Genomic DNA, 55,277 nt, shown 5'->3' with positions numbered 1-55,277 from the left:
CATCCTGGGCCTTGTGCCCAGGACCCCTCGTTCGGCCGCACGGGCGGTGCTCGAGCCTGAAGGGCTCGCGACACGTCCAGAGGGGGCCTCGCCACAAGGGCGAGGATGACGGGATTGAATCTGGCGCGAGTATGGGATATTTTCAACCCATGGTTACGCGCGAAAGCTTCATCGCCGTTTACATGATGTCGGACCGCTACCACGGGACGATCTACATCGGCGTGACCAGCCGATTCCTCAGCCGCATCGTTCAGCATCGCGAAGGCATCTATCCCGGCTTCACCCGGAAATACGGGCTCAAGCGCCTTGTCTGGTACGAGCCGAGGGAAAGCATGATCGGAGCAATCCAGCGCGAGAAGTCGCTCAAGCGCTGGCCGCGCGAGTGGAAGATCAACCTGATAGAGCGGGACAACCCGCATTGGGACGACCTGTATCCCGCCATCGCGGAATGGGTCCCGGGGCCACGGCTGGTTTGAGACCTGCCGTCATCCTGGGCCCTGTGCCCAGGATCCCTCGTTCAGCCGCACGAACGGGAATCCAGCTTGATCTGCTCGCGACACGTCCAGAGGGGTCCTCGCCACAAGGGCGAGGATGACGGGGTTTGTAGCCGCAACGAAAAAAGGCCGCCCACCTTCCGGTGAGCGGCCCTTTCCGTTTGCGTCAGAGCGTCTGGATCAGAGCGCTTCGACGATCGTCACGTTGGCCAGGCCGCCGCCTTCGCACATGGTCTGCAGGCCGTAGCGCTTGCCGGTGCGGCGCAGGTTGTGGATCAGGGTGGCCATCAGCTTGGCGCCGGAGCCGCCCAGCGGGTGGCCGAGGGCGATGGCGCCGCCCGAGATGTTCAGACGGTCCGGGTCGGCGTCGTTGCCCTGCAGCCAGGCCAGGGGCACGGGCGCGAAGGCTTCGTTGACTTCGTACAGGTCGATGTCGCTGATCTTCATGCCGGCCTTCTTGAGGGCCTTCTGGGTGGCGAACACCGGCTCCTCGAGCATCACCACGGGGTCGCCGGCGGTGACGGTCATGTGGTGCACGCGGGCCAGCGGCTCGACGCCGAGGCGCTTGAGGCCGGCTTCGTTGACGACCAGCAGGCCCGAGGCGCCGTCGCAGATCTGGCTGGAGGTCGCGGCCGTGACCGTGCCGCCTTCCTGCAGCAGCTTCACGCCCTTGATGCCTTCCAGGCTGGCGTCGAAGCGGATCCCCTCGTCAATGACGTGGGTTTCCTTCGTGCCGTCCGCGAGGGTGATCTCGACGCCGACGATTTCCTTGTCGAAGTGGCCGGCCTTGGTGGCCGCGATGGCCTTCTGGTGGCTGGCGTAGGCGTACTCGTCGAGCTGGTCCTTGGTGAAGCCGTACTTCTTCGAGATCATCTCGGCGCCGGCGAACTGGCTGAACTGGATGTTCGGATAGCGCTCCTGCATGTTCGGGCTCATGTAGTTGCCCATGCCGGCCTTCATCGCGAGGATCGAGGGGCTGCCCATGGGCACGCGGCTCATGCTCTCGACGCCGGCGGCGATGACGCAGTCCATGGCGCCCGACATCACGGCCTGGGCCGCGAAGTGCAGCGACTGCTGCGAGGAGCCGCACTGGCGGTCGACCGAGGTGGCCGGGACGCTTTCCGGGAAGCCGCTGGCCAGCACCGCGTTGCGCGCGATGTTGACGGCCTGTTCGCCGCCCTGGCCGACGCAGCCCATGATGACGTCTTCAACGGTGGCCGGGTCGGCGCCCGTGCGCGCGACGAGCGCCTTGAGGACTTCGCCGGCGAGGTCGGCGGGATGAACCCCGCTCAGACGGCCACCCTTGCGACCGCCCGCGGTACGGCCGGCGGCGACGATATAGGCTTCACCCATGGGGTATCTCCCTGATCAGGTTTTCGTTTACGTGAGCGTCACTTAAGCCTTCGAACGGCCCGCGCCAAGTATGACCCAACGTCAGGGGGAAGGGGCTGGGGATTAGGGGCCAGGGGCTAGGGAGTAGTCGAGCGAGGTGGCGGCGAACGCGCCGACCTACTAGCCCCTAGTCCCTAATCCCTGGCCCCTCTTGCTACGCCCTACGCCCTAATCGGTGTGCACCTTCCGGTACCCGCCGCGCAGATAGACCAGCGGCTCGTGGTCGGCGTCGTGGTGGACCTTGAGGATGCGGCCGACGAGGATGCGGTGATCGCCGGCCTCGATGGTCTGTTCCGTGCGGCACTCGAAGTTGGCCATGCAGCCGGGCAGCACCGGGGCGCCGGTATGCCAGGTCTCCGGGGTGACGCCCGCGAACCGGTCGGCGCCGCGGCGGGCGAACTGGGCGGCCAGGGCCTGCTGGTCGACATGCAGCACATTGACCACGAACACGCCGCTGGCCGTCAGGGCCGGCAGGCAGCTGGCCTCGTTGCCGACGCAGATCAGCGCCAGCGGCGGGTCGAGCGAAACCGAGGCGAAGCTGTTGGCCGTGAAGCCGACCGGCGTCTGGCCGTCGAGCGTGGTGACGACGGTCACCCCGGTGGTGAAACAGCCGAAGGCGTCCCGCAGGGCGCGGGCGTCGGCGGCGGCTTCGCCGGTCAGGTCAATGGTGCGGGGGCCGGTCATCCCGACCATTTGGAGCGATCAGGGGGTTCGGGCAAGGGACAAACCGTCCGTCATCCTGGGCCCTGTGCCGAGGCCCCCTCTCGACGTGTTGCGAGCCCGTCAGGCTGGATCCCCGCCCCTGCGGCGGAGCGAGGGGTCCTCGCCACAAGGGCGAGGATGACGGGGTTTGGTGCTGCGCCTACGCCGCCCGCTTGCTCAGCCCCGGTACTTCGGTTTCCAGGTTGAACGTCACCGGCAGCACCCGCTCATGAGCTTTCTGCAGCTTCAGCGCCTTGGCGGCGCGGGCGGCGGCGACCTTGGCGAGGCCGGCGGGCGAGAAGCCCGGCTGTATCCTGGGGTCGGCGCCGAGACGGCGGCGCAGCAGGCCGTTGGCGTAGATCACGTTGGCCCGCATCAGCGCCGAGGGGGTCATGAACTCCATCGACAGCGAGACATTGAGCATCGGCCCGTTCTCGATGCGGTGCGGGGCGTTCTGCGGCCAGGTCAGCATGCGGCCGGGGGTCAGCTCGACCTTCGCCGCGCCGGCGTCCCAGGCGGGGTCGAAGGCGAACTGCTCGGCCGTCTCGCGCAGCACGATGGCCTCCAGCGCCTCGGGGCCGACATAGGGATCCTCGACCGGATAGGCCCAGACGTTCTTCACGCCGCGGATCTGCCAGAGCGACACCATCGGCACGTCCAGATGGTAGAAGACCTGGGCGTTGGGCGAGCTGATCAGCACGCCGAGATCCCGCTTGAGCGTGCGCAGGCCCGGAACCTGGGCTTCCTTCTCGGCGAACACCTCGTCGGCCAGGGCCGCGTAGTCCGGCAGGTAGTCGTTCGTGGCGCGCAGGTTCAGCCAGATGCGGCCTTCCTTCGCCATCCGCAGCAGGACCTTGCCGGAGAGATTCCCGGCCACGCCGCGCCGCCAGGTGCGCCACTCGCGCGGGTCCTCGCCCATGGTGAAGACGCCCAGCTTCTCGCGCGGGTATCGGTCGAGCAGGTCGGCCAGGCCGGCGTCGTCGAACATCGGACGGCTGTGCAGATCGTGGCTGAATGTCAGCACCTCCTTGCCGAAGGCGTGGGACTTGTCCGGGGTCCAGTCGCGGATGATGGTCATGCGCTGCGTCCGTAGAAGTTGATCTTGAAGGGGCCGAACCAGAAGGTCTTGCCGAGGCCGCGGGCCGCGCGGTCGAGCGCCTGGGCCCGGTCCGGCGCACGGATCAGCCATTTGACGGCGGCCACCGCGCCGAAGACGGCCGCCTGGGCCAGGCCGATGAGCATCCAGATGGCCACGCCCTTGCGGTCCGGCGGGTTGGCCGCGGCGCAGTGGGCGGTGGGCCCCTGGCCGTAGGCGAAGGCGCGGGCCAGCGTGTAGCGCAGGGTCAGGCGGTCGGGGACCGGGTCTTCCCAGACCATCGCGTCGGGCGCCCAGGCGAAACGCGCGCCGGCGGCCTGCATATGACCGAACAGCATGTCGTCCTCGCCGCCGATCTGGTTGCGCAGGGTGCTGAACGGGCTGACCGGATCAGGCAGGGAGGCCCGCTTCAGCAGACTGTTGCCGCAACCGAAATAGCCCGGCATCAGGCCGGCCATCGCCGGCCCCTCGCGGGAGAAGAAGCGCTCGAGATAGGCGCGGTGGGCCGTGACCGTCTCCGGCGCGCGGGCCTGGACGGGGCCGAAGACCACGTCGGCCTCATAGCGGGTCATGGCGTCCAGCAGGGCGGCCAGCCAGCCGGCGGGGGCCTCCTCGTCGTCATCGAGGAAGGCGATAAGGCCGCCCTGGGCGACCTTCAGCGCGCCGTTACGCACATTGGCCACGCCGGCTTCGGGCACATGGACATAGCGCACCGGGAACGGCGCGGTCTTCGCGGCCGACTCCACGGCCAGCCGGGCGCTGGGCTGCTGGTCGTTGTCGGCGACGATCAGTTCGAGGGTGGCGGGATCGACGCCGGTCTGGGCCAGGGCCGAGCGCATGGCGAGCGCCAGCCCCGCCGGCCGGCGCTGGGTCGGGATGACGATGCTGATCGTCGCGCCCATCAGCCCTGGTCGCCCTCCATCGCCAGACGGCGGCGCGGCTGGGCCGCCACCGCGTCGACAAAGCCCCGCACCCGCCCGGCGGTCGACAGTTCGGTCACCGCGATGGCGTCCAGACGGCGGCGCAGGCTGCCGACCAGACCGTCGCGCCGGGCGCCGGCCATTGTCCAGACCCGCTCGCGCCCCCCCGCCAGCATTCCGGCGGGGGTCGCGGCGGCCGCCGTCCCCTCCCCGACCACCTGGGCCGGGGCGGCGTAGTGTCTCTTGTAGTGGTCGTGGCTGGGCCCCAGGTCGTAGACCGTCAGGCCGAGGCCCGGCATGGCGGCGATGGCCCGCATGAGGAAGGTCTGGCCGGGCGAGTATTCGCCGAGGTCCGGGTTCGTCGAGGCGACCCACGGGTGGTACCAGCCGTTTCGCGTCACGCCGAAGTGGCCCGCCACCAGGGTGTCGCCGGCCCACATCGTCAGGGTCAGCCCGCGCAGGGCGCCCTGGCCGGCGGCGAGATTGGCCAGCAGCGCGCGGGTCCAGTCGGGGCGCAGGAAGTCGGCCACGCCGGTGCGTACCAGCTGCTCGCGCTTCCAGTCCATGATCCGCTGGTAGACGGCCGGATCGGCGCTCGCCTCCATGCGCACGGGGCCGACCTCGCGCTCGAGCTTGCTGTCGAGCCGGCGCCAGTTCTTGAACCGCTTGGCCGAGGCGGCGCGCAGGCGCTCGAGGTAGGCCTCCGGCGGCTCGTTGAGGGTGATCGAATAGCCGGACGTCTGGCCCTGCTCGGTGTCGGCGAACACGCCGTGCGGGTCGATCAGGCCGGTGAAGCGCCAGGCGCTGAGGCCCGCCAGCGCCAGGGCGCGCGGACCCGTCAGGCCCGCGACGGGGCCGGCGATCAGGGCGTGGTAGTCCGACAACGGCGCGCCCAGCGGACGGCCCATGCCGCCCGGGCGGCGGTGATGCGGCAGGAAGCCGACGACCCGCTCGCCGTCGCGATAGACCGTCACGCGCGCGTCCTCGCGCACGGCGCCGACGGCCCTGGCGAAGTCCGGGCCCAGCAGCGGATTGCCGAAGGCGGGCTCGGCCGCGACCAGCGCTTCCCAGGCGGCGATTTCGTCTGCCGTCAGATCGGAAGGGTGGACGGTGCGGGCGTTCAGCATGGGGTCAGCGGCTCAATCTGGGGACAAACCTTGTCCCGGTAAGGGAATTCACCCCCGATCAAGCAAGTAGCGGGCCGCGCCTTAACCGCTGAATACCGCCGCGAGAATCCGTTCGAGCCAGCGGGCGTCGATGTCGTCAAAAGCCGCGGGACGGTCGGAATCGACGTCGAACACCGCGATCAGCGACCCGTCCGGGCCGAAAACCGGGACCACGACCTCGCTCGCCGAACGGCTGTCGCAGGCGATATGGCCCGGAAAAGCGTGCACATCCGGCACAAGCTGCGTCTGGCCGGTCGCCGCCGCCGCGCCGCAGACGCCGCGGCCGAAGGCGATGCGCAGGCAGCCGAGCGTGCCCTGGTAAGGGCCGACGATCAGCTCGTTCGGCCTGTCCGGATCGACCACATAGAAGCCGGTCCAGAAGTAGTGGTCGAAACTGGCGGCCAGCATCGACGCGACCGTGGCCATGCGGGCGGTCAGGTTCGGCTCGCCGTCCAGCACCGAGGCGATCTCGGCGGCGACCTCGGCGTAGCGGGCCTCGCGGTCGGCGGACAGGGTCAGGTCGTTGAAGGCTTCGGCCATGCCGGGGATATAGGCGATCGCGGCGCCCGATCCCAGACCCGGCGCGCGATCATCCCAGGCCCAGGGCCCAGCAGGCGGCCGCCCCGCCGGCGGCGGCGAGCAGCGTCCCGCCGGCGAACAGGGCGCCCAGGCGCGGGCCGCCGACGACCGTCGCGATCACCGCCTTGGAGGCGCTGTCGGCGCCCGCCGCCAGCAGGATGGCCCAGGCGCCCAGCCTCGGGTCGAGGCCCTGCGCCGTCATCCGGGCGGTGGTCAGGGCCACGGCATCCACGTCGGCCAGCCCGGCCAGGGCCGAGAACGGCAGCAGTCCGGCCGCGCCCCAGGTTCCGGCGAGGATCCGGCCTGCGGCCATGACCAGTCCCAGAACGACGGCGAACTTGAACACCACGTCGAGGTCGAGCGGGCTCTTCATCGGCGACTCGGCCGGAGCGTCGCCGTTCCGCGCGGCCCGCCAGGTCGCGGCCAGGGCCAGCGCCGCCGAAAGGCCGGCGAAGGCGGCCAGAGGCGGCAGCAGACGCGCCAGCAGGACGGGCGACAGGATGGCGGCGATGACACAGAGCCGCGCCGCCATCACCGCGCCGGCCGCCAGGGCCGCGCCGGCATGGGCCAGGGCGTTGGGGGAAGCCTTTTCCCGCCGGGCCAGATTGAAGGTCACCGCCGTCGACGAGACCAGGGCGCCGGCGATGCTGGCCAGCAGCAGTCCGCGCGCGGCGCCGAACACCCGTATGGCCACATAGGCGGTGAACGACACGCCGGCCACGGCGATCGTCAGCAGCCACAGCTCATAGGGATTGAACGCCCCGTGGGGGCCGTATCCCCGGTTGGGCAACAGCGGCAGCGCGACCAGGCTCATCGCCAGAAGGATCAGGGCGCTGCGCAGCTCCGGCCAGGTAAGCCGCGCGAGCCAGCCGTGCAGGGCCTCCTTGAACGCCAGCAGGCCGACGGCCACCACCGCCACGGCCGCCACGACCCGCCCGTCGCCGACGATCGCGTAGGCGCCGAGAGCGAACACCAGCAGGGCGGCCACCACGGCGGTCACCGAGTAGTCCTTGTCCGCCATCTGCTCGCGGTGCTTGAACAGGATGAAGGCCGCGGCGAAGGGCAACGCCAGGCTGGCGAAGACCCAGCCGCCGAGGGTATGGCCGAGAACCCCAGTGACCCCGCCCAGGAGGCCGCTCAGGGCGTAGGTGCGGACGCCCGCCGTGCGGCCGCCCTCGCGGCTGTCACGGGCCCGCCAGCCGCGCTCGACGCCGAACATCAGCCCGACGGCCAGGGCCAGTCCAAGACGCTGGATGAGATCCAGGGGCATGAGCACTCCGATAATCGCGGGTCCGGACGTCCCGGCTGGGAGATCCATTCCGACCCCGACCCGGCGAGACTAGCCCCGGCGGCGACGCGCGGTCGAGCCGCCGCCGGCGGGATCGGCGCACGGACAAGGCCAGATCGTTGAACCCTGCGCCCATGTCGGGGATATAGGGACCGCGGCGAAGGAGCGAGCGATGGCGTACTGGCTGGTGAAGTCCGAACCGGACGTCTTCTCATGGGACGACCTGGTGGCGACCGGAGAGACGGGCGAGCCATGGACCGGCGTGCGCAACCACACCGCCAAGCTGAACCTGATGGCCATGCGGCTCGGCGACCAGGTGTTCTTCTACCACTCGCAGGCCGGCAAGGAGATCGTCGGGATCGCCGAGGTGATCCGCGAGGCCTACATCGACCCGACCGACGCCAAGGGCGTATTCCGCTGCGTCGACCTGAAGGCCGTGGCGCCGCTGAAGCGGCCCTTCACCCTGGCCGAGGCCAAGGCCGATCCGGCGCTGGAAAAGATGAGCCTGATCACCTCATTCCGGCTGTCGGTGCAGCCGGTGACCGAGGCGGAGTGGGATCACGTGCTGGCCGTGGCCGACGCCTGAACGAGGCGCTTCATGCCCCCGCCCTCCCCCGCCGGAACGGGGACGAGCGGAGGGGCGTCGATCACGGGTGCTTGTCGCGCTCCCGACCGCCGAGCGCCGCCGCGACACTGGCGATGAAGGCGCCGATGACCAGCGACAGGGCCGTCAGCATGGCCAGGCGTGAGGCCGCCTTGCGAGCGTCGTCCGCCGCCTGTTTGGCGTCGGCGACGATCTTCTGGTCACGTTCGAGCGCGCGGTTGATGCGGCGCTCGGCCTCGGCGGGAGTAATGCCGCTGCGCGCCGAGGCGGAGGCGACGAGCCAGGCGCGGTCGTCCGGGTCGAGCCGGCCCGTGGCCAGCGCCATCGCCAGCACGCGTTCGGCCTCGGCCCGCGCCGGGGCCGTGGTCGCCGGGTCGACGCCGGCCGACCGGTAGATGGCGTCGGCGTCATAGGCGTGGTCGGGCGCGACGGCCTGGGCGGCGACGTCGGCGGCCTTGCCGCCGGCCAGCCCGGCCAGGGCGACGACCAGCACCGTGGCGGCGGACCAGGTCAGGAAGCCGTGCGCCGTGTCGCGGAAGAAGACCTCATGCTCATGCGTGCCGATCCAGCGGGTGCGCAGGCGGCCGGTCAGATAGCCGCCGGCGGCCGAGGCCAGCCACTGCACCAGCACCAGCCAGATCCCGGCCAGGGCGCCGATCGCGCCGGCGTCGCGGGCCAGGGTCCAGGGCGAGGCGGCGGCCAGGCCGAACCCGGCGCCGAGACTGACGAGAATGATCGTCACCGCCAGGGCGACGAAGACCCCGGCCGCCACGGCGGACCCGGAGACGGCCGAGGACGGGGCGACGCCCGGCCCGTCGGAAATTGTGTAGTCGGTCATGCGCCGCGTCCTCCGGTCAGTGCCAGAAGATGGCGAGCAGGATGATCACGGGGATCGGAACCCCCAGCAGCCACAGCAGAATTCCGCGTCCCATGGTCCAGCCTCCGGTTGGTCGTGGAAGGCGAACGGACGGCGGCGGGGAATTGTTCCGGCGGCCTGAACGCAGAAGGGGCCCGCTCGATCCGAGCGGGCCCCTCCACGCCGTCTCCCCGGAAGGGAAGCGGCAATCGTCTTACATGCGCTCGATGATGATGGCCGGGGCCATGCCGCCGGCGGCGCACATGGTGATCAGGCCGTAGCGCTTGCCGGTCCGCTCCAGCTCGTCGACCATCGTGCCGATCAGGATCGAGCCGGTGGCGCCGATCGGGTGGCCGAGGGCCATGGCGCCGCCGTTGACGTTGACCTTGGTGCGGTCGAGCTTCAGGTCGCGGATGAACTTCTCGGCCACGACGGCGAAGGCTTCGTTGATTTCCCACAGGTCGATGTCCTCGACCGTCAGGCCGGCCTTGGCCAGCGCCTTGCGGGCCGCCGGGACCGGGGCGTTGAGCATCAGCGTGGGGCTGTCACCCATGTTGGCCATGGCGACCACGCGGGCCCGCGGCGTCATGCCGTTGGCCTTGGCGTAGGCCGGCGAGGTCAGCAGCAGGGCGCCCGAACCGTCCACGACGCCCGAGCTGTTGCCGGCGTGGTGGAAGAACTTCAGGTCGAGGTCGGGATAGACCGCCGTGATCAGCTTGCGGAAGGTGGTGCCGTTGGCGTCGAGCGGCACGTCGGCCAGGGCCTCGAACGAGGGCTTGAGGGCCGCGAGGCCTTCGGCGGTCGTCTGCGGGCGCGGGAATTCCTCGTGGTCGAGGGCCAGCGTGCCGTCTTCCTTGTAGACGGGGATCAGGCTCTTGGCGAAGCGGTTCTCGGCGATGGCCACCGCGGCGCGCTGCTGGCTGGTCAGGGCCAGGGCGTCGAGGGCTTCGCGGCTGATGCCTTCCATGGTGGCGATGGCGTCGGCGCATATGCCCTGGTGCGACTGCGGGTGCTTGGCGCGCAGGCGCAGGTTGCCGTTGTCCATGGTCGGCGGGCCGTCTTCCGGCGAGCGACGGTTCGGCATCGACATCATTTCGCAGCCGCCGGCCACGACCATGTCGGACATGCCGGCCATGATGGTCGAGGCGGCGAAGTTGACCGTGGTGATGCCCGAGCCGCAGAAGCGGTCGAGGGTCACGCCGCTGGAGCGGACGTCATAGCCGGCGTCCAGCGCCGACATGCGGCCGAGGTCGCCCGAGGCCGGGCCGCGCTGGCTGCTGCAGCCCCAGATCACGTCGTCGACTTCGGCGGTGTTGATCTTGTTGCGCTCGGCCAGCGCCTTGAGCACGGCCGCGCCCAGCTGCTGCGGGTGCATCTCGGACAGGGCGCCCTTGCCGTATTTGCCGATGCCGCGCGGGGTGCGGACGGCGTCGATGATCCAGGCTTCACTCATGGTCATGTTCCTTCGGAGGGGATGGGTCTGAAAGCGTTGAAAGTCAGCGGGGGGTCATGCGGATGGCGCCGTCGAGACGGACGTCTTCGCCGTTGAAATAGCCGTTGGTGATCATGGTGTGCGCCAGGTGGGCGTACTCCTCGGGCATGCCCAGACGGCGCGGGTTGGGCACCTGGGCGGCCAGGCCGGCCTTCACATGCTCTGGCGCGCGGCCCAACAGCGGGGTGTCGAAGATGCCCGGCAGGATGGTGTTCACCCGGATCGACTCGCTGGCCAGGTCGCGGGCGATGACCAGGGTCATGCCGACGATGCCGGCCTTGGAGGCGGTGTAGGCCACCTGGCCGATCTGGCCGTCCTCGGCCGCGACCGAGGCGGTGTTGACGATCGCGCCGCGCTCGCCGTCTTCCATCGGCTCCAGCGTCAGCATGCCGGCCGCGCTCTTGGTGATGCAGCGGAAGGTGCCGATCAGGTTGATGCCGACGATGCGCTCGAAGTTGTCGAGCGGATATTCCTTGATCTCTCCGGTCTGCTTGTCGCGGCTGACCGTCTTGGCCCCGCCGCCGACGCCGGCGCAGTTGACCAGGATGCGCTCCTGGCCGATCGCCGCGCGGGCCTTGGCGAAGCCGGCGTCGACCTCTTCGCTGGAGGCCACGTTGACCTTGCAGAAGACCCCGCCCAGTTCCTTCGCCAGGGCTTCGCCCAGCTCCTCGTTGAGATCGAAGATGGCGACCTTGACGCCGTCGGCGGCGAGGCGGCGGGCAGTCGCCGCGCCGAGGCCGGAGGCGCCGCCGGTGATGACCGCGGAGATGGAGGAATCAAGCTTCATGGAACCGGTCCTGTCAGTGAACGCGGCGACCTAATCGCTCTCTCGTTGGGGAAGGCAAGTCGCGCGTTTTCAGGGGACTGCTTCGCGAAACGAAGCGGTTCCCTGCTGGCAGGGCAGCAGGGGGACAGCGACCGGCCACGCCGGAAGCGGTCCCCCTGTCCGGCCCGGTCAGGAGGCGTCGAACTTCGCCAGCCGCTGGCTGATGATCTGGTGGGCGTCGGCCATGATGCGGTCGATCAGCTCCTTGCAGGTCGGGATGTCGTGGATCAGGCCCGCGACCATGCCGCAGGACCAGGCCCCGACGTCCATGTCGCCCTCGATCATGATCTTCGGATAGACGCCGGCGACTTCCTCGATGATGTCCTCGAACTTGATGTTGGAGCCGAGCTCCTTCTCCTTCTGGAGGAGGCGCTCGACGCCGGCGTTGACCAGCACGCGCTCGGTGTTGCGCAGCGGGCGCATGACCAGGCGGGTGTCCAGCTCGCTGGCCGCGACGATGGCGTCCTTGACGTTCTGGTGGACCGGGGCCTCCTTCGTGGCGATGAAGCGGGTGCCCATGTTGATGCCGTCCGCGCCCATGGCCAGCGCCGCGACCAGCTGGGCGCCGTTGCCCACGCCGCCCGAGGCGACGAACGGGATCTTCAGCTCCTCGGCCGCGCGGGGCAGCAGCACCCAGTTGCCGACGTCGTCCTCGCCCGGGTGGCCGCCGCACTCGAAGCCGTCGACGCTGACCGCGTCACAGCCGATCGACTCGGCCTTCAGCGAGTGGCGCACCGAGGTGCATTTGTGGATCACCTTGATGCCGGCCTCTTTCAGCGCCGGCAGCCACTTGACCGGGTTGTTGCCGGCGGTCTCGACCGCCTTCACGCCGCCCTCGATGATCGCCTTCACATAGCCCGGATAGTCCGGCGTGTTGACCGACGGCAGGAAGGTCAGGTTCACGCCGAACGGCTTGTCGGTCATCTCGCGGCAGCGGGCGATTTCCCTGGCCAGATCGTCCGGCGTGCGCTGTGTCAGGCCGGTGATGATGCCAAGGCCCCCGGCGTTGGACACCGCCGCCGCCATTTCGGCGAAGCCGACAAAGTGCATGCCGCCCTGGATGATGGGGTGCTCGATGCCGAACATCTCGGTGATGCGGGTCTTCATGGCGGGTGTCCTGTCCTGGGAGCGCGTTGTTGTTGGCAACGATCCTAGGGACGGCGGATCGGGATGGGTAGGGGGGACGTGGCGTCAGCCTCCGCCCCCTTTGTTGAGGTCAGAGCACCCAGCCGCCGTTCACGTCTCCTGCGCCTGTGTAGTGGTTGGCGGTCGTACCGGTGACGTCCCCGTTTATGGCGATGGTGAAGTCCGTTCTGCCGTCGCCGTCGACATCGAGCTGGAGGGTCGTGATCCCGCCGCTGAAAGCCATCACCGCCTGCCCCGCCAGCTTGGTGAACCTGCCGACGAAGGTGAAAGTCTGGTCGCCGACGAGAGCCGTGTTCGCGTCAATGGCCGACAGGTCGATGCGGTCGCCCGCCGCGAAGCTGAGGTCGACGATCGTGTCCTTTTCGACAAGGCCCGCGCCGGCGCTGGACAGATGAATGTCGAGGTTGGTGAAGCTGAACGTATCCGCGCCCGCCCCGCCGGTCAGCCGGTCGTAGCCCGCGCCGCCGACCAGGACATCGTCGTCGAGGCCGCCGTCGAGGACGTCGTTGCCGGCGTCGCCGAAGAGGATGTCGGCGCCGCCGAGACCCGAGACGGTGTCGATGTCGCCGCCGCCGTGCAGGAGGTTGGCCCCGCCGTTTCCGGTGATCGTGTTCTTCAGGGCGTTGCCGGTTCCGTTGAGGTCGCTGCCACCCGTCAGGGTCAGGTTTTCGACGTTGGCGGTCAGGCTGTAGGTGATCGAGGCGGAGACGCTGTCGGCCCCCTCCCCGAGCGCTTCGGTGACCGCGTCGCCGGCGTCATCGACGACATAGCCGTCATTGCCGAGACCTCCGGTCATCGCGTCCGCCTCGGACCCGCCGTCGAGCGTGTCGTTGCCCGACCCGCCGAGCAGACTGTCCGTCCCGGCGTCGCCATTCAGGATATCGTTGCCGACCGAGCCGTCCAGGCTGTCAGCGCCGTCGCCGCCGTTCAGGGTGTCGGCGCCGCCGTCGCCGGACAGGGTGTCATTGCCGTCCAGACCGCTCAGGGTGTTGGCCGCGCTGTTGCCGAGAATGATATTGTCCAGGCTGTTGCCGGTTCCACTGATGGCGCCGCCCGGCGCAGCGAGGGTCAGGTTTTCCAGGCCTGCGCCGAGCGTGAACGCGACCGAACTGATCACCAGATCAAGCCCGTCTCCGCCGGTCTCGTCGGCCGTATCCCCGGCTTCGGTGACGACATAGGTGTCGTTGCCCGTTCCGCCGACCATGATGTCTGCGCCGGTTCCGCCGCGCAGATAGTCGGCGCCGGCTCCGCCGATCAGCGTATCGTCGCCAGCCCCGCCGTCCAGAATGTCATTTCCGTCGCCGCCATCGATGAGGTCCACGCCGTCGAGGGCGCGGATCGTGTCGGCGCCGGCCGTCCCGGTGAGAACGTCGTCGCCGGGGGTCGGAACATGAGAGGTCTCCGGCGTATCGGTGATCGGAAGGATCAGGCTGGTCGAGGCCACGCCCCCCGCGCCGTCGTCGGCCGCCAGGGTGATGGTCGCGGCCGCCGGCGGTGAATCGGTATCGGCGTAAAAGCTGAAGGTGCTGGCGCTGTCGCTGTTCAGCAGCGCGGCGATCTGGGCGGCGGTCCCGGTGAGGGTCAGGACAGCCGTGCCGGATCCCGATACGGCCGCGCCGCTGGCGCCGGCAGTGGCCGTCAGACGGCCGTAGGTGGTGGACAGCGTAACGGTCAGCGCGTCTCCGGCGTCCGGATCACTGACCGTGAAACCGGTGTTCTTGAGATCGAGGACGACCTGCTCGACCGCCGTCGGGCCGACGTTGAACACGCGGGCCTTGACGGCCGTGCTGCTGGCGTCGCCCGTCGCTCCGCCCACACCGTGGCTGGCGTCGACCCAGGTCACCACGAATCCCCCGTTTGGCATCGCGGAAATCTGGGCATCGGCCTGGTTGTCGTCCGTCGCCGTGTTGACGAGAAATTCGGTCTCGACCGGTTCGCCGGCCGCGTTGAAAACCTGCGCCTTGAGGGCATTCAGGCTGTTGTCTCCCGACGCGCCTCCGACGCCCTGACTGCCGTCCCGGAAAACGATCACAAAGCCGCCGTTCGACAAGGCGGTGATCCGGGGGATGGACTGGTCGTCGAGGGTCGCCGTGTTGACCAGGATCTCCGTCCCGACCATCGCCCCGCCCGCCGTGAAGACCTGGGCTTTCACCGCCGCGCCGAAAGTGTCCCCGGTCGCGCCGCCGGAGCCCATACTGTAGTCGGTCCAGGCGACCACGAAGCCGCCGTTCGACAGGGCGGTAATCTGCGGATTCTGCTGGGCGTTCGCGGTCGCCGTGTTGACGAGGATTTCGACGCCGATCATCGCGCCCGCGGCGCTGAAAACCTGGGCCTTGATGGCCTGACCGCTCGTGTCGCCGCCGACACCACTGGCGTCTTGCCAGGTGACCACGAAGCCGCCATTCGCGAGCGCGATGGCGTGCGGAATTTCCTGAAAGCCGTCTACGGCGGTGTTGACGAGAATCTCTCCGCCGATCGCCGCGCCGTCGACCGCGAACACCTGGGCCTTGATGGCCAGTCCGCTGGTGTCGCCCGCCGCGCCGCCGACGCCTTGGCTGTTGTCGTACCAGGTGACCACAAAGCCGCCGTTCGACAGCGCGGTGATCTCGGACAGCGTCTGGTCGTTCTCGATGGCCGTGTTGACGAGGATTTCCGTTCCGACCATCGCCCCCGCTGCGGTGAACACCTGGGCCTTGACGGCCGATCCGCTGTTGTCGCCCGATGCACCGCCGGCCCCCATGCTCGTGTCGACCCACGCGATCACGAAGCCGCCGTTCGCCAGGGCGGTCATCTGCGGGTCGACCTGGGCGCCGACCGTCGCCGTGTTGACGAGGATCTCGGCGCCCACCATCACCCCGGCCGCCGTAAACAACTGGGCCTTCACGGCGCTATCGAAGACGTCGCCGCCTGCGCCCCCGTCGCCGCCGCTGTAGTCCGTCCAGGCGATCAGGAAGCCGCCGTTGGGCAGGGCCTTGACGATAGGGTTGACCTGAAGATTGACGGTCGCCGTGTTGACCAACAGCTCCACGCCGACCCGGACCCCGGCTGCCGTGTAGACCTGAGCCCGGATCGCGCAGTTCGTGTCGCCGTTCTCACCGCTGACATCCTGCCAGGTGACGACAAAGCCTCCGTTCGCGAGGCCGGTGACGTTCTGGGCGTTCTGCTCACCGTTCACGGCCGTGTTGACCAGGAGTTCGCCGCTCGTTTGGGCCACCCCCGGAATGAAGGCGACCGAGGGCCCGCCGGTTCCGGCAAACCTGAGGGGATGGCCACCGTCAACGGCGGGAACGGTTAGCGCGGTCGTCGGACCGGAAAGACTGTTTTGCACGCGACGCTCCTGCTCCGCCTGACCGAGGCAGATTCAAACGGGGTCATCACGGCCGGAGCGGGGTCATTGCGGCGGTTCGTCCCGCCTGACCCGTACGGATGGCGCAACCTCTCGTACTCGCGGGGAACTGGAAGGCCCTAAATGCCGCCCCCCCGATTATTCGTCACCCGAACTGGGGAGGCGCCTCGCGTAGGGCAGACGGCCCGGTCGAGCAGGGCAGATTGAAGATTTTTCCGGTCCCGCGGATCGACCTTCCGACGCCCCGCGAGCCTCTCCTGAGCCTGACCGGACAGCGCGGAATGCCTCTCGGCGTGCGGCGCGAAGGCTGGTAGGCCCGGCAGGACTCGAACCTGCAACCAGACCGTTATGAGCGGTCGGCTCTAACCATTGAGCTACGGGCCCGCCGAAGCGGCGTCGGCCGGTTACCATGCCCCGAACAGGCCTTAAAGCTCCGGTTCATGTTGCATCCGTCAAACACAACCGTGGCGGGGACACGCAACCCTCCCCGCCCAGGAGACCCGTCATGAAAGCCCTCTTCCGCGCCGCCGCCCTCGGCGCGCTGATCACCGTCACCGCGGCCGGCGCGTCGCTGGCCCAGTCGGCGCCCGCCCCGGCGGCCGACAGCCTGTTCCGCGCCACCACCCTGAGCCTGTCCGCCTATGGCGAGGTCAGCCGCAAGCCCGACATGGCGACCATCTCGACCGGCGTGCAGACCGAGGCCCCGACGGCCGCCGAGGCCCTGCGCCTGAACGCCGTGCGCATGACGCAGGTGATCGCCGCGCTGAAAAAGGGCGGCATCGCCGACAAGGATATCCAGACCAGCGGCCTGAGCCTGAGCCCGCAGTATGTCTACCAGGAGAACCTGCCGCCGAAGCTGACCGGCTACCAGGCGTCCAACCAGGTGACCGTGGTGGTGCGCGACCTGACGCGGCTGGGCCAGGCGGTCGACGCGGTGGTCGACGCCGGCGCCAACTCGCTGGGCGGCATTTCGTTCGGGCTGCAAAGCAGCGACGCGGCCGAGGACGCCGCCCGTCTGGACGCCGTCAGGGCGCTGCAGGCCAAGGCCGACCTCTACGCCCGGGCAACCGGCTATCGCGTCGCGCGGCTGGTGACCCTCAGCGAAGGCGGCGGCTACAGCCCGCCCGCGCCGATGCCGATGCTGGCCATGGCCCGCATGGACAAGGCCGAGTCGACCCCGGTCCAGGCCGGCGAGCTGAAGGTGCGGGTGGATATCAGCGCGACGTTCGAGCTGGTGAAGTAGGAAGGGACCAGGGGCTAGGGGCTAGGGGTTAGCGGGCGCATCCAGCCCCTAGCCCCTCATCCCTAACCCCCTTCTTGCTACATCCCCGCCTTGCGGAAGGCGCCCTCGAGGCGGACCTTGATCTCGCGGCCGGGCAGAACGCTGGGGCCCTGCATGTTGGCGGCGTAGGCGAGGTCGCCATAGGCCGTCCCCGGCGTCGGGGTGATCGGTCCGGAGGCCCAGCCGACCCGATCCCCGGCCTCGCCCGGCGCGTCGCAGCTGAGCGTGCGCGCGTCGCCCGCGGCGGCCAGTTTCGCCAGATCGTCGGTGGTGATCGTGCCGGCGCCGTCGCAGGACGGCCGGGCCGTGGCGCAGGTGGTGTAGTCGCCGTAGCGGAAGACGACCTTCGCCGAGACCTTCTCGACGATCAGGACGCAGGTGTTGGGATCGCCGACGGCCTTGCGGACCGCTTCGGTCAGCCGCTCGGAATCGACGCCCTTGGGGCCGGTCGGCTCACAGGCGGCCAGCGCCACGGACGCGGCGGCGATGACGAGCAGGGTTACGGGCGTGCGCATGGAATCCTCCTGTTGGAAGGACCCTGCGCCATCACGCGCCGTCACTCAATGTTCTGGATCAGGCGGCGTGCTTGACGAGGTTGTTGTCGTCCAGCAGCACGACGTTGGGATTGTAGTTGCGGGCCTCTTCCGCCGGCAGCTGGCAGTAGGTCACGACGATGACCTTGTCGCCCTTCTGCACCAGGCGGGCGGCCGCGCCGTTGACGCCGATCACCCTGGACCCGCGCGGGGCCTCGATGGCGTAGGTCGTGAAGCGGGCGCCGTTGGTGATGTTGAGCACATCCACCTGCTCGTGCGGCAGGATGCCGGACTGGTCGAGCAGATCGCGGTCGATGGCGATCGAACCCTCGTAGTCGAGGTCAGCCTGGGTCACCGTGGCGCGGTGCAGCTTGGCCTTCATCATGGTCAGCAGCATGGCGTCGTCCCTCTACTCGGGAAAATTCGCGGCGCCGCACAAAATCGGCGACCGCGCTGGAGGCCCGGCATATAGCGTCTAAGGGGTTGCCGTTCAATTGCGGCGCATCATGAACGGCGTTCAGATAGCGGCCGTACGGCGCCCTTCACATAATTCCCACAACGATCCCAACGGGTTGGCCCGAACCGGGTACCGGCGGTTTTCGGCGCGCTTTGACAGCGGGCGGAGCGTGGCGCAGCGTGGCCGGACATTTCCGGGGGTCACATGCGTTTCGTCCTGCTCGCCGTCCTGATCCTGCTTGCGCCCGCCATGGCCCGGGCCCAGGCCCTGACCGACGCCCCGTCGGTCTATGTGGCCAGCGTCTATGACCGGCTGTCCCGCGACCAGGACTACACCGACCCGGACGCCCTCTACACGCCGCGGCTGGCCGCCCTGTGGAAGGACATGCAGAAGGACGCCGGCGGCGAGGTCGGGCGGGTCGACTTCTTTCCATGGACCAATTCGCAGGACTGGAACCTCACCGAGCTGTCGCTGACCAGCGAGATCGTCGACGGCCGCGAGGACCGGATGATCGTCACGACCCGGTTCCGGAACGACGGCGAACCGCAGGTAATCCGGACCTTCTGGGAGAAATCGGGCGGACGCTGGCGGCTGGACGACATGCAGTCGCTCGGCAAGGACGCCTGGACCCTGTCGGTGATCCTTAAATACGGCTGGTCGTCGCAGGACTAGGCGAGACGCCAGGGCGGAAAGCGGCGGATCGACCCCGCCCGGTAAAGGCAGACGCAGTTGCCCGACGGATCGCGCAGCCGGGCCTCGCGCCACTGCCAGCTCTGGTCGGCCGGATCGCTGTCGAACGAAAGGCCCGCCGCCTTCAGGCGGGCGACCGTGGCGTCGAGATCGTCGTCCTCGAAATAGACCACCGTGTCGGAGACGCCCGGCGCGTCCGGCGCGAGGTGCAGCGAGAACGTCGGCGGCTCGCCGCCGTCGGCGTCGGGGCATTCGAAGCGCGCGTAGTGATCGTTGCGCACGATCAGCCGCAGGCCGAGGGTTTCGTAGAAGGCGATCGAGGCGGCGAGATCGCGGGCGGACGCGGTGACCTGGTTGAGACGCATGGGCGTCAGATAGGCGCGCGGCGCGCCGGCGCTAGAGGCCCGCCTTGAGGAAGGCGGTCATCTGGTCGAGCACCGGGGCCCGCCCCCGCAGCGGACGCGAGAGGGCCAGCACGATGTCGGTGTGATCGACCCCCGGATAGTACTCGGCCTGGACCTTGACCCCGGCCGCGCGCAGGACCTTTTCCAGCGCCCGGCTGTTGCGCGGATAGACGGTCGTGTCGGCCTCGCCCGTGGCCAGGAACACCGGCGGCGCGCCGGGGCCGGCGAAGCGCACCGGCTGGGTCAGGGTGAGATCGGGCGCCTCGCCGAAGGTTCGCCGGGTGACCGGTCCGTCGAGCGGCAGGAAGTCGTAGGGGCCGGCCAGGCCGGCGACGCCGCGGATCACCGCCGGATCCACGCCCGCGCGCCGCAGGTACGACGGGTCGAGCGCCAGCATCATGGCGTTGTAGGCCCCGGCCGAGTGGCCGACGAGCACGATGTGCGACGGGTCGCCGCCGTAGGTCGCCGCGTGCTCCGCCGTCCAGCGCACCGCCGCTGCGCAATCGTCGAGGAAGTCGGGGAAGCGGACCTGTGGAAACAGCCGGTAGTCGGCGACCACGGCGACGAAGCCGCGCGAGGCCAGCGCCTGACCAACCCAGCGATAGTCGCCGCGCCGGCCGGAATCCCACGATCCGCCGTAGAAGAACACCGCCACCGGCAGCCCCGGCGCCGGGATGGCGGGGGTGTAGACGTCGAGCGCCTGGCGCGGATCGGGACCGTAGGCGATGCCCGCGGCGCCGCGCCGGGCGGGGTCCCTCGGCGCGAGGGTGGCGAACATCGTCAGCGGCGAGCAGGCGGCCGCGATCCCGGCCGCGAGCGCCGTGAAGCCGGCCAGCAGGGTGCGGCGTGTCTGGGTCATGCCGTAGGACCTAACGCGGTCGCACCGGGTGGCAAGGGCCTATCGCCCCTCGACCAGCTTGCCGATGGCGTCGAGGTAGGCGGTGAAGGCCTGGCGCCCCGTGTCGGTGAGGCTGAGCGTCGTCAGCGGCTTGCGGTCGACGAAAGTCTTGTTCACCGCCACATAGCCGGCGTCCTCCAGCTTGCGCAGATGGACCGAGAGATTGCCGTCGGTCGCCTGCAACCGGGCCTTGAGGGTGTTGAAGTCGGCGGTCCCCGCCCCGGACAGGAAGGCCATGATCCCCAGCCGGATCCGGCCGTGGATGACCTCGTCGATCCGGTCGATGTCGAACCCGTCGGTCATGACGAAGGCTTTCTCAAATCGTGTCCGAGGGTTCCTGGCGCATCAGGATGTAGCCCGGCAGCGCCATCAGCAGCAGCAGGGCGGCCGAATAGACGAGATAGACCACCGGATCGACCGACAACCAGGCGACCAACAGGGCGGCGGCGTAGGAGCCCAGGGCCGTCATCCAGATCCAGCGCTTGTGCGTCATGGCCGCCGCAACGCTCCAGCCCATGCCGTAGAGGCCGAGGATCAGCGGCGGGAAGATCAGGACCGGAATGTAGCTCTGCGTGCGCCAGGACAGGATGCCGATGGCCAGGCTGATGACGAAGATGGTCCAGCCCATCGCCGCCCAGGCCGCGCCCGAGGCGCGGTTGCCCGGCGACTGCGCGCCCGGACGGCCATCGGCGCCCCGGCGCAGCCAGGTCAGCAGCACCAGGAACACGACCAGCGCCGCCGGCCAGACGAAGGACAGCGTCTGCTGCGGCATGTTCAGCAGTTTCGACATCACCGCCCAGTGCACGACGCCGGCGACGCCGAACGTCACGCCGGCGGCGACCAGGATCGATCCGCCGAGCAGCGGCGCGCTTTGCCCCTCCTGGGCCAGCGCGCGCATGAAGGCGATGTCGTCCTTCAGGGTCTGGATTTTCTCTTCGGTCATCACAGCCTCTCCCGGCCCATGGTCAGTGACCCGGTGATAGTCTCGTCACTTTGTGTAGTAAAGTGCTTTTTCGTGGACTGCCGGTAAGGCAGCCGCGCCCCATGGCCACAACGGGGAAAGCCCCGAACCGGGAAACGCCATGACCGACCTGCCCATCCTGCACCACTTCGACAGCTCGCCCTTCTCCGAGAAGGTGCGGCTGATGTTCGGCCTCAAGGGCCTGGACTGGGGTTCGGTGAAGATCCCCAACATGATGCCCAAGCCCGACTACACGCCGCTGACCGGGGGCTATCGCCGCACGCCGTCGCTGCAGATCGGGGCCGACATCTACTGCGACAGCCAGATGATCCTGGCCGAGATCGAGCGGCGTTGGCCCGAGCCCCGGGCCGTGCGCGGCGGGCTCGACTGGGCGATCAACCTGTGGTCCGACCGGCCGTTCTTCCAGGCCACCGTGCCGATCATCTTCGGCACGATCGGCGACCAGACGCCGGAGGCCTTCCTCAAGGACCGCGAGCAGCTGTCCGGCCGGCCGTTCGACGTGAAGGCCATGAAGGCCGCCGTCGGACCGATGAAGGGCCAGTGGCGCGGCCAGGCCGCCTGGCTGGAGGACCAGCTGGCGCAGTCGTCGAGCGGCTGGCTGAACGGCGACACGGCGGGCCTCGCCGACATCGCCGCCTACATGAACGTATGGTTCCTCGGCGGCGCCCTGCCCCCCGCGCTGGCCGAGCTGACCGCCGGCATGCCGAGGCTGGGCGACTGGGCCAAACGGGTCGCGGCCATCGGCCATGGGCGGCCGAAGGAGATGACCGGGGCCGAGGCGCTGGCCGTGGCGATGGTCACCGCGCCCGCCTCCGGCCTGCGGCACGATGTGATGGATCCGCTGGGTCTGGCGCCCGGCGAGAAGATCGTGGTGATGGCCGACGACTACGGCCGCGACCCGGTGTCCGGAACCCTGGTCGCCGCCACGCCGCGCGGCGTGACCCTGGCCCGCGACGACGCGGCGGTGGGCACCGTACACGTGCACTTCCCGCGGGCCGGCTACATCGTGGTGGCGGGGTGACTTCCCTCCCCTTTGTGGGGAGGGCCGTCAGCGAGGCCGACCGGGCGGGGTAGCAACCCGCCGTGCAGCACGGCGGCGGGTGGCCTCTGACTTCCCCACCCGTCCGGGCTTCGCCCGTCCGCCCTCCCCATGAAGGGGAGGGAAATCAAAGCCGGAAGCCGCCGTCGCAGATCTTGTCGAAGGCCGCCTTGGTGATCTTGGTCCACGCCTTCTTCGTCGGATTGCGGAAGTAGAGCGGGTCGCGGACCTTCGACGGGTCGAAGCCGTCCTCGACCAGATCGACCTTGCGGTACTTGAAGGTGCCGGTGGTCTCGATCTGGCGCTGCAGCCGCAGGAACAGCGGCTGGGCGTAGGTCGGCAGCTTGCTCTCCACATGGGCGTAGAAGCCGGTCAGGTCGAAGTCGTCGTCGACCGTCAGGGCGACCATGCCGGCGCGGCCGTCCTGGCCGGGCACCGCGACGCCGTAGACATTGGCCTCGAGCACGCCGGGGGCCTCGGCCAGCTGGTCGGCGACCTCGCCCGTCGAGACGTTCTCGCCCTTCCAGCGGAAGGTGTCGCCGATGCGGTCGACGAAGTAGAAGTAGCCGTCGGCGTCCTGGCGCATCAGGTCGCCGGTGCGGAACCAGGCGTCGCCCTTCTCGAACACGTCGCGCAGGACCTTCTTCTCGGTCGCCGCCTTGTCGGCATAGCCGGTGAAGTTGGTCCGCGGGTCGCCCGCGTCGATCTTGCCGATACACTCGCCGATCTGGCCGGGGCCGCATTCGATGCAGCAGCCGTCCGGGCCGCGCACGGGCTGCTCGGTCTCGACATCGAACTGCACCAGGCGGGCGTTGACGCGCTTCTTGAGCCACTTCGGCAGCCGGCCGATGGCGCCGACATGGCCGTCGAAGTTGAACATCGACACATTGCCTTCGGTCGAACCGTAGAACTCCATCACCCGGGGGATGTCGAACCGCGCGACCATCTCTTCCCAGACGTCGGCGCGCAGACCGTTGCCGAAGGCCAGGCGGAGCTTGTGATCCCGCTCGAGCGGATCGGCCGGGGCGTTGATCAGGTAGCGGCAGAGCTCGCCGATGTAGACGAACATGGTGCAGTTCTCGTCGTGCACGTCCTTCCAGAAATGCGTCGTCGAGAACTTCTTGCGCAGAACGATCGACCCGCCGGTGAGCAGGGCCGCGCCCATGCCGCAGAGGCCGCCGGTGGCATGGTAGAGCGGCAGGACCTGGTAGATGCGGTCGGTCGCCTCCGCGCCCGTCGCCCCGGCGAAACCGCGCATGTAGAGCTGGACGCGCATGTGGTTCATGCGCGCGGCCTTGGGCAGGCCGGTGGTGCCGCTGGTGAAGATCCACAGGGCCGTGTCGCTGGCGCGCAGCTCGCCGCGCGCCGTCTGCCGGTCGGGACGCAGGTTGCTGCAGCTCTTGAGCGCCGCGACCAGATCGCGCCGATCGCCCGACACCGGACCCAGCGTCCACTGGGCCACGTGTTTGGTCAGCTGGCCGCGCACGGCCTCGAAGGCCGGAGAGGTCTCGGCGTCGACCAGGCAGTGCAACGCGCCGGAGATGTTCAGGCAGTGGGCCAGCGGTGCGCCGGTCAGGTTGTTGTTGATCAGCGCCGTGGCCACGCCGACCTTGGTCAGGCCGTACCAGATCGGCAGGTATTCGGCGCGGTTGGGCATGAACAGCGCCACCGTCTGGCCGCGGGTGATGCCCTGCTCCTTGGCCCAGTGGGCGTAGCGGTTGGCGAGGGCGTCCATCTCGCCGTAGGTGAGCGTCTTGCCGTCGAAGGTGATCGCCGGACTGTCGCGATGCGCGTCGACGGCCGCTTCAAGGTCGTCGCAGACCAGCTCCCGGCTGTCCGGCGCAATGGGCTTGACCCACTTCAACGTGCGGCTGAGGCCCTTGATGAACCGTAGCTCGCGCGCGATCCGCGCCTTCAGCTTCATGGGTACGCCCTCCGAACGCCCCTGACGTTTCGCCTGTCGGGCGAATTGGGGTCAAGCCAAGCCTAGGGGTCAGGCGTTGCGGGCCGGTGAACGTGGCGCAAAGAGCGCACCCGCAGTCGCGAGGGCCGCGGGCGCGCGCGTTCAATCACGGCGAAAACGTGTCATGTATTGGCAAGTTATCGCCCCATTTCGACTTCCCCTCCGGAAGTCGTTTCCAATCCCCGGGGAGCGGAGAAAATATCGGATCGGCTCTGAACGGCGACATAACCAGGAAGAACGGTGATCGCCGGATCATGGAACCTGTTGCAGCCGGAGGTCGTTCAACATTCGAACCACTTCCACAGAGAGGCTTCCCATGTCCCTGGATCGTGATGCTGCCCGCGCGCTGTTCGCCAGCGCCGACCCCATGCCCGCCACCGCCGGCGGCCCCGCCTTCGCTCCGGCCTCGCCGTTCGCCTCCGCGGCCGACGACGCCATGACCGCCCGCGTGAGCGGCCGTTCGACCCGCAAGCGCGTCGACTGGCGCCTCGTCGCGCCGGTGGGGGTCGCGGCGCTGTGCGCCGGGGCCGCCCTGTTGATCGTGTCGCAGCGCGACGCGGCCGAGCCCGGCAAGACCGTCGCCTCCACCGAGCTGTCCCGCCCGTTGCCCGCGCCCCTGCCGGCGCCGACGCCGCTGCCCGAACCGGTCGAGACGGCCGCCGCGACGCCGCCGCCGTCCTCGATCGTCAAGCCGCCGGCCGCCCGGCCCGCGCCCGTGGTCCGCGCCCGCGCCACGCCCGCGCCGGCCCGCCGCACGTCGGCGCCGCGCGCGGTCGCGGCCGCCCCCAGCGCCGATGACGCGTCCAGCAACGTCAGCGCGCGCGAACCCTATGTCCCGCCGCCCAGCCTGGGCGCGCCCGTGAGCGTCATCCCGGCCGCTCCGCCGCCGGTGGCGACGCCCGAGCCGGCCCCGGTCACGCCGCAGCCGTAGAGCAAGACGGTCACGACGGTTGAAAGGCCCTCCCCGCCGGGAGGGCCTTTTGCGTTTCCGGTCTAGGGTGCGTCGGCATCCGGAGATCGACTCATGTCCCAGCGCCTCGCCCTGACCACCCTGCTCGTGGCCGAGTACGATCCCGCGATCGCCTTCTTCGTCGACCGCGTCGGGTTTACCCTGGTCGAGGACACGCCACAGGGCGGGGACAAGCGCTGGGTCGTGGTGGCTCCGGCCGGAACGGCCGGCGGCGGCCTGCTGCTGGCGCGGGCGGCGGACGAAGGCCAGCGCGCGGCGATCGGCAAGCAGGGCGGCGGCCGGGTGTTCCTGTTCCTCGAGACCGACGACTTCGATCGCGACCACGCCCGCATGGCCGCCGCCGGCGTGCGGTTTCTTGAAACCCCGCGGCGCGAACCCTACGGCTCCGTCGCCGTGTTCGAGGACCTGTGCGGCAACCGCTGGGACCTGATCGGGCGGCGCTAGGGGGACATTTACCGCAGGTACCTGTCCCCTAATCGAGCGATCGCGGGTTTGGAGGACACGTACCTTCGGTACATGTCGCCGCCCCCTATCCCGTCACCGCCGTGGCGTTCAGAGCCTCGCGCCAGTGACGCTCGCGGCTCTTGAGCTTGCTGGTCAGCTCCCAGCCCGCCAGGTCGTCCCCGGCCAGGGCCTCGATGTCCTCGATGCTGAAGGCGTCCGCGCCGTGGGCCGTCCACTCCGCCTGCAGCGCCCGGTTGGGGTGCGTGCCGAGCTTGAGCGGAAACAGGACGCCGTTGCGACAGGCGTCCAGGTTGGGCGTGGCCTGGACCCAGACCTGGCCCGTCGCCGCGCAGCGCACGGCGAAGATCCCGGGCCGGGGCTTGCGCTCCTTGTAGGCCGCCAGCAGTTCCTTGCGGCGCTCGCGGCTCACGGCGCTACACCGAACCCGGGCGCGGCCAGCCGCAGGGCGTGGTCGCGCACGTCGGCCGGCCAGGCCGTGGTGTGGGCCTCGAAGGCCGCCCGGTCGGCCGCGTACAGCGCCCGCACCGCCTCCTCGAAGCCCGGCGCGTCGCCGGCCAGGGTGGTCATGAAACGATAGGCGCTGTCGCGGGCCGCCCGGGCCCGCTCGCGCGGATCCTTGCGGGCCGCCTCGACCAGCTTGCGCAGCGCCACCGACGCCCCGCCCGGCTGGGCCGCCAGCCATTCCCAGTGCCGGGGCAGCAGGGTGACTTCCCGGGGCGTGACGCCGAGCTTCGGCCGTCCCGGCCCCCGGGCCTCGACGGCGGCGACGCGGGCCGCGACCTCGGCGACCGTGCCGCGCAGATCGACCTCGACCCGGCGGCTGTCGTCGTCGGCGAGGATCAGCACCGAGGCGTTGGGACGCTGGTTCAGCACCCCGCGCACGGCCGGCGCGACGTCGGACAGCGGTCCGGCGGCGATCAGGCGCTGGCCTTCAAAGGCGGCGCAGGGGGTTTCGGGGTCGTGGGCCATGGCGGCGCTCCGTCGAACAGAGCGCGGCTTTTACCCGGATAAATATTGAAGTCAATATCGCCCGGGTAATATCTAGGCGGGATCCGGCTGGCTGTAGGCGACGTAGCCCCGCTCGACCATCCGGCGCATGGCCTCATAGGCCTCGGCCAGTTCCTCGAAGGTGTGGCGCAGATGGGTCAGCTGGCTGAGGTCCTGCGGCGTCATCTTGCCGCCGGCGGCCGAGACCGCCAGGGCCTGGGCGACCCAGGTGGCGCGGGCGGCCGCGGCCGCCACGGCCAGCCGCTGGAACTTCTTCGCGTCGCCCGCCCCGAGGGCCTGGCTGATGACCGCCCGGTTGGCCGCGAAGGCGGTGTAGTCGATGTGTTCGAGGATTCCGCGCATGCGCCGCTGGGCCTGGGGATCGCTCTGGTCCTCGGGCTCGAAGTGGTCGTTCACGCGGCGAAAGCTGCCGGTTCGGGATACGGACATCGCGTCCTGCCTTCAGTCGGGCCGGAAAAGACGGCCCCCTTGTCCCGCGAAGATTAGAATGTGTCGCGTTAACACACCCTTAGGGCGCTCCCCGGGACAGGGGCAGCCAGTAATACGCGTCCGTCGTGTGCCGGCCGTCGGCCAGCCGCAGGGCGAAGGGCTCCAGGCCCCAGCGCTGAAATCCCCGGCTCTCGTAGAGGGCCACGGCCGGCGCGTTGGTCGAGACGACGACCAGCTGCAGCACCTGGACCTCCTCGTGGGCATGGGCGATCACCGCGTCGAGCAGCCGCCCGCCGAGGCCCCGGCCGCGGACGGCGTCGCGGACGTACATGCTCCAGACCCGGCCCTTGTGGCGCTCGCGCAGCGCCTCGTGCCGGGCGAAGCCGGCCATGGCGCACAGCCCCTCTCCCGCCACGAAGCCGCCGAACACGGCCGTGGTCGACAGGGTGGCCGCGATACGGTCCAGCGGCTTGGCCCGCTCCTCGAGGATGTCCGTGCCGAAGGACTCAGGCTCGGCCGCCATCGCTTCCAGCCGCAGGGCATGGAAGGCGGCGGCGTCGGCCGCGGTGAGGCGGCGGATGTCGGTCACCGCGCGCCCGGCCTCGCCGCCTCCGGTCCCGGAAACGCCCAGCGCAGGGCTTCCAGCCCCGACGGGTGGTAGGTGGTCAGGTGGCGCTCGTCCGGGAACGACCGGAAGGTCCAGGCCAGGTCCGGCGGCCCGTCGGCGCGCAGGGCGGCCAGCAGCCGGTCCATGGCCCCGGCGACCATCGCGCCTTCGTTGGCCTGGGACAGGTAGAGCCGGCGGCCGGGGGGCCAGGGCCGGGCCTTCAGCAATCCGGCCGCCTGCCGTGTCAGGCTCTGGTCGTCCCACCAGATGCTGGGGCTGACGGCGATGTAGGTGGAGAACAGCTCCGGCTGGCGCAGGGCCGTGTCGAGCACGAAGTAGCCGGCCAGGGACTCGCCCATGACCGCCGTCTCGCCCGAGGTGCGATAGCGGGCCGAAATGGCCGGCAGCAGGTCTTCGGCGAGGAACCGGCGAAACAGGGCCGCCCGACCGCTGGTGGGGAATTCCTTGCGCTCGATCTCGCTCGGTGTGGTGAAATCGCGCAGCCGCAGGCCAGGGCCGCTCTCGATGCCGACGACGATGACCTCGTCGGTCACGCCGTTCAGCCCGGCCAGGGCCGCCAGGCCCACGACCGGCAACAGGTCCTGCCGTTCCCCGCCGTCGAGCAGGTAGAGCACCGGATAGCGCTGCTTGCCGTCGCCGTAGGAGGGCGGCAGCCAGACCGTGATGTGGCGGACCTCGGCCTCCGCGCGGGACGGCAGGTCGAAGGTCGAGCCGAGGACGATCGGCCGTTCGTCGCGGACCTGGGCCAGGGCCGGCGCGGCGGTGAAGAGGAGGGCGAGAGCAAGCAGAAGGCGAGTCATCATGGCGCGACGCTAGCAAGACTCAGGGCGGCAGGTCACGTCCGGCTGGCGCGCCCCTTGCAGGCCGGAGGGCGAAAGTCCCAGTCGGGATCCGGGAGCCGCCCTTGATGAACCGAACCGTCTGGATCGCCCTGGCCGCGGGCCTGTGCCTGGCGTCGCCCGCCCTCGCCCGGCAGGCGGCGCCCGCCGCCCCCGCGGCCGCCCCGGCCGGGTCGTACGACTACAGCGCCCTCGACGCGCGCGAGGCGGCCGACGCCGCCGTCGTCCAGGCCGCGCTGACCGCGTTCGGCGAGAAGGGGTTCGCGGCCATGGACAGCGTCGCGCCGAAGCTGCGGGCCGTGCTGGACCGGTCGCCCAAGCCCTATCCGCAGGTCGAGATCCGCGGCAGCCTGGTGATCGTGCGGGCCGACGACGAGGAGACCTCGATCAGCCTTGGCCTGGCCGGCGCCATGCAGGCCAACGGCGCCAACCGCCAGGTCACCAGCCGCTTCAACGTCTACCCCATGGCCGCCCTGCTGCTCGGCAGCTGGGCCAACGAGCGGCGCGACGCCGACGGGGCGGTGCGGATGCTGCAACGAGGGCTCGAGATCCAGCCCGGCAACCCGCTGCTGGCCTCGGAACTGGGCGCCGCCTACACCCTGCAGAAGGCCTGGGCCGAAGCCCTGGCCGTCTACGAGGGCGCGCTGGAAGCCAATCCGCTGATGGGCAAGATGGCGCTGGCCCGGCTGCTGCGCGGCAAGGGCTTCGCCCTGATCGAACTGGGCCGGCTGGACGAGGCCGAGACGGCCTATCGCCAGTCGCTGGTCGCCGAGCCGAACCACGGCGGGGCGCAGCACGAGCTGGCCTATATCGCCGGCCTGCGGAAGGGCAGGCCGGCCGCCCCGACCGGCATCCAGACCGGCGCCGACGCCCGGGCGGCGGATCCGGACTAGCCGTCGCGCGCCGTCGTCCGTTCGACGCAGCGCAGGATGATGCGGCGCAGCAGGTCCTGCGGGATCGGCCGGTCGGGCTGGAAGCGGATCGCGCCCTTGCTGGTCGAGAAGTCCGCCAGCTCGGCGGCGAAGTCCTCGACCTGGCCGCCCGGATAGAAGGCGCAGTGCCGTTTGGCCGCCGCGAAATAGCAGAGCGCCCGGCCGCCCAGGCGGAAGGCCGGCATGCCGTAGCTGATGCACTCGACCGCGTCCGGAACCACGTCGAGCACCGTCTCGCGCAGGGCCTGCAGCGCCGCGCGCTGGGCCGCCGGGACCGCGGCCAGATAGGCGTCGGTGGAGGTCGGGAGCGGCGCGCCGCGCATCGGGCCCGCTAGCGGAACATGCAGGTCACGCCGGCCCACAGGTCGGTGACCTTCGCGGCCTGGTCGCGGCCGTTCAGCAGGCCGCCGGCGCGGCCGTCGCCCGGCAGGGTGAACTCGACGCCGAGCGTGGTCTCCTCGACCTTCGTCCCCGGGAAGGCCGCCACCAGCTCGGCGCGGCTCGAGCCGATGCCGACGCCGTTCATGAAGGTCAGCGTGCCGCTGCCGCGTTCGTCGGCGCTCCAGCCGACGAAGCGATCGTCCTGGAACATCAGGCTCAGGCCGTCGGGCCATTCGACGAACGTCAGCGGTCCGGCGCCGCACTCGGTGTTGACGCTCTCCTTGCCCCGCGTGAGCTCGGCGCGGGTCATGGTGACGAGGGTCTGCGACTTGGGCCGCAGGAAGGGCAGAGCCTGGGTCGCGCCGCTGTCGGCCATCACCGCGATCAGGCCGTCGCTCGACAGGGCCAGCCGGAGCGGCATCGGCGCCGGGGCGGCAGTGGCCGGCGGCGGCGCGGCCGGGGCCGGCTTGTCACAGCCCGACAGGGCGAGCGCGAGGGCGAGAACGGGCAGCAGGCGGGCGTGGGTCATGACGCCAGCCTAGACCGGGGTTCAGCGAACGGTCGAGTCCCCTCGCCTAGCGTGGCGGCTGGGCCGGAAACTCCAGCCGGCCGGTGTCGTAGCCGAGGTCGCGGGCGCGCTGGACCAGCATGGCCAGGGTCGCCGCGTCCGGGACCTCGCGGGTGTAGATCCACAGCTTGTCGAACGACGGGTCGGCCGAGATGAACCAGCTGTAGTCGTCGGCGTGGTCGAGCACCTGGTAGGTCCAGGTGATGAAGAACGGATAGCGGACCTTCAGCGTGGCGTTGGCGCCGCCGGCGTCGAGCAGCGTGCCGGTTCCCTTGATGGTCCTGGTCCGGCCGCCCGGTTCGCCGACCTGGCAGGCGTCGAGCACCGCGACCTTGCCGCCGGGCGCAGGACCGTAGTCGGTCGTGCCGGCGACGCAGCCGTCGGTCAGCGACATCGGCAGCCGGGCGATCTCCAGCCAGCGGCCGGTGTAGAAGCGGGCCGGATCGACGGGTTTGGCGGGCGAAGGAGCCTGGGCCGCGAAGGCGGGCGCGACGGTCAGGCAGAGGGCGGCGGCGAGGACGATCAGGGCGGCGGGACGGCGGGTCATGGAAGGGCTCCTTCCCGCCGTGACCTGGAGCGGACGCCCCTCAGGTCAAGCCGGCGTGACCGCCTTCGCCCGGCGGCTGGCCGACAGGGCCAGCAGGATGGCCGGGGCGACCACGGCCGCGCCGAGGATGAAGGGTCCGTCGATCACCCGGGCGAAGATCAGCCCGGCGCTGAGCGGCCCGATCACCCGGGCCAGCGCCCCGGCGGCGTTGTTGAGGCCCATGATCTGGCCCTGGCGGTGCGGATCGGCCGTGCCGGAGATCAGCGCCCCGACATTGGGGAAGGCCACCGAGCTGCCGATGGCGTTGAGGCACATCAGCACCGTGGTCATGACCCCGCCGGTGGAGACGATCTGCAGCAGCATCGAGACCGTCGCCAGGGCCATGCCGACGGCCAGCATCGGCCCGGCGCCGTAGCGTTCCGACAGCCGGCCGGTCAGCAGGGTCTGGGACAGGAAGGCGCAGACCCCGACGCAGGCGAAGGCGAAGCCGATGTTGCGCGGCGTCCAGTCGAACCGCGCCTGGGCCCACAGGCCGAACACCGACTCGATGCCGGTGAAGGCGAAGCCGACGAGGAAGGTCAGCAGGATCAGCCGGCCGATCACCGGATGGCGCAGGGCCTCGCCGAGCGCCGCCCAGCGGCTGGCCCGGTGCGAGAAGCTGGTCTCGCGGATGCGGCTCTCGCGGATCACCAGGATCACGGCGGCCACGCAGAGGAAGGCCAGGCCGGAGGCGATGAACAGCGGGATGCGGAAGCCGGCCGGGCCGATGCCGGTGTGTGCGAACAGGCCGCCGATCGAGGGCCCGACGATCAGGCCGACGTTCCAGGCCGCGCCCTGGTAGCTGAGCTGGCGCGCGCGTCTGGCCACCGGGGTGACGTCGGCGATATAGCCCTGGATCACCGCCCCGTTGCCGGCCGCCAGCCCGCCCAGCAGGCGGATCAGGAACGCCAGGCCGATGTTCGGCGCGAAGGCCAGGCACAGGTAGCAGAGGCCGTTGGCGGTGATCGTCGAGATCAGGATCGGCTTGCGGCCGTAGCGGTCCGACAGCCGGCCCCAGAACGGCTCGCCGAAGAAGGCTCCGACCGAATAGGCCGAGAAGATCAGCGCCATCTGCCAGGCCGGGGCGTTGAACGAATGGGCGTAGAACGGCAGCAGCGGCACGATGATGCCGAAGCCCAGCATGTTGATGAACACCACCGCGATCAGCGAGGCGGCCGCGAACGGCGGCGCGGTCGACGGGGGCTGGGGAGCGTCGGCGGGGGGCATGGCGGCGGTGATAGGGTGGGGGCCGCGCCCACGCAATCCTCAAGGGCGGTGTTGGGGCCGATCGCGAGGTCCGCTATCCTCGGCGACGACGGGGGGCCGCCACATGACGCTGTTCGACTTCACCTTCGGCCTGAGCGCCGTGATCCTGGGCCTGGCCCTGACGCAGATGGCGTCCAGCCTGCACCGGCTGGCGCTGGCCGGGCGACGGGTCCGGTGGGCGCCCGAGCCGCTGCTGCTGGCCAGCCTGGTGTTCCTGGTGATCGTCTCGGTCTGGCTCTACCAGTGGCCCGAGCGGCTGCGCACCGACACGACCATCGGCCTGGTGCTGCTCAATGTGCTCAAGTTGATGTTTCCTTACATGGCCGCCGCCTTCGTGCTGCCCGAACAGCCGGCCGAGACGGGCGAGATCGACCTCTACGCCCACTATGACCGCACCCGGCCATTCACCTACGGCGCGATGATCGCCGGGATGCTGCTGTTCTGGCTGGCCAATATCGTCGGCTGGATCGTCCACACCGGCCTTCCGCAACACAAGGCCTTCCCCTGGGCGGGCGCCCTGGCGGAGGGACCGTGGGTCGCGGTGGTCCTCTATGGCCTGTTGATCTGGCTCGACAACCGCTGGGTCCACCGCCTGATCCTGGTCGGGGCGGTGCTCTACTACGGCCTGTCGATCGTGGGCATCCCGCTGACGCAGTAGGCGGTTCCGCGCGGCCGGCCCCCCGGTCGGGCCTACTGCAGCCCGGCCTCGCGGACCAGGCCGTCGTAGCGGCTCGCGTCCATGTAGCGGCGGACCTCGCGCAGGCTGGCGGTGAACGACGGGTGGCCGAACAGGGTCTGGGCCGCCGTGGTGGTCACCGCCGAGAACGGATCGCTGAGGGCGTCGGCCCCGCCGGCCTTGAGCGCCGCCACCGCGGCGTCGTGGCAGTCGACCAGCAGCAGCCGCTCGAGCAGGGCCGCCACCCGCCGGGCGTTGGCCTCGCGCACCGCGGGAGTCACCGTGACGCTGTCCTTGACGTCGGGGTGGCTGGCGAAGGCGATGACGATCCACAGGCCGAGCTCGCGCTGGTCGCCCGGCGTCACCGCCGCCGTCATGCACCGGCCGAGCGCGTCGTCGGCCGCCGTCTCCGCCCGCGCCGTCCCCGGCGCCGCCAGGCCCAGCAGCGTCGCTGCCGCCAGGGCCGCTCCAACCGTCCGGCGCAGGATCATGGCCGTCTCTCCCCGTCTGTCCTCGCCCCTCCGGCGACCGGAGGTGAGATGCCGGGACGCGGCCGGGGCGGCGACCCCTGAAAGGGTGGCGGGGCGCGCGGGGGTGCGACGGACGGACCGCCCCGCCGCCGTCATCCTCGGGACGAGCGCGAGGATGACGGGGATTGATGGGACACGACGACGCGACCTCCACTGTTTCCAGCGAGGATGGGGAAGGCGCGGCGCGCTCCGGTCTCGGCCGGATGAGCAGATGCAGGGGTCTGAGAAAGCCGGAACCGTCTCGCGCCGCGGAGTCCGTTTTCCGGCAGCCGCCGGTGGGCAGCGGTTTTAACGCTTAGCCGGCAGAAGCCTCCGGCGGGCGGGCGGCGGCTGACCGTCCCGGACCGTGAGCGTAACCCCCGCTCACCTGACCCCGCTCGAACCCCGTCCCGCCGCCGCCTCGGATCGCCTGGCCAGAAGCGCCCTCCCCGTGCGGCGGGATGGGGAGAGGATAGGCGCGGTCCGGCGGGGGATGGACAGATTGTTTTGCGCCGTCGGATTGGGCGGGCGGAGGTGAAGGATTTCAGGGGGTTGGGCGCGGGGATTTCAGGATAGCCCGCGGTGTTTCCTCTCCCGGATCTCACGCAGGCCAGCCTGCCGACTGACTATTCAGCCGCCGCCGAGGTCAATTGCCGGCAGGTTTGCGCGACGCGCCTGCTCTGCCGCTCGACATTTAGTCTTGGGCCCAGCCGAGCTCCCGAGCGTAGTTTTGAAGTTTCGTGAGAATATATTGAGCCACCGTAGAACGGTTTGTGGACGCCAAGAAATCACCCTTACGCCACGTATATTCGATTGCAACTACAGAATCCTCATAAACGACAGCATTGTCAGGTATTATTCTGCAGAAACTCAGTATTTTCTCACAATCTACAACAATGGGAGGGAGGCTTGGATCTCGATTATCGCTGAGAAACCCTTTCCAAGCCTCGGCCATGATCGCGTTGAGCTTCTTGTCCTTTCCCAGATTGAAGCCCCTCTCAGCTAGAAGCTGGAATGCAGCGGTCGCTTCCTTGGCCGGCTTTCCGCGCCCCTCGGATCGAGCTACGGATTCTCCACGAAGGAGCTTTCCGACGTCTGTGCGGCCCAAATCCCTAACGGCTTTCGAGGCTCCCGCTCGGGCAATTCCAATGGCGTCAAGGAATGGGTCGGGCGTAGGTCCGCAATTTCTAATCGCAGAAATTGTGGCGGCCGGCGATAGGAAATGCGCATGCGCATTTAGCTGAACAATTGTTCGAGTGAGCAAACCACGCCGACCTGACCACCATTTTCCAATTACAGAATCCGGGGTTGCAGCAAGCAACCCTGATGTATCAAGAAGTCCGTAGCGACTACTATTTGTAAGGCCGGACAATACCCCCGGTTCGTCGCTTTCGCTTGCAATAACGATAATAATTTCGACTGGCTTCTGAAGACTTTTTCTCAGGTTGAATAAATTCCTGGTGAAATCGGTTTGGATTTTCCTCAGAAATTCCCCAAGCGATCCAAATTCTGCTGGATCGTAGTCGCGCGGATCGACGCCCATGGTGTCGAGACTTTCAACCTGATTGGTCAGGCGTAGGGTATTCAGTGCAATGTCAATCCATGTGTTTCGAGCCGGCCCTTCGATTTCCAGGACCTTAATTGGTTGAGCTCCCGCGACCTCCTCATAGCGGGCTCCAATTGCCACAGCTGTATCAGCGCTCGTTTCTGGCCAGAAAACAACTGCGGGGGAGCCACCGGGAACGGTGCGCAGGAACCGCTTTAAAGCGGCCAGTTCTTCTACCGTCGGAGGCGATGACTCTCGGTGATCGACATTAATTGGAATGACGCGGGTGTCATTCGCCGCAAGCGTTTTTCGAAATGACGCGACTGAAGCTGCAAGAGCCTCAAACGTTATTGCCCCCTCGTGCTGCAGCGTCGGAGTAAAATCCCGCGCCTTCCATTGGTTCACCGAGGCCGCGAACGTCGTCTTCCCGGCTCCAGATCGCCCCGAGAGCGGGACTAGAGTTCCTTGGCCACCCGCCCTCACCGAGTCGACAATCGTCGCGAGGCGGTCCTGAGAAATATCCGTTGGCGCAACGAGGATATTGGCGAGTTGCTCGCCAACGGCAGCGTGCAGAGGCTCATAGCGATCCGGAAGTCGGAGCGTCGAAAGTAGATCAACCCTGTCTTTGTTTGTCGTCATTGTCCTGCCGCGAGACGAGGAGAGCCCAATAGGAGACGATTCGCCTACCCCTCCACCTTCACCTCAATCTCCCCGCCCAGGTCCCTGAACTTCCGGCTCATCGCCGCCATCCCCTCCGCCGCCTCGTTCGGCGCGAGGCCGGCCGCGAACTCGCGCACCTCCTGGGTGATCTTCATGCTGCAGAACTTGGGGCCGCACATGGAGCAGAAGTGGGCGGTCTTGTGGGCTTCTTTCGGCAGGGTGGCGTCGTGGAACTTCTGCGCCGTTTCCGGGTCGAGGCCGAGGTTGAACTGGTCTTCCCAGCGGAACTCGTAGCGGGCGCGGGAGACGGCGTCGTCGCGCAGGTGGGCGGCCGGGTGGCCCTTGGCGAGGTCGGCGGCGTGGGCGGCCAGCTTGTAGGTGATGACCCCGGTCTTGACGTCGTCGCGGTCGGGCAGGCCGAGGTGCTCCTTGGGCGTGACGTAGCAGAGCATGGCCGTGCCGAACCAGCCGATCATGGCCGCGCCGATGGCTGACGTGATGTGGTCGTAGCCGGGGGCGATGTCGGTGGTCAGCGGGCCGAGGGTATAGAACGGCGCCTCGTGGCAGTGCTTGAGCTGCTCGTCCATGTTGGCCTTGATCTTGTGCATGGCCACGTGGCCGGGGCCCTCGATCATCACCTGGCAGCCGTGGTTCCAGGCGACCTTGGTCAGCTCGCCCAGGGTGCGCAGCTCGGCGAACTGGGCCTCGTCGTTGGCGTCGCGCGTGCTGCCCGGGCGCAGGCCGTCGCCGAGGCTGAACGACACGTCATAGGCCCGCATGATGTCGCAGATGTCCTCGAAGTGGTCGTAGAGGAACGACTCCTTGTGGTGGGCCAGGCACCACTTGGCCATGATCGAGCCGCCCCGGCTGACGATGCCGGTGACGCGTTTGGCGGTCAGCGGGATGAACGGCAGGCGCACGCCGGCGTGGATGGTGAAGTAGTCGACGCCCTGCTCGGCCTGTTCGATCAGGGTGTCGCGGAAGACCTCCCAGGTGAGGTCCTCGGCCACGCCGCCGACCTTCTCCAGCGCCTGGTAGATCGGCACCGTGCCGATCGGCACCGGGCTGTTGCGCAGGATCCAGTCGCGGATGTTGTGGATGTTGCGGCCGGTCGACAGGTCCATGACCGTGTCGGCGCCCCAGCGCGTGGCCCAGACCATCTTGTCGACCTCGTCGGCCACGGTGCTGAGCACCGCGCTGTTGCCGATGTTGGCGTTGATCTTGACGAGGAAGTTGCGGCCGATGGCCATCGGCTCCAGCTCGCCGTGGTTGATGTTGGCCGGGATGATGGCGCGGCCGCGGGCGATCTCCTGGCGGACGAACTCCGGCGTGACGAAGTCGGGGATGCTGGCGCCGAAGTCCTCGCCGTCGCGGACGCAGGGGGCGGTCTGCTCGCGGCGCAGGTTCTCGCGGATGGCGACGTATTCCATCTCCGGCGTGATGATGCCCTTGCGGGCGTATTCCAGCTGGGTGACGGCGGCGCCGGCTTTGGCCTTGTAGACCTTGCGGGTCTCGTCGTGGAACTGCGGGGCCAGGTGCTTGCCGCGGGCGAAGCCGTTGTCTTCCGGCCGGACCTGACGGGGGTCGGCGACCACCTCGACATCGCCGCGCGCGACGACCCAGGCCTCGCGGAGGCGCGGCAGGCCCTTGTCGATGTCGATCACCGCGTCGGGGTCGGTGTAGGGGCCCGAGGGGTCGTAGATGGTCAGCGGCGGCTCGTTGGCCGTCGGATGCAGCGCCACCTCGCGGAACGGCACGCGGATGTCCGGGAACAGCTCGCCCGAGGCGTAGACCTTGCGGCTGCCCAGACGCGGGCCGATGGCGACGTCGTCGGTCTTCGGCGAGGCGTTCCCGTCGGGCTGGGGGGCGTGGATGTTCATGGCGCGGTCCTCAAGGTGCGAGGGCTCCGCCGGCGCTGGAAGGCTCCCCCTTGCGCCTGTCGGGGCGGGGAACGCGTCTCTCCCTTCGCCGGCATGACCCGGATCAGGTTCGGCGGGTCACGGCGCTAGCCGACTCTCAGCCGCTCGAATGCGACACCCCGGAGAACGGAGGGAGACTAGGCGCGGGGGGGAGCGGGGGCAAGGTGCGTGGTTCGATACGCGGCCTGCGGCTGCTGCTCAGGATGACGGAGAGGGGCTAGGGGCTAGGGGCTAGGGGCTAGGGGCTAGGGGTTAGGGGTTAGGGAGTAGGGGTTAGGGAGTAGGGAGTAGCCGGGCGAGGTGGCGGCGACCGCACCGACCTACTAACCCCTAGCCCCTAACCCCTAGCCCCTCTTGCTACGCCCTACGCCCTACGCCCTAAATACTCACCTGCGTGCCCATCTCGACCACGCGGCCGGGGGGCAGGTGGTAGAAGTCCGTCGGGGTGGTGGCGTTCTTGGACAGGGCGATGAACAGGCGGTCCTGCCATTTGGGCATGCCCGACTTCGAGGCGGCGACCACCGTGCGGCGGCCGAGGAAGAAGCTGGTCGACATCATGTCGATCTTCAGGCCGTCGGCGCGGCAGGCGGTCAGGGCGGCCGGAACGTTGGGCGTCTCCATGAAGCCCCAGGCGACCGTGACCATCCAGACGTTGTCGTCGAGCCGGCGGGTGGTCACGCGCTCGGCCTCGGCGACCGTCGGCGTGTCGGTGGTGCGGACCGTCAGGAACACGTTGACCTCGTGCAGCACGCGGTTGTGCTTGAGGTTGTGCATCAGGGCCGAGGGGGCGTGGTCGGGGTCGGCGGTGAGGAAGATCGCCGTGCCGGCCACGCGGCGCGGCGGGCGGCTGGTCAGCATGGCCAGCACGTCGGCCAGCGGGGCGCTGTCGCGGGCGGCCTTGGCGTTGAGCAGGCCGCTGCCCCTGGCCCAGGTGGCCATGACGACGAACAGGGCGCCGCCGAGCAGCAGCGGCACGAAGCCGCCGTGGAGGATCTTCAGCGCGTTGGCCCCGAGGAAGATCAGGTCGACGGTGATCATCGGCGCGACCAGCAGGCCGGCCTGCCACAGCGGCCAGTTCCACTTGCGACGCACGACGAGGAAGGCCAGCGAGGTGGTGATGACCATGGTGCCGGTGACCGCCAGCCCGTAGGCCTGGGCCAGGCCGCTGGAGGTCCTGAAGATGGCGATCAGCAGGACCACCCCGACGAGGAGCAGGCCGTTGATCTGCGGCATGAAAATCTGGCCGGCCTCGTGGTGCGAGGTCTGGCGCACGACCATGCGCGGCAGCAGGCCCAGCTGGATGGCCTGACGGCTGATCGAGAAGGCCCCGGTGATGACCGCCTGGCTGGCGATGACGGTGGCGGCCATGGCCAGGATGACCACCGGCGCGCGCAGGGCCTCGGGGGCCATGAGGAAGAACCAGTCGGCGTTCTCGACCCGGTGGCCGTGCGCCCCGGCGATGGCCTGCAGGGCCATGGCGCCCTGGCCGAGGTAGTTGAGGATCAGGCAGGGGAACACCAGGCCCAGCCAGGCGAAGGCGATCGGCCGGCGGCCGAAGTGGCCCATGTCGGCGTAGAGGGCTTCCGCCCCGGTGACGGTTAGGAACACCGAGCCCAGCACGAACAGGCCGACGGTTCCGTGCGTGGCGAGGAAGGCGGCGGCGTAGGTCGGGCTGAGCGCCAGCAGGATGGCCGGCTCCCGCACCAGATGGGTGACGCCCAGCACCGCCAGCAGGCCGAACCAGACGAGGCAGATAGGGCCGAACCACTGCCCTACCCCGCCGGTGCCGCGTGACTGCAGCGCGAACAGGGCGCCCAGGATGACCAGGCTGATGATCATCAGCGCTTGCGGGGTCACGGCGTTCTCGAGGCCCGGCACGGTGCGCAGACCCTCGACCGCCGACAGCACCGAGATGGCCGGGGTGATGATGGCGTCGCCGTAGAACAGCGCCGCGCCCATCACGCCGAGGGCGAAGATCAGCATGGTGCGGCGTCCGGTGGCCCGCTCGGCCAGGGCCATCAGCGACAGCACCCCGCCCTCGCCCCGGTTGTCGAGCCGCATGAGGAAGAAGACGTACTTGACCGTGACGACCAGGATCAGCGCCCACAGCGCCAGGCTGGTGACGCCCATCACCCCGGCGTGGACCACCCCGTTGGGCGAGGCCTGGCCGAGCGCCTCGCGGAAGGCGTAGAGCGGGCTGGTGCCGATGTCGCCGTAGACGATGCCGATCGAGCCCAGCACCAGCGGCCAGAACCGCCCCGCGGCGTGGGCGGCCGGTTGCGGCGAAGTCGCGTCGTTGCTCATGGTCGCCCTGCCCCGGACCCGGCGTCGTTCACCGGGCGATCGCTGGCGCGCGGCGTAAGCCCGTCGCCCCGGCCTGACAAGGGCTTTGTGCGGCGCGGCGGGGACATGTACCGCCAGGTACGTGTCCCCTAATCGAGCGCGCGGGTTTGGGGGACACGTACCTTCGGTACATGTCCCCGCCCTACAGCGCCGGCGCGCGGATGGTGTCGCACTGGGCGGGGTCGCCGCTGTCGTAGCCGCGCTTGAACCAGCGCATGCGCTGGGCCGCCGTGCCGTGGGTGAAGGCGTCGGGGACCACGCGGCCCTGGGTCTGGCGCTGGATGGTGTCGTCGCCGACGGCGCTGGCGGCCTGCAGACCTTCCTCGATGTCGCCGGCTTCGAGGGCCACGCGGCCCTGTGTCGCCGCGCCCGTGCGGGCGGCCCAGACGCCGGCGTAGCAGTCGGCCTGCAGCTCGACGCGGACCGAGCCGCCGCCGTCGCCCCGGGCGCGGGCGCCCTGGCCGGCCGCCAGCTCGCCGCGCAGGTCCTGCACATGGTGGCCGATCTCGTGGGCGATGACATAGGCGCGGGCGAAGTCGCCGGCCGCGCCGAAGCGGCTCTCCAGCTCGTTCCAGAAGGCCAGGTCGAGGTACACCTTCTTGTCTTCCGGGCAGTAGAACGGGCCCATCGCCGCCTGGCCGGTCCCGCAGCCGGTGGCCGTGGCCTGGTCATAGAGCACGATGCCGTCGGTCGGGGTGTAGGCGGCGCCGGACTGGCGGAAGATGTCCGTCCAGACGTCGGTGGTCGAGGTTTCAACCGCGCCGACGAACCGGCCGCCCTCGTCGGTCGTCACGCCGCGCTTGCCTTCCTGCTGCGGCTGGCTGACGGCCCCGCCGTCGCTGACCGCGCTGATCATCTGCTGCGGATCGACGCCGAACACGAACACCCCGATCAGGATGATCACCACGCCGCCCAGCCCCAGGCCGCCGACCGCCCCGACCGGGCCCAGGCCGCGCCGGTCCTCGATGTTTCCCGATTGCCTGCCGTCGCGCCAACGCATGGTCGTGCCTCCCCGATTGTCCGGAGTTAACGCTGGGGCGCCGGAAAGGGTTCGTCCAGTGGGAGGTTGGGGACAGCGTGCGTCCTTCGAGACGCGGACCTGAGGGTCCGCTCCTCAGGATGACGGAGAGGGGTGGGCTGCAATACCGTTCGTCATGGTGAGGAGCGAGGCATCAGCCGAGCGTCGCAAACCACGCAGCCCTACTTCGCCGTCACCGTGAAGCGGGCCAGTTCCTTGCGGGGGGCTTCCCAGTCGGGCTTGAGGGCCGCGGCCTGGCTGTAGTCACGCCAGGCGGCCTCCATGTTGTCGAGGGCTTCCCAGGCGATGGCGCGGTTGAAGTAGGCCTTCTCCGGCTCGTCCGCGCCGAGGGCCAGGCCCTTGTCGATCTCCGCCTTGCCCTCCCGCCAGCGCCGCTGGCCGAGCAGGGCCGCGCCGCGGTTGACGAAGGCTTCGCCCATGGCCGGCTGCAGCGCGATGGCCGCGTCGAAGTCGCGGCCGGCCTGGGCCCAGGCCTTGCGGCGCAGCAGGATGACCCCGCGATTGACGAAGGTCGCCGCCCGGTCGCGGCGGGCGAGGATCTCGCCCGCCAGCGCCAGATTGCAGGTGTCGAGCGAGGCGTCGTCATCGCGGCCCTCGAGGGCCGAGACCGAACAGGCCGTCGCCAGACCGCCGCCGAGGACGGTGGAGGCGGCCAGGGCCGGACCCGCGAGAGTCAGCGACAGGGCGAGGGTGGTGAACGCATACAGGGCTCTGGGGGCCATTTCGGTCTCCTCCCCGAGGTGAAGCCTGAACCCGGGCATGGTAGCACGTCCGTTCCGTCAGGGGATGTATCCATGAATCTCGCCAAGTTCGCCCGCGCCCGCTTCGCCCATCTGCCCACGCCGCTGGAGCCGGCGCCCAGGCTCAGCGCCGAACTGGGCATCGACCTGTGGATCAAGCGCGACGACTGCACGGGCCTGGCCGGCGGCGGCAACAAGACCCGCAAGCTGGAGTTCCTGCTCGGCGAGGCGCTGGAACAGGGCGCCGACACCCTGATCACCCAGGGCGCCATCCAGTCCAACCATGTGCGGCAGACGGCGGCGGCGGCGGCCAGCTTCGGCATGGCCTGCGAGATCGTGCTGGAGAATCGCACCGGCAGCACCGCCACCGACTATCTAGGTTCGGGCAACGTGCTGCTCGACAAGCTGCTGGGAGCCTCGATCCGGGTCGTGCCGGCGGGGCTGGACATGAACGCCGAGATGGCCGTCAACGCCGCCGACGTGCGGGCCCGCGGCGGCACGCCCTACATCATTCCGGGCGGCGGTTCGAACGCCGTCGGCGCGCTGGGCTATGTCGACTGCGCGCTGGAGCTGGCGGCCCAGGCCAACGACGAGGGGCTGGTCATCGACCGGCTGGTCACCGCCACCGGCAGCGCCGGCACCCAGGCGGGCCTCGTCGCCGGCATGGCGGTCAGCGGCGCCGACATTCCGGTGCTCGGCATCGGCGTGCGGGCCCCGAAGGAGAAGCAGGAGAGCAACGTCTTCACCCTGGCCGTCGAGACCGCGGGCCTGCTGGGCCATCCCGAGCGGGTGACGCGGGACATGGTCGTGGCCGACTGCGACTATGTCGGCGCCGGCTACGGCCTGATCGACCAGGGCGTGGCCGACGCCCTGATGCTGGCCGCCCGCACCGAGGGCCTGCTGCTCGATCCCGTCTATACCGGCAAGGCGATGAAGGGGCTGATCGCCCTCGCCCGGTCCGGCGCGTTCGCCGGCGAGACGGTGGTCTTCCTGCACACCGGCGGGGCGCAGGGGCTGTTCGGCTATCACTATGAACTGGAGCCGTTGCTGGCGTGATGAAGACCCTCGGCGTTCTGGGCGGGATGGGGCCGGCGGCGACGCTGGACTTCCTCGCCAGGCTGCAGGCCGCGACCCCGGCCGGGCGCGACCAGGATCACCTTCGGGTGCTGGTCGACATCAATCCGCAGGTTCCCGACCGCAACACCGGCGAGGCGGACCCGGGGCCGGTGCTGGCGAGCATGGCGAAGGGCCTGGCGGCCTCCGGGGCCCAGGTGCTGGCCATCGCCTGCAACACCGCCCACGCCTATGCGGCGGACGTGACCGAGGCCTCCGGCCTGCCGCTCATCGACATGATCGCCATCGCCTGCGAGACCGCGCGGGACACCGGCGCCGGCGCGGTCGGGGTGCTGGGCACGCCGCTGGCGGTGGAGCTCTACAGCGCGCGCCTGACCGGCATGGGCCTGACGCCCGTCGTCCTGTCGCCCGCGGATCAGGCGCGGTTCATGACCCTGCTCTACCGCATCAAGGGCGGCGACACCGGGGGCGAGGTGCGCGCCGGGATGGCCGCCGTCGCCCGGTCGCTGGCCGGCGCGGAAGCGGTGATCGCCGGCTGCACCGAGGTTCCGCTGGCGCTCGCGCCCGGCGATCTGGACATCCCGCTGATCGACGCCGGCCAGACCCTGGCCGAGCGCTGCGTGGCGGTCTGCCTGGGGCGGACGGCGCCCGCCTGAGGGCCGGTTCAGGCGATTTTGGGCCCGCTGCCCCCTATTTGGGGTATGGCGCGGACCGGGATTGGCTTCATATGGGCAGTATCGCCTGCATCACTTGGGGGACTACCACCATGAAAAAGCTCATCGCCGCTGCGGTCGCGGTCGCCGCCGTCGCCTGCACCGCCCTTCCCGCCGCCGCCTACACCTATCCGTCGGCCGGCGTCAGCGCCCAGGAGGTCGCCTCCGTCCTGCGCGCCCGCAAGCTGCCCGTCGAGATCACCAAGGACGACGCCGGTGATCCCATGATCAAGAGCGCGTCCGACGACATCAACTGGCGCATCTACTTCTACGACTGCACCGCCGGCCGCTGCACCAGCATCCAGTTCTCCGCCGGGTTCGACCTCGACAACGGCATGACCTACTCGAAGTGCAACGAGTGGAACTACACCAAGCGCTTCGCCCGCTGCGCCCTGGACGACGAGATGGACCCCTACGCGCGCTACGACATCGACGTGGCCAAGGGCTACACGTCCGAGTCGATGGACTACGCCCTGGCCACCTGGCTGCTGGTGGTCCCGACCTTCTCGAAGTTCATCGGCTTCTGAACCCCGCCTTCCGGCCGGGCGGGTTGACGACCGCCTGACCGATCCAGCGACGAGGACGCCCGGCCGCCGGTCCCACCGGCGCGCCGGGCGTTGTCGTTCAGGGATCAGGCTGCCGCGTCGCGGTCGGCCAGCGCCCGGCGGATGTCGCCATGGGCGGCCGCGTCGATGCGGTAGCCGCTGATCGCCCAGACCGCGCCGAGGGCCAGCAGGCCCGGGGCGAAGGCGAACATCGCCGCCAGGGTGGTCAGGGCCAGCGGGCTGTTGTCCCCGCCGAGCTTCGCGTCGAAGCCGACCGCCGCCAGCAGGAACTGGCTGCCGCCGACCGCCAGCATCGAGCCGATCTTGACCGAGCCGGTCAGCAGCGAGAACAGCAGGCCCGTGCGGTCGACGCCGCTGGCCAGCCGCTCCTCGTCGCCGACATCGGCCATCATCGCCTTGAGCAGGATCGGCCCGGCCGCGAACGGCAGGCCGGCGAAGAACATGGTGATGAAGCCGAACAGCAGGTTGTCCGGCGAGACCAGCACCGCGACCTGCATCACCGCCCAGCCCGCGCCGCCGATCATCAGCGCGCGATGCTTGCCGAGGCGTCGGGCGAGGCGCGTCCAGATCGGCGCCCCGGCCAGGGCGCCGAGGAAGTAGACGATCAGCATCAGGCCGGCCGTGCCGCGCTCGATGCCGCGCACCGCGTCGAAAAAGAAGAACAGCAGGGTGCCGCTGACCGACAGGGCCGTGCCCCAGCAGATGTCTGCCGCCAGCACCCGCAGCACCGAGCCGCGCCGGACCAGCGCCAGATAGTCGGCCAGGGTCGCCTTGCGGGCCGCCGGCCGGATCGCCGGCTCGGGCATGGTCAGCAGGGCCAGGGCCGCCGTCAGCGGCAGGCTGATGATGGCGAACCAGCCCATCGCCCGGATCCCAGTCGGGTAGTCGGCGTGAAAGCCGAACTTCACCAGCGGCGGCAGCAGCAGGATGGCGACCATGCCGATGACCGACAGCGCCTGCCACCAGCCGAACACCCGCGAGCGGTCGTCATAGCCGGGGGCCACGGCGCTGGCCCAGGCCATGTGGCCCAGCTGGGCCATCGACTGGCCGATGAAGCCGACGATCAGCCACAGCAGGATGTAGCCGCCGCCGATGCCCGGCCTGGCCATGAACAGCATGTAGACCGCGACCATGGCGATCGGCGCGCCGAGCACGAACCACGGCCGGAACCGGCCCCAGCGGGTGTTGGTGTGATCCATGACGAGGCCGAACGCCGGGTCGAACCACAGGTCGAAGAAACGCACGACCATGAAGGCCCAGCCCAGCTCGACGAGGCTGACCCCCAGGTCGGTGGCGTAGTAGTTGGGCAGGTAGGCCGTCACCGGCATGAGCATCGCCGCGAGCGGGATGCAGGGGGTGGCGAAGGCCGCCATCCGCCAGTTGCTGAGGCGCGACGAGGCCCCGGTTCCGATCGCCATCGACGTTACGCCGCTCCCCCGCACCCAGGCCGGCATTGTTCCGGTCCCGGACGGCCGGCGCAAGGCGCGATCAGCCGGCGACGGCGTCCATGAAGGCGGCCAGGGTCACGTCCAGATCGGTCACCCCGTCGGCGTCGTGGGTCGCCAGCAGCACCTCGACCCGGTTGTAGACGTTGAACCATTCGGGATGGTGGTCGAGCTTGTCGGCCATCAGCGCCACGCGGGTCATGAACCCGAACGCGGCGTTGAAATCCTTGAAGGTGAAGGTCTTGCGGATGGCGTCGCGGCCGTCGGCGGCCGCGGTCCAGCCGTTGAGCCGGGCCACGGCGGCGGCGGCGCCGATCTTGGTCCATGCCATGGGTCGGTCTCCTGAAAGGCCCGCCTATAGCACGGCGGGAGGCGCGGGGACCCCCTGGGGAGTCCCCGCGCCCTGTCCGGTCAGAGGATCCAGCCGCCGTCCGTCGGCAGCGAACCGCCGGTGATGACCGGATCGGCCGTGGTGTGGTTGCCGTTTATCGTCACCAGCAGGTCGACCTTGCCGTCGCCGTCCACGTCGAGCTGCAGCGTCGAGGTGTTCGAACCCGCCGCGTAGGTCAGCGTCGCCTGGCCCGCGACGCGGGTGAAGGCCGAGACGAAGGTGAAGGCCTGGTCGCCGGCGAGCAGGCTGTTGGCGTCGATGCCGCTGAGGTCGATGCGGTCGCCCTGGGTGAAGTCGACATCGACGATCGTGTCGCGGTCGTAGACCAGGCCGAGGCCCGAACGGCGCACGTCGAGATCGGTGAACACGAAGGTGTCCGCGCCGAGGCCGCCGGTCAGGCGGTCGGAACCGGCCCCGCCGTCGAGCCGGTCGTTGCCCAGGCCGCCCACCAGCTGGTCCGCGCCCGCGCCGCCCGTCAGGGTGTTGTCCCCGCTGTTGCCGGTGAGGATGTTGGCCAGCTCGTTGCCCGTCCCGTTGATGTTGGCCGCGCCGGTCAGGGTGAGGCGCTCGACATTGGCCGTCAGGGCGTAGGTGATCGACGACTGCACCGTGTCGATGCCTTCGTTGAAGCGCTCGATGACCAGGTCGCCCGCGTCGTCGATGACGTAGGTGTCCTCGGCGAGCCCGCCCATCATGATGTCGGCCCCCAGGCCGCCGACGAGCGTGTCCGCGCCCGCGCCGCCGCTCAGGGTGTCGTCGCCCGTGCCGCCGTCGAGGTTGTCGTTGCCGTCGCCGCCGGACAGGTCGTCATTGCCCGCCCCGCCGCGCAGGGTGTCGACGCCCAGACCGCCCAGCAGGGTGTCCGCGTCATCGCCGCCGTCCAGCAGGTCGTTGCCGTCGCCGCCGTCCAGCGTGTCCAGACCCAGGCCGCCGTACAGGGTGTCGTTGGCCAGGCCGCCGCGCAGATTGTCGTCGCCTTCGCCGCCGTCGAGGGTGTCGGCCCCGTCGCCGCCGTCCAGGCTGTCATTGCCGGCGCCGCCGAACAGCTTGTCGACGCCCAGGCCGCCCTGGAGGTTGTCGTTGCCGTCGCCGCCGTTGAGCGTGTCGTTGTCCGCCCCGCCGTCGAGGGTGTCGTCGCCGATGCCGCCGTTGAGCGTATCGACGCCGATGCCGCCAGCGAGGGTGTCGGCCCCGTCATTGCCGTTGAGGATGTCGTTGCCGTCGCCGCCGTCGAGGGAGTCGTCGCCGAGCCCGCCCGTCAGGGTGTCCGTTCCCAGACCGCCCTGCAGCAGGTCATTGCCGTCGCCGCCGTCGAGCGTGTCCGTGCCGTCGCCGCCGTCGAGGGTGTCGATGCCGGCGCCGCCGTTGAGGACGTCGTTGCCCAGACCGCCGGTCAGGGTGTCGACGCCGTCGCCGCCCGTGAGGGTGTCGTTGTCCGCGCCGCCGTCGAGGCTGTCGTTGCCGTCGCCGCCATCCAGCGTGTCGGCGCCGAGGCCGCCGCGCAGGGTGTCGTCGCCCAGGCCGCCGAACAGCCTGTCGACGCCGTCGCCGCCGTCGAGCGTGTCGTTGCCGAGGCCGCCGGTCAGCGAGTCGTTGCCCAGACCGCCGAGGATCTGGTCGTCGCCGTCGCCGCCGTCGAGGGTGTCGTTGTCCGCGCCGCCGTCGAGCGAGTCATCGCCCAGGCCGCCCAGCAGGGTGTCGACGCCCAGACCGCCCTGCAGCGTGTCGGCGCCGTCGCCGCCGTCGAGGCTGTCGCCGCCGTCGCCGCCGTCGAGACTGTCGACGCCCGCGCCGCCGGTGAGGACGTCGGCCCCGAGGCCGCCCAGCAGGGTGTCGGCCCCGTCGCCGCCGGCGAGGGTGTCCACGCCGTCGCCGCCGTCGAGCAGGTCGTCGCCGTCGCCGCCGTCCAGGCTGTCGTTGGCCAGCCCGCCGCGGAGGGTGTCCGCGCCGAGGCCGCCGCGCAGCACGTCGAGGCCGTCGCCGCCGTCGAGGGTGTCGGCGCCGTCGCCGCCGGTCAGCAGGTCGTTGCCCGCACCGCCGGTGAGAAGGTCGTCGCCCTCGCCGCCGTCGAGCGTGTCGTTGCCGTTGCCGCCGATCAGGCTGTCCGCCCCGCCGAAGCCCGACAGGGTGTCGTTGCCGTCGCCGCCGTTGAGCGTGTTGGCCCCGGCGCCGCCGAGGATGATGTTGTTGAGCGCGTTGCCCGTCCCGTCGAGGTCGCCCTCGCCGATCAGGGTCAGGTTATCGATGTCCGCCGACAGGGTGTAGGTGACCGACGACTGCACCAGATCCGTGCCGCCGTTGGCCAGCTCGACGATCACGTCGCCGATGTTGTCGACGATATAGGTGTCGTTGCCCTGGCCGCCGGTCATCAGGTCCGCGCCCGCGCCGCCGTTGAGCAGATCGTTCTCGCCGCCGCCGTCGAGCGTGTCGTTGTCCGCGCCGCCGTAGAGCTGGTCCGCGCCCGTGCCGCCGAGCAGACGGTCCGCGCCGCCCGAGCCGAACAGGATGTCGTCGCCCGCGCCGCCGTCCAGCGTGTCCGCGCCCGAGCGGGTCGGATCGTTGTCGGCGATGGCCACGTCCTCGACCGTGATGATCGCGCCCGACGAGCCCGTGACCGTGCTGATGTCGACCCGGCCGTCGCCGTAGAGGATGTCGTTGCCCGCGCCGCCCGAGAGGGTGTCCGCGCCGGCGTCGCCGAGCAGGGTGTTGTTGTTGACGTCGCCGGTCAGGACGTCGTCGTACAGCGAACCCGAGATGTTCTCGAAGCCCGCGAGGTAGGTCGTGCCCTGTTCGGTGTCCTGGCCGCGGTTCTGGTTGAGCAGCGACACCGTGACGCCGGCCGAGGTGATGTCGGTCTCGTTGCCGTAGAAGCTGACCGTGTCGATGCCCGCGCCGCCGTCAAGGCGGTGGTTGCCCGCGCCGACCTCGATGAGGTCGTTGCCGCCGCCGCCGCTGATGGTGTCGTTGCCGGTGACGCCCGAGCCGTCGGAGCCGCCCCACAGCCAGTTGTCGCCGCCGTCGCCGACGATGGTGTCGTTGAGGATCGTGCCCGAGACGTTCTCGATGCCGGTCAGCGTGTCCATGCCGTGGCCGGTGTTCTGCGCGCCGGTGATGGTCAGGTTGACCGTCACGCCGACCTGGACGTCGGTCGGCGCGAGCAGGAAGGCCGCCCGGTCGATGCCCGCGCCGCCGTTGATCGTGTCGTCGCCCTCGCCGCCCTGCAGGTAGTCGTTGCCGAGGCCGCCCAGCAGGGTGTCGGCGCCGTCGCCGCCGCGCAGGGTGTCGTCGTCGGCGCCGCCGTCGAGCGTGTCGTTGCCGGCATCGCCGCGCAGCAGGTCGAGGCCCGCGCCGCCGATCAGGATGTCGTCCAGCGCGCTGCCGCGCAGGTCGTCGTCGAACGACGAGCCGATGACCCGTTCGATCGAGGTGAGCGTGTCCGCCCCCTGGTCGTCGAACTCACGGCCGGTCGCCAGGTTGACGATGACGCCGCTGAGCGAACCCGAATAGTCGGCCGTGTCGAGGCCCAGGCCGCCGTCGAGCGCGTCGTTGCCGAGGCCGCCCGTGAGGACGTCGTCGCCGGCCGCGCCCGACAGGGCGTTGTCGGCGCTGTCGCCGGTCAGGGTGTCATTGAACGCCGAACCGACCAGGTCCTCGACGCCGGTGATGGTCACCGTGCCGAAGTTGATGTCCTGGGCCGCGGTGACCGCCAGGCTGACCGTGACGCCCTGGCCGTTGATCGGCGAGACGTTGCTGAAGTCGATCCGGTCGCGGCCGGCGCCGCCGATGATCGTGTCGTTCGCCGGGCCCGGCGGGTCCAGCACGGGACCCAGGGTCGAGCCGAAGAAGAAGATGTCGTTGCCGTCGCCGCCGTCGAGGTAGTCGAGGCCCCGCCCGTTGTAGAGCGTGTCGTTGCCGGCCTCGCCGTAGAGGACGCTGCCGTCAAAGCCGCCGCTCAGGATGTCGTCGCCGCCGCCGCCGTAGAAGGTGTTGTGGCCGAAGTTGTCGTAGATCCGGTCATTGCCCGCGCTGCCGTGGACCGTGTCGTCGAACAGCGTCCCGAAGACGGCGTATTCCTCGAAGCCGTTGTAGCTGCCGCCGCTGGCGGCGGCGAGCAGGGCCGCCGTATCGCCGGTGGTCAGGTCGAGGTTCAGCGCCGAGTTGCGGCCGAAGAACGAGACATACAGGCGGTCGAAGCCGGCGCCGCCGCTGGCGATGTCGCCGAGGCCGACGAACACGTTGTCATTGCCGTTGCCGCCGTCGAGCGTGTCGATCGCGCCGTCGTCGTGGGCCAGGCCGAGGATCGCGCCGCTGACCGAGTCGACCTGCAGGCCGGTGCTCATGTCGACGTTGGCCCCGTGCCAGAGCGTGTCGTTGCCGTCGCCGCCGTTGATGGTGTCGGCCCCGAGGCCGCCATAGACCAGGTCGTTGCCGCCGCCGGCGTTGATGAGGTTGGCGCCCGCGTCGCCGCGGATGGTGTCGGCGAAGTTCGAGCCGGTGACGTTCTCGACGCCGGTGATCGTGTCCGCGCCGTCGGCGCCGCTGGAGGTTCCGTTGGTCAGGCTGACGAAGACGCTGCCGGTGGCGGTGGCGTAGCTGGCCGTATCGACGCCGGCCCCGCCCTCGAGCGTGTCGTTGCCCGTGCCGCCGTTCAGCACATCGTCGCCGCTGCCGCCGACGAGCCGGTCGTTGCCCGCGCCGCCGTTGAGGACGTCATTGCCGAACGCGATGGGGTCGCTGCTGTAGAAGGTGGTCAGGTCCTGGATGTATGTGATCGGACCCGAACCGCCCTGGTTCGAGGTCATCTGGATCAGGCCGTCGCCCCAGAGGGTGTCGGCGCCGTCGCCGCCGTTGAGCGTGTCGCTGCCTTCGGCGCCGGCGAGGATGTTGTCGCCCGCGTCGCCGGTCAGGACGTCGTTGTAGGTCGAGCCCGACAGGTTCTCGATGCCCGTGGCGTTGACGCTCGAGGTTCCGTTGGTCGTCTGGGTCTGACCCTGCAGCAGCAGGGAGGCGGTCACGCCGCCGACAAAGGCGTTGTTGCTGAAGAACGACAGGGTGTCGTTCCCGTTACCGCCGATGACCGTCGCCGCGCCCGCGCCGACTTCCAGCAGGTCGTTGCCGTCACGGCCGTCGAGGGTGTCGTTCCCGCCCGTCCCCCACAGCCAGTTGTCGCCCGCGTTGCCCGACAGCGTGTCGGCCAGCGCCGTGCCCGAGACGTTCTCGATGTTGATCAGGGTGTCGAGGCCATGGCCGGTGTTCTGGGCCGTGGTGATCGCCAGATCGACCGTCGCGCCGACCTGCGGATCGCCGGCGACCAGGCCGAAGGACGCGCGGTCGACGCCGTCGCCGCCGTCCATGTAGTCATCGCCTTCGCCGCCGACGAGATAATCGCCGTCCGCGCCGCCCAGCAGGGTGTCGTTGCCGGCCCGGCCGCGCAGGAAGTCCTCGCCCGCGCCGCCGATCAGCGTGTCGTTGCCGTCCTCGCCGTAGAGGGCGTCGTTGCCGCCGAGGCCGGTCAGGACGTTGTCGGCCGCGTTGCCGATCAGGGTGTCGCTGATGGTCGTGCCGATGGCGTTCTCGACATTGGTGATGGTGTCGAAGCCGTCGTCGCCGCCGGCCGTGCCCGCCGTCAGGTCGACGCGGATGCCGATGCTGGTGACCGCCGTCTCGTAGGTCACCGTGTCGATGCCCGCGCCGCCGTCGATCGAGTCGCTGCCCGCGCCGCCGTTGAGAATATCGTCGCCGGCGCCGCCCTTGAGGGTGTCGTTGCCCGCGCCGCCGTTGAGGATGTCGTTGCCGCTCACCACGCCCGCGTCAGGCCCGAAGTAGGTCAGCATGTCGTCGATGCGGACGATCAGGCCGGCGGCGTTGTTGTCCCCCATGATCGCGCCGTCGCCGAGCAGGATGTCGTTGCCGTCCCCGCCGTTGAGGGTGTCGGAGCCCTCGGCCCCGGCGAGCAGGTTGGCGCCGGCGTCGCCCGTCAGCGTGTCATTGAAGGCCGAGCCCGACAGGTTCTCGAAGCCCGAGGCGTTGACCGTCGAGGCGCCGTCGACGGTCTGGGACGCGCCCTGCAGCAGCAGGGAGGCGACCACGCCGTTGAGGAAGTCGTTGTTGTTGTAGAACGACAGGGTGTCCGTGCCCGCGCCGCCGGCGGCCGTGGCGGCGCCCGTGCCGACCTCGATCAGATCGTCGCCGTCGAGGCCGGTCAGCACGTCCGTGCCGCCTTGGCCCCAGATCCAGTTGGCCGAGTCCGTGCCCGTCAGGGTGTCGTTGAAGTTGGTGCCCGAGACGTGCTCGATGCTGATGAGCGTGTCCATGCCGTGACCGGTATCCTGGGCCACGCCCTGGATGCGCAGGTCGACGGTGGCGCCCACCTGCGGGTCGGTCGCTTCGAGGAAGAAGGCCGCGCGGTCTTCACCCGCGCCGCCGTTGACGATGTCGTCGCCCTCGCCGCCGTTGAGGTAGTCGTTGCCGGCTTCGCCGTTGATGACGTCGTTGCCGTCGTTGCCGCGCAGGGCGGTGTCGTTGCCGTCGCCGCCGTAGATGACGTCGTCCCCGGCTTCGCCGCGCACGGTATCGGCGCCCGCGCCGGCGGCGATGATGTTGGCGCCCGCGTCGCCGACGAGCGTGTCGTTGTACGCCGAGCCGATGATGTTCTCGATGCCCGACAGGGTGTCGGCGCCGTCCGCGCCGGCCGACCGGCCGGTGGTCAGGCGCACGGTGACCGGGCCGGAGGCGGCCTCGTAGGACACCGTGTCGACGCCCGCGCCGCCATCGATCGTATCGTTGCCGAGGCCGCCGGCGATCAGGTCGTCGCCGTCGCCGCCGAACAGCTGGTCATTGCCCGCGCCGCCCTCGATCACGTCATCGCCGGCCACGCCGGCCTGGGCCACGGTCAGTTCGGGCCGGGCGTCGCCGTAGATGATGTCGTCGCCGCCGCCGCCGCGGATCGTGTCCTCCCCGCCATAGCCGTAGAGTTCGTTGGCCGCGCCGTCGCCGGTCAGGGTGTCATCATAGCTGGAGCCGACGACGCCGGAGATACCGACCAGGGTGTCGGTCCCCGCGCCGCCGGTGGCCTGGCCGACGCCCTGGATGTTCAGATCCACGGTCACGCCCGAAACGGCGTAGGTCCCGCCGTAGTAGGCCAGGTCGAAGCCGCCGTTGCCGGTCAGGGTGTCGTTGCCCAGGCCGCCGCCCAGGACGTTGCGTCCGGCGTTGCCGGTCAGGGTGTCGGCGAACTGCGTGCCGAGCAGGTTCTCGATGCCGATCAGGGTGTCGGTCCCCGACCCGCCGGTGTTCTGGGCGCCGGTGATCGACAGGTTGACGTTCACCCCGGTCGCCGTGGCGGCGAAGACCGCGAAGTCCACGCCGTTACCGCCGTTGATCGTGTCCGAGCCCGGACCGACCACGACCAGGACGTCGTCGCCCTCGCCGCCGGTCAAAACCGAACCGCTCGGACCGCCGATGAGGGTGTCGTTGAACGCCGAGCCGATGATGTTCTCGAACCCGGAAATCGTGTCGACGCCCGCGCCGCCGGTGTTCTGGGCCGCCGCGGTGTTGAGGTTGACGCTCACGCCGGCCGTGGCCGAGGCGTAGGACAGGGTGTCGCGGCCGAGGCCGCCGACCATCGTGTCGTTGTCCGCGCCGCCATCGATGATGTCGTCGCCGCTGCCGCCGAGGATGGTGTCATTGCCGGCGCCGCCGCTGAGCACGTCGGCCCCCGACGCGATGCCGCCGCTGGGACCGTAGTAGGCCTCCATGTCCTGGATGAAGGTGATCGGACCCGAACCGCCCTGGTTCGAGGTCATCATCACGATGCCGTCGCCCCAGATCGTGTCGTTGCCCGCGCCGCCGTTGATCGTGTCGCTGCCTTCGGCGCCGGCCAGCAGGTTGTCGCCCGCATCGCCGGTCAGGGTGTCGTTGTAGGTCGAGCCCGACAGGTTCTCGATGCCGGTGGCGTTGACGGTCGAGGTCCCGTTGGTCGTCTGGACCTGGCCCTGCAGCAGCAGGGAGGCGACCACGCCGCCGGTGAAGTCGTTGTTGTTGAAGAAGGACAGGGTGTCGGTGCCGGCGCCGCCGGCCACCGTCGCCGCGCCCGCGCCGACTTCCAGCAGGTCGTTGCCGTCGCGGCCGTCGAGCGTGTCGTTGCCGCCCTGGCCCCAGATCCAGTTGTCGCCCGTGTCGCCCGACAGGGTGTCGGCGAACAGGCCGCCAGACAGGTGCTCGATGTTGATGAAGGTATCCATGCCGTGGCCGGTGTTCTGGGCCACGGTGATGGCCAGATCGACGGTCACGCCGGTCTGGCTGTCGGTCGCCAGGGCGTTGCCCACCGCGGCGCGGTCGATGCCGGCGCCGCCGTCGTAGGTGTCGTCGCCCTCGCCGCCCTGCAGGTAGTCGTTGTCGTCGCCGCCGAGCATGACGTCATTGCCGTTGCGGCCGCGGAGGAAGTCCTCGCCCGCGCCGCCGATCAGGGTGTCGTCGCCGTCCTCGCCGATCAGCAGGTCGTTTCCGCCCAGGCCGGTCAGGACGTTGGCGCCGGCGTTGCCGATCAGGGTGTCGCTGATGGTCGTGCCGATGGCGTTTTCCACGCCGGTGATGGTGTCGAAGCCATCGTCGCCGCCGGCCGTGCCGGCCGTAAGGTCAACGCGGATGCCGATGCTGGTGACCGCCGTCTCGTAGGTCACCGTGTCGACGCCGTCGCCGCCCTCGATGGTGTCGCTGCCCGCGCCGCCGTTGAGGAGGTCGTCGCCGCCGCCGCCGACCAGGCGGTCGTTGCCGGCGCCGCCGTTGAGCACGTCGTTGCCGGAATAGGTCGGGTTCGAGAAGAAGGTGGCCAGGTCCTCGATCTGGGTGATCGGCCCGGAGCCGCCCTGCGAGCTGACGATGCTGATGGCGCCGTCGCCGAGCAGGAGGTCGTTGCCGTCCCCGCCGTTCAGCGTGTCATTGCCCTGGCGGCCGGCGAGCACGTTGGCGCCCGTGTCGCCCGTGAGGGCGTCATTGAACGTCGTGCCGTTGAGGTTCTCGATGCCGGTGGCCAGAACGGTCGACGTTCCGTTGAAGGTCTGGGCCTGCCCCTGCAGCAGCAGGGAGGCGGTCACGCCGCTGGTCAGGTTGCTGTTGTTGAAGAACGAGAGGGTGTCGGTTCCGGCGCCGCCGATGACCGTGGCCGCGCCGCTGCCGACTTCCAGCAGGTCGTTCCCGTCGCGGCCGTCGAGGGTGTCCGTACCGCCCTGGCCCCAGATCCAGTTGTCGCCCGCGTTGCCCGACAGGGTGTCGCCGAAGACGCCGCCCGAGACGTGCTCGATGCTGATGAAGGTGTCCATGCCGTGGCCGGTGTTCTGGGCCACGCCCTGGATCGCCAGGTCGACGGTCACGCCGGTCTGGCTGTCGGTCCCCAGGGCGTTGCCGGCCGCGGCGCGGTCAAAGCCGGCG

Annotated in this window: 49 protein-coding genes, 1 tRNA gene and 1 riboswitch (1 of these 51 cut by a window edge); of the genes, 12 read left to right on the top strand and 38 right to left on the bottom strand. The window is 69.9% G+C overall.

The window, feature by feature from the left end:
• Positions 1-149 precede the first annotated feature (149 nt).
• Positions 150-476, top strand: coding sequence for a GIY-YIG nuclease family protein (locus AC1RN0_RS03490; protein WP_492786037.1), 327 nt, complete (start codon positions 150-152; stop codon positions 474-476).
• Between the two features lie 198 nt (positions 477-674).
• Here AC1RN0_RS03490 and AC1RN0_RS03485 read toward each other — a convergent pair whose 3' ends face one another.
• The 7 genes from AC1RN0_RS03485 to AC1RN0_RS03455 form a co-directional block, all read right to left on the bottom strand.
• Entirely contained in the window at positions 675-1,847 is a 1,173-nt protein-coding gene (locus AC1RN0_RS03485) for an acetyl-CoA C-acetyltransferase (RefSeq protein WP_492786036.1), read from the bottom strand.
• A 207-nt stretch (positions 1,848-2,054) separates the two neighbouring features.
• A complete protein-coding gene (locus AC1RN0_RS03480) occupies positions 2,055-2,570 on the bottom strand; it encodes a flavin reductase family protein (protein WP_492786035.1) in 516 nt (171 codons plus the stop codon).
• Positions 2,571-2,748: 178 nt separating this feature from the next.
• Positions 2,749-3,666 (bottom strand): hypothetical protein, encoded by a 918-nt coding sequence (locus tag AC1RN0_RS03475; RefSeq protein WP_492786034.1) that lies wholly within the window; start codon positions 3,664-3,666, stop codon positions 2,749-2,751.
• Positions 3,663-4,586: a glycosyltransferase family 2 protein gene (locus AC1RN0_RS03470; protein WP_492786033.1), complete on the bottom strand. Its 924-nt coding sequence runs from the start codon at positions 4,584-4,586 to the stop codon at positions 3,663-3,665. The genes AC1RN0_RS03475 and AC1RN0_RS03470 overlap by 4 nt, the downstream gene beginning before the upstream one ends.
• Positions 4,586-5,731 (bottom strand): GNAT family N-acetyltransferase, encoded by a 1,146-nt coding sequence (locus AC1RN0_RS03465; protein WP_492786032.1) that lies wholly within the window; start codon positions 5,729-5,731, stop codon positions 4,586-4,588. Before AC1RN0_RS03465 ends, AC1RN0_RS03470 begins: the two co-directional genes overlap by 1 nt.
• Before the next feature lie 81 nt (positions 5,732-5,812).
• Complete coding sequence (locus AC1RN0_RS03460; RefSeq protein WP_492786031.1) at positions 5,813-6,310, bottom strand: GAF domain-containing protein; 498 nt, start codon at positions 6,308-6,310, stop codon at positions 5,813-5,815.
• A gap of 49 nt (positions 6,311-6,359) precedes the next feature.
• On the bottom strand, positions 6,360-7,619 hold the full coding sequence (locus AC1RN0_RS03455) for an MgtC/SapB family protein (protein ID WP_492786030.1): 1,260 nt from the start codon (positions 7,617-7,619) through the stop codon (positions 6,360-6,362).
• 190 nt (positions 7,620-7,809) lie between these two features.
• Between AC1RN0_RS03455 and AC1RN0_RS03450 the strand changes: the two genes are divergently transcribed.
• On the top strand, positions 7,810-8,223 hold the full coding sequence (locus tag AC1RN0_RS03450; RefSeq protein WP_492786029.1) for an EVE domain-containing protein: 414 nt from the start codon (positions 7,810-7,812) through the stop codon (positions 8,221-8,223).
• Between the two features lie 61 nt (positions 8,224-8,284).
• Here the strand turns inward: AC1RN0_RS03450 and AC1RN0_RS03445 are convergent, their stop codons facing one another.
• The 6 genes from AC1RN0_RS03445 to AC1RN0_RS03420 all read right to left on the bottom strand — a co-directional run bounded on the left by AC1RN0_RS03445 (position 8,285) and on the right by AC1RN0_RS03420 (position 16,291).
• The gene (locus AC1RN0_RS03445; protein WP_492786028.1) at positions 8,285-9,079 is read right to left on the bottom strand and encodes a hypothetical protein; all 795 of its coding nucleotides are present in this window, start codon (positions 9,077-9,079) and stop codon (positions 8,285-8,287) included.
• 232 nt (positions 9,080-9,311) lie between these two features.
• The gene (locus AC1RN0_RS03440) at positions 9,312-10,550 is read right to left on the bottom strand and encodes an acetyl-CoA C-acetyltransferase (protein ID WP_492786027.1); all 1,239 of its coding nucleotides are present in this window, start codon (positions 10,548-10,550) and stop codon (positions 9,312-9,314) included.
• A gap of 43 nt (positions 10,551-10,593) precedes the next feature.
• Positions 10,594-11,376 carry an SDR family NAD(P)-dependent oxidoreductase gene (locus AC1RN0_RS03435; protein WP_492786026.1) on the bottom strand — a complete coding sequence of 261 codons (783 nt, stop codon included), beginning with the start codon at positions 11,374-11,376 and terminating at the stop codon, positions 10,594-10,596.
• 168 nt (positions 11,377-11,544) lie between these two features.
• Positions 11,545-12,522, bottom strand: a complete 978-nt coding sequence (locus tag AC1RN0_RS03430) for an NAD(P)H-dependent flavin oxidoreductase (RefSeq protein ID WP_492786025.1) — start codon at positions 12,520-12,522, stop codon at positions 11,545-11,547.
• A gap of 109 nt (positions 12,523-12,631) precedes the next feature.
• Positions 12,632-15,775, bottom strand: a complete 3,144-nt coding sequence (locus tag AC1RN0_RS03425; RefSeq protein ID WP_492786024.1) for a beta strand repeat-containing protein — start codon at positions 15,773-15,775, stop codon at positions 12,632-12,634.
• A gap of 440 nt (positions 15,776-16,215) precedes the next feature.
• Positions 16,216-16,291 (bottom strand) — tRNA-Ile (locus AC1RN0_RS03420).
• Between the two features lie 121 nt (positions 16,292-16,412).
• On the opposite strand from AC1RN0_RS03420, the gene AC1RN0_RS03415 reads away from it, so the two are divergent.
• Positions 16,413-17,150, top strand: coding sequence for an SIMPL domain-containing protein (locus AC1RN0_RS03415; RefSeq protein ID WP_492786023.1), 738 nt, complete (start codon positions 16,413-16,415; stop codon positions 17,148-17,150).
• 77 nt (positions 17,151-17,227) lie between these two features.
• Here AC1RN0_RS03415 and AC1RN0_RS03410 read toward each other — a convergent pair whose 3' ends face one another.
• Both AC1RN0_RS03410 and panD read right to left on the bottom strand, forming a co-directional pair.
• Positions 17,228-17,704 carry a hypothetical protein gene (locus AC1RN0_RS03410; protein WP_492786022.1) on the bottom strand — a complete coding sequence of 159 codons (477 nt, stop codon included), beginning with the start codon at positions 17,702-17,704 and terminating at the stop codon, positions 17,228-17,230.
• A 58-nt stretch (positions 17,705-17,762) separates the two neighbouring features.
• On the bottom strand, positions 17,763-18,119 hold the full coding sequence (gene panD / locus AC1RN0_RS03405) for an aspartate 1-decarboxylase (protein WP_492786021.1): 357 nt from the start codon (positions 18,117-18,119) through the stop codon (positions 17,763-17,765).
• A 264-nt stretch (positions 18,120-18,383) separates the two neighbouring features.
• On the opposite strand from panD, the gene AC1RN0_RS03400 reads away from it, so the two are divergent.
• The gene (locus AC1RN0_RS03400; RefSeq protein WP_492786020.1) at positions 18,384-18,851 is read left to right on the top strand and encodes a YqhG/Tai3 family protein; all 468 of its coding nucleotides are present in this window, start codon (positions 18,384-18,386) and stop codon (positions 18,849-18,851) included.
• Here the strand turns inward: AC1RN0_RS03400 and AC1RN0_RS03395 are convergent.
• The 4 genes from AC1RN0_RS03395 to AC1RN0_RS03380 are packed head-to-tail and all read right to left on the bottom strand — an operon-like array spanning position 18,848 to position 21,114.
• The gene (locus tag AC1RN0_RS03395) at positions 18,848-19,234 is read right to left on the bottom strand and encodes a VOC family protein (RefSeq protein ID WP_492786019.1); all 387 of its coding nucleotides are present in this window, start codon (positions 19,232-19,234) and stop codon (positions 18,848-18,850) included. The genes AC1RN0_RS03400 and AC1RN0_RS03395 overlap by 4 nt on opposite strands.
• 31 nt (positions 19,235-19,265) lie before the next feature.
• Complete coding sequence (locus tag AC1RN0_RS03390; RefSeq protein ID WP_492786018.1) at positions 19,266-20,132, bottom strand: alpha/beta hydrolase; 867 nt, start codon at positions 20,130-20,132, stop codon at positions 19,266-19,268.
• 39 nt (positions 20,133-20,171) lie between these two features.
• Positions 20,172-20,474, bottom strand: a complete 303-nt coding sequence (locus AC1RN0_RS03385; RefSeq protein ID WP_492786017.1) for a winged helix-turn-helix domain-containing protein — start codon at positions 20,472-20,474, stop codon at positions 20,172-20,174.
• Between the two features lie 13 nt (positions 20,475-20,487).
• Positions 20,488-21,114: a hypothetical protein gene (locus AC1RN0_RS03380; RefSeq protein ID WP_492786016.1), complete on the bottom strand. Its 627-nt coding sequence runs from the start codon at positions 21,112-21,114 to the stop codon at positions 20,488-20,490.
• Between the two features lie 139 nt (positions 21,115-21,253).
• On the opposite strand from AC1RN0_RS03380, the gene AC1RN0_RS03375 reads away from it, so the two are divergent.
• Complete coding sequence (locus tag AC1RN0_RS03375; protein WP_492786015.1) at positions 21,254-22,174, top strand: glutathione S-transferase family protein; 921 nt, start codon at positions 21,254-21,256, stop codon at positions 22,172-22,174.
• A 145-nt stretch (positions 22,175-22,319) separates the two neighbouring features.
• Here AC1RN0_RS03375 and AC1RN0_RS03370 read toward each other — a convergent pair whose 3' ends face one another.
• The gene (locus AC1RN0_RS03370; RefSeq protein WP_492786014.1) at positions 22,320-24,116 is read right to left on the bottom strand and encodes a long-chain-acyl-CoA synthetase; all 1,797 of its coding nucleotides are present in this window, start codon (positions 24,114-24,116) and stop codon (positions 22,320-22,322) included.
• A 355-nt stretch (positions 24,117-24,471) separates the two neighbouring features.
• On the opposite strand from AC1RN0_RS03370, the gene AC1RN0_RS03365 reads away from it, so the two are divergent.
• Both AC1RN0_RS03365 and AC1RN0_RS03360 read left to right on the top strand, forming a co-directional pair.
• Positions 24,472-25,086 carry a hypothetical protein gene (locus tag AC1RN0_RS03365; RefSeq protein ID WP_492786013.1) on the top strand — a complete coding sequence of 205 codons (615 nt, stop codon included), beginning with the start codon at positions 24,472-24,474 and terminating at the stop codon, positions 25,084-25,086.
• A gap of 93 nt (positions 25,087-25,179) precedes the next feature.
• On the top strand, positions 25,180-25,569 hold the full coding sequence (locus AC1RN0_RS03360) for a VOC family protein (protein ID WP_492786012.1): 390 nt from the start codon (positions 25,180-25,182) through the stop codon (positions 25,567-25,569).
• 85 nt (positions 25,570-25,654) lie between these two features.
• On the opposite strand, the gene AC1RN0_RS03355 is transcribed toward AC1RN0_RS03360, so the two are convergent.
• From AC1RN0_RS03355 to AC1RN0_RS03335, 5 genes are all read right to left on the bottom strand, one after another.
• Positions 25,655-25,999 (bottom strand): GIY-YIG nuclease family protein, encoded by a 345-nt coding sequence (locus tag AC1RN0_RS03355; RefSeq protein ID WP_492786011.1) that lies wholly within the window; start codon positions 25,997-25,999, stop codon positions 25,655-25,657.
• Positions 25,996-26,559 (bottom strand): DUF2239 family protein, encoded by a 564-nt coding sequence (locus AC1RN0_RS03350; RefSeq protein ID WP_492786010.1) that lies wholly within the window; start codon positions 26,557-26,559, stop codon positions 25,996-25,998. Before AC1RN0_RS03350 ends, AC1RN0_RS03355 begins: the two co-directional genes overlap by 4 nt.
• 72 nt (positions 26,560-26,631) lie before the next feature.
• Complete coding sequence (locus tag AC1RN0_RS03345) at positions 26,632-27,027, bottom strand: hypothetical protein (protein ID WP_492786009.1); 396 nt, start codon at positions 27,025-27,027, stop codon at positions 26,632-26,634.
• Positions 27,028-27,106: 79 nt separating this feature from the next.
• Positions 27,107-27,616: a GNAT family N-acetyltransferase gene (locus AC1RN0_RS03340; RefSeq protein ID WP_492786008.1), complete on the bottom strand. Its 510-nt coding sequence runs from the start codon at positions 27,614-27,616 to the stop codon at positions 27,107-27,109.
• A complete protein-coding gene (locus AC1RN0_RS03335) occupies positions 27,613-28,458 on the bottom strand; it encodes an alpha/beta hydrolase (RefSeq protein ID WP_492786007.1) in 846 nt (281 codons plus the stop codon). The genes AC1RN0_RS03340 and AC1RN0_RS03335 overlap by 4 nt, the downstream gene beginning before the upstream one ends.
• 104 nt (positions 28,459-28,562) lie before the next feature.
• Here AC1RN0_RS03335 and AC1RN0_RS03330 point away from each other — a divergent pair, with 104 nt between their 5' ends.
• Positions 28,563-29,387, top strand: a complete 825-nt coding sequence (locus tag AC1RN0_RS03330) for a tetratricopeptide repeat protein (RefSeq protein WP_492786006.1) — start codon at positions 28,563-28,565, stop codon at positions 29,385-29,387.
• Here the strand turns inward: AC1RN0_RS03330 and AC1RN0_RS03325 are convergent.
• The 4 genes from AC1RN0_RS03325 to AC1RN0_RS03310 are packed head-to-tail and all read right to left on the bottom strand — an operon-like array spanning position 29,384 to position 32,188.
• The gene (locus tag AC1RN0_RS03325) at positions 29,384-29,749 is read right to left on the bottom strand and encodes an iron chaperone (protein WP_492786005.1); all 366 of its coding nucleotides are present in this window, start codon (positions 29,747-29,749) and stop codon (positions 29,384-29,386) included. The genes AC1RN0_RS03330 and AC1RN0_RS03325 overlap by 4 nt on opposite strands.
• A gap of 8 nt (positions 29,750-29,757) precedes the next feature.
• Positions 29,758-30,336, bottom strand: coding sequence for a hypothetical protein (locus tag AC1RN0_RS03320; RefSeq protein WP_492786004.1), 579 nt, complete (start codon positions 30,334-30,336; stop codon positions 29,758-29,760).
• Between the two features lie 46 nt (positions 30,337-30,382).
• On the bottom strand, positions 30,383-30,922 hold the full coding sequence (locus AC1RN0_RS03315; protein ID WP_492786003.1) for a lipocalin family protein: 540 nt from the start codon (positions 30,920-30,922) through the stop codon (positions 30,383-30,385).
• Between the two features lie 45 nt (positions 30,923-30,967).
• Positions 30,968-32,188 (bottom strand): MFS transporter, encoded by a 1,221-nt coding sequence (locus AC1RN0_RS03310; protein WP_492786002.1) that lies wholly within the window; start codon positions 32,186-32,188, stop codon positions 30,968-30,970.
• Between the two features lie 103 nt (positions 32,189-32,291).
• Between AC1RN0_RS03310 and AC1RN0_RS03305 the strand changes: the two genes are divergently transcribed.
• Complete coding sequence (locus AC1RN0_RS03305) at positions 32,292-32,885, top strand: hypothetical protein (protein WP_492786001.1); 594 nt, start codon at positions 32,292-32,294, stop codon at positions 32,883-32,885.
• 32 nt (positions 32,886-32,917) lie between these two features.
• Here the strand turns inward: AC1RN0_RS03305 and AC1RN0_RS03300 are convergent, their stop codons facing one another.
• The 6 genes from AC1RN0_RS03300 to AC1RN0_RS03275 all read right to left on the bottom strand — a co-directional run bounded on the left by AC1RN0_RS03300 (position 32,918) and on the right by AC1RN0_RS03275 (position 41,641).
• Entirely contained in the window at positions 32,918-33,394 is a 477-nt protein-coding gene (locus AC1RN0_RS03300) for a hypothetical protein (RefSeq protein WP_492786000.1), read from the bottom strand.
• A 712-nt stretch (positions 33,395-34,106) separates the two neighbouring features.
• Positions 34,107-35,597 carry a hypothetical protein gene (locus tag AC1RN0_RS03295; RefSeq protein WP_492785999.1) on the bottom strand — a complete coding sequence of 497 codons (1,491 nt, stop codon included), beginning with the start codon at positions 35,595-35,597 and terminating at the stop codon, positions 34,107-34,109.
• A gap of 44 nt (positions 35,598-35,641) precedes the next feature.
• Positions 35,642-37,498, bottom strand: a complete 1,857-nt coding sequence (gene thiC, locus AC1RN0_RS03290) for a phosphomethylpyrimidine synthase ThiC (protein WP_492785998.1) — start codon at positions 37,496-37,498, stop codon at positions 35,642-35,644.
• A gap of 63 nt (positions 37,499-37,561) precedes the next feature.
• Positions 37,562-37,669, bottom strand: a riboswitch (TPP riboswitch).
• Between the two features lie 246 nt (positions 37,670-37,915).
• On the bottom strand, positions 37,916-39,841 hold the full coding sequence (locus AC1RN0_RS03285; RefSeq protein WP_492785997.1) for a potassium transporter Kup: 1,926 nt from the start codon (positions 39,839-39,841) through the stop codon (positions 37,916-37,918).
• Positions 39,842-40,022: 181 nt separating this feature from the next.
• Positions 40,023-40,880, bottom strand: coding sequence for a KPN_02809 family neutral zinc metallopeptidase (gene ypfJ, locus AC1RN0_RS03280; protein WP_492785996.1), 858 nt, complete (start codon positions 40,878-40,880; stop codon positions 40,023-40,025).
• A 200-nt stretch (positions 40,881-41,080) separates the two neighbouring features.
• Positions 41,081-41,641, bottom strand: a complete 561-nt coding sequence (locus tag AC1RN0_RS03275) for a tetratricopeptide repeat protein (protein ID WP_492785995.1) — start codon at positions 41,639-41,641, stop codon at positions 41,081-41,083.
• Between the two features lie 72 nt (positions 41,642-41,713).
• On the opposite strand from AC1RN0_RS03275, the gene cuyA reads away from it, so the two are divergent.
• The 3 genes from cuyA to AC1RN0_RS03260 all read left to right on the top strand — a co-directional run bounded on the left by cuyA (position 41,714) and on the right by AC1RN0_RS03260 (position 43,973).
• On the top strand, positions 41,714-42,715 hold the full coding sequence (gene cuyA / locus AC1RN0_RS03270) for a D-cysteate sulfo-lyase (protein WP_492785994.1): 1,002 nt from the start codon (positions 41,714-41,716) through the stop codon (positions 42,713-42,715).
• Complete coding sequence (gene cuyB, locus AC1RN0_RS03265; protein ID WP_492785993.1) at positions 42,712-43,389, top strand: cysteate racemase; 678 nt, start codon at positions 42,712-42,714, stop codon at positions 43,387-43,389. The genes cuyA and cuyB overlap by 4 nt, the downstream gene beginning before the upstream one ends.
• 110 nt (positions 43,390-43,499) lie before the next feature.
• Positions 43,500-43,973: a YbjN domain-containing protein gene (locus AC1RN0_RS03260; RefSeq protein ID WP_492785992.1), complete on the top strand. Its 474-nt coding sequence runs from the start codon at positions 43,500-43,502 to the stop codon at positions 43,971-43,973.
• A 104-nt stretch (positions 43,974-44,077) separates the two neighbouring features.
• Here the strand turns inward: AC1RN0_RS03260 and AC1RN0_RS03255 are convergent, their stop codons facing one another.
• The 3 genes from AC1RN0_RS03255 to AC1RN0_RS03245 form a co-directional block, all read right to left on the bottom strand.
• The gene (locus AC1RN0_RS03255) at positions 44,078-45,430 is read right to left on the bottom strand and encodes an MFS transporter (protein ID WP_492785991.1); all 1,353 of its coding nucleotides are present in this window, start codon (positions 45,428-45,430) and stop codon (positions 44,078-44,080) included.
• 70 nt (positions 45,431-45,500) lie between these two features.
• Positions 45,501-45,788 (bottom strand): 4a-hydroxytetrahydrobiopterin dehydratase, encoded by a 288-nt coding sequence (locus AC1RN0_RS03250; RefSeq protein WP_492785990.1) that lies wholly within the window; start codon positions 45,786-45,788, stop codon positions 45,501-45,503.
• A gap of 80 nt (positions 45,789-45,868) precedes the next feature.
• Positions 45,869-55,277, bottom strand: the 3' portion of a protein-coding gene (locus tag AC1RN0_RS03245; RefSeq protein ID WP_492785989.1) for a M10 family metallopeptidase C-terminal domain-containing protein. Its footprint extends 530 nt past the window's final position; the window shows 9,409 of its 9,939 coding nt (coding positions 531-9,939); its start codon lies beyond the right edge, outside the window; the stop codon is at positions 45,869-45,871.

The organism is Caulobacter sp. GW821-FHT12F03 (assembly GCF_058806855.1).
This window is presented reverse-complemented; position numbering and strand designations above follow the sequence as displayed.

What these genes read in the sequence shown, in the direction of transcription:
- AC1RN0_RS03490 (WP_492786037.1), top strand. Translation starts at nt 150, where the DNA reads ATGGTTACGCGCGAAAGCTTCATCGCCGTTTACATGATGTCGGACCGC.
- AC1RN0_RS03485 (WP_492786036.1), bottom strand. Translation starts at nt 1,847, where the DNA reads ATGGGTGAAGCCTATATCGTCGCCGCCGGCCGTACCGCGGGCGGTCGC.
- AC1RN0_RS03480 (WP_492786035.1), bottom strand. Translation starts at nt 2,570, where the DNA reads ATGACCGGCCCCCGCACCATTGACCTGACCGGCGAAGCCGCCGCCGAC.
- AC1RN0_RS03475 (WP_492786034.1), bottom strand. Translation starts at nt 3,666, where the DNA reads ATGACCATCATCCGCGACTGGACCCCGGACAAGTCCCACGCCTTCGGC.
- AC1RN0_RS03470 (WP_492786033.1), bottom strand. Translation starts at nt 4,586, where the DNA reads ATGGGCGCGACGATCAGCATCGTCATCCCGACCCAGCGCCGGCCGGCG.
- AC1RN0_RS03465 (WP_492786032.1), bottom strand. Translation starts at nt 5,731, where the DNA reads ATGCTGAACGCCCGCACCGTCCACCCTTCCGATCTGACGGCAGACGAA.
- AC1RN0_RS03460 (WP_492786031.1), bottom strand. Translation starts at nt 6,310, where the DNA reads ATGGCCGAAGCCTTCAACGACCTGACCCTGTCCGCCGACCGCGAGGCC.
- AC1RN0_RS03455 (WP_492786030.1), bottom strand. Translation starts at nt 7,619, where the DNA reads ATGCCCCTGGATCTCATCCAGCGTCTTGGACTGGCCCTGGCCGTCGGG.
- AC1RN0_RS03450 (WP_492786029.1), top strand. Translation starts at nt 7,810, where the DNA reads ATGGCGTACTGGCTGGTGAAGTCCGAACCGGACGTCTTCTCATGGGAC.
- AC1RN0_RS03445 (WP_492786028.1), bottom strand. Translation starts at nt 9,079, where the DNA reads ATGACCGACTACACAATTTCCGACGGGCCGGGCGTCGCCCCGTCCTCG.
- AC1RN0_RS03440 (WP_492786027.1), bottom strand. Translation starts at nt 10,550, where the DNA reads ATGAGTGAAGCCTGGATCATCGACGCCGTCCGCACCCCGCGCGGCATC.
- AC1RN0_RS03435 (WP_492786026.1), bottom strand. Translation starts at nt 11,376, where the DNA reads ATGAAGCTTGATTCCTCCATCTCCGCGGTCATCACCGGCGGCGCCTCC.
- AC1RN0_RS03430 (WP_492786025.1), bottom strand. Translation starts at nt 12,522, where the DNA reads ATGAAGACCCGCATCACCGAGATGTTCGGCATCGAGCACCCCATCATC.
- AC1RN0_RS03415 (WP_492786023.1), top strand. Translation starts at nt 16,413, where the DNA reads ATGAAAGCCCTCTTCCGCGCCGCCGCCCTCGGCGCGCTGATCACCGTC.
- AC1RN0_RS03410 (WP_492786022.1), bottom strand. Translation starts at nt 17,704, where the DNA reads ATGCGCACGCCCGTAACCCTGCTCGTCATCGCCGCCGCGTCCGTGGCG.
- panD (WP_492786021.1), bottom strand. Translation starts at nt 18,119, where the DNA reads ATGCTGCTGACCATGATGAAGGCCAAGCTGCACCGCGCCACGGTGACC.
- AC1RN0_RS03400 (WP_492786020.1), top strand. Translation starts at nt 18,384, where the DNA reads ATGCGTTTCGTCCTGCTCGCCGTCCTGATCCTGCTTGCGCCCGCCATG.
- AC1RN0_RS03395 (WP_492786019.1), bottom strand. Translation starts at nt 19,234, where the DNA reads ATGCGTCTCAACCAGGTCACCGCGTCCGCCCGCGATCTCGCCGCCTCG.
- AC1RN0_RS03390 (WP_492786018.1), bottom strand. Translation starts at nt 20,132, where the DNA reads ATGACCCAGACACGCCGCACCCTGCTGGCCGGCTTCACGGCGCTCGCG.
- AC1RN0_RS03385 (WP_492786017.1), bottom strand. Translation starts at nt 20,474, where the DNA reads ATGACCGACGGGTTCGACATCGACCGGATCGACGAGGTCATCCACGGC.
- AC1RN0_RS03380 (WP_492786016.1), bottom strand. Translation starts at nt 21,114, where the DNA reads ATGACCGAAGAGAAAATCCAGACCCTGAAGGACGACATCGCCTTCATG.
- AC1RN0_RS03375 (WP_492786015.1), top strand. Translation starts at nt 21,254, where the DNA reads ATGACCGACCTGCCCATCCTGCACCACTTCGACAGCTCGCCCTTCTCC.
- AC1RN0_RS03370 (WP_492786014.1), bottom strand. Translation starts at nt 24,116, where the DNA reads ATGAAGCTGAAGGCGCGGATCGCGCGCGAGCTACGGTTCATCAAGGGC.
- AC1RN0_RS03365 (WP_492786013.1), top strand. Translation starts at nt 24,472, where the DNA reads ATGTCCCTGGATCGTGATGCTGCCCGCGCGCTGTTCGCCAGCGCCGAC.
- AC1RN0_RS03360 (WP_492786012.1), top strand. Translation starts at nt 25,180, where the DNA reads ATGTCCCAGCGCCTCGCCCTGACCACCCTGCTCGTGGCCGAGTACGAT.
- AC1RN0_RS03350 (WP_492786010.1), bottom strand. Translation starts at nt 26,559, where the DNA reads ATGGCCCACGACCCCGAAACCCCCTGCGCCGCCTTTGAAGGCCAGCGC.
- AC1RN0_RS03345 (WP_492786009.1), bottom strand. Translation starts at nt 27,027, where the DNA reads ATGTCCGTATCCCGAACCGGCAGCTTTCGCCGCGTGAACGACCACTTC.
- AC1RN0_RS03335 (WP_492786007.1), bottom strand. Translation starts at nt 28,458, where the DNA reads ATGATGACTCGCCTTCTGCTTGCTCTCGCCCTCCTCTTCACCGCCGCG.
- AC1RN0_RS03330 (WP_492786006.1), top strand. Translation starts at nt 28,563, where the DNA reads ATGAACCGAACCGTCTGGATCGCCCTGGCCGCGGGCCTGTGCCTGGCG.
- AC1RN0_RS03325 (WP_492786005.1), bottom strand. Translation starts at nt 29,749, where the DNA reads ATGCGCGGCGCGCCGCTCCCGACCTCCACCGACGCCTATCTGGCCGCG.
- AC1RN0_RS03320 (WP_492786004.1), bottom strand. Translation starts at nt 30,336, where the DNA reads ATGACCCACGCCCGCCTGCTGCCCGTTCTCGCCCTCGCGCTCGCCCTG.
- AC1RN0_RS03315 (WP_492786003.1), bottom strand. Translation starts at nt 30,922, where the DNA reads ATGACCCGCCGTCCCGCCGCCCTGATCGTCCTCGCCGCCGCCCTCTGC.
- AC1RN0_RS03310 (WP_492786002.1), bottom strand. Translation starts at nt 32,188, where the DNA reads ATGCCCCCCGCCGACGCTCCCCAGCCCCCGTCGACCGCGCCGCCGTTC.
- AC1RN0_RS03305 (WP_492786001.1), top strand. Translation starts at nt 32,292, where the DNA reads ATGACGCTGTTCGACTTCACCTTCGGCCTGAGCGCCGTGATCCTGGGC.
- AC1RN0_RS03300 (WP_492786000.1), bottom strand. Translation starts at nt 33,394, where the DNA reads ATGATCCTGCGCCGGACGGTTGGAGCGGCCCTGGCGGCAGCGACGCTG.
- AC1RN0_RS03295 (WP_492785999.1), bottom strand. Translation starts at nt 35,597, where the DNA reads ATGACGACAAACAAAGACAGGGTTGATCTACTTTCGACGCTCCGACTT.
- thiC (WP_492785998.1), bottom strand. Translation starts at nt 37,498, where the DNA reads ATGAACATCCACGCCCCCCAGCCCGACGGGAACGCCTCGCCGAAGACC.
- AC1RN0_RS03285 (WP_492785997.1), bottom strand. Translation starts at nt 39,841, where the DNA reads ATGAGCAACGACGCGACTTCGCCGCAACCGGCCGCCCACGCCGCGGGG.
- ypfJ (WP_492785996.1), bottom strand. Translation starts at nt 40,880, where the DNA reads ATGCGTTGGCGCGACGGCAGGCAATCGGGAAACATCGAGGACCGGCGC.
- AC1RN0_RS03275 (WP_492785995.1), bottom strand. Translation starts at nt 41,641, where the DNA reads ATGGCCCCCAGAGCCCTGTATGCGTTCACCACCCTCGCCCTGTCGCTG.
- cuyA (WP_492785994.1), top strand. Translation starts at nt 41,714, where the DNA reads ATGAATCTCGCCAAGTTCGCCCGCGCCCGCTTCGCCCATCTGCCCACG.
- AC1RN0_RS03260 (WP_492785992.1), top strand. Translation starts at nt 43,500, where the DNA reads ATGAAAAAGCTCATCGCCGCTGCGGTCGCGGTCGCCGCCGTCGCCTGC.
- AC1RN0_RS03255 (WP_492785991.1), bottom strand. Translation starts at nt 45,430, where the DNA reads ATGGCGATCGGAACCGGGGCCTCGTCGCGCCTCAGCAACTGGCGGATG.
- AC1RN0_RS03250 (WP_492785990.1), bottom strand. Translation starts at nt 45,788, where the DNA reads ATGGCATGGACCAAGATCGGCGCCGCCGCCGCCGTGGCCCGGCTCAAC.